Genomic DNA, 57,671 nt, shown 5'->3' with positions numbered 1-57,671 from the left:
CTCTCCAACCTGGTGGACAAGGTCGATCAGCTGATCGTCGGCGGCGGCATCGCCAACACCTTCATCGCCGCGGCCGGGCATGCGGTGGGCAAGTCGCTGTGCGAGCCGGACCTGCTCGACACCGCGCGCAAGATCGTGGCCGATGCCAATGCGTGCGGCGCGGCGATCCCGTTGCCCAGCGACGTGGTGGTGGCCAAGCAGTTCATGCCGGACGCCGAGGCCACGGTGAAGGCGGTCACCGACGTCGCCGACGACGACCTGATCCTGGACATCGGCCCGCAGACCGCCGCGCACTACGCCGAGCTGATCGCCAAGGCCGGCACCGTGGTCTGGAACGGCCCGGTCGGCGTGTTCGAGTTCGACGCCTTCGGCAAGGGCACCGAGACCCTGGCGCGGGCGATCGCCGCATCGTCGGCGTTCTCCATCGCCGGCGGCGGCGACACCCTGGCCGCGGTCGACAAGTACGGCATCGCCGAGCAGGTCAGCTACATCTCCACCGGCGGCGGCGCGTTCCTGGAATTCCTGGAAGGCAAGACCCTGCCGGCGGTGGCCGCGCTGCAGGCGCGCGGCGCGTGAGCGCCGCCGACGTCCTGTTCTTCGACCTGGACGGCACCCTGGTCGATTCGGAGGCCGGCATCGTCGGCAGCCTGCGCCATACCTTCGCCGAACTGGGCCAGCCGCTGCCGACGCCGGCGCAGTTGCGCGCCTGGATCGGCCCGCCGCTGCGCGACAGCTTCCAGCAGCACTTCGCCGACGATGCGGCGCTGGTGGAACAGGCGCTGACGCTGTACCGCGGCCGCTACGACAGCCACGGCTGGCGCGAGCACACGGTGTTTCCGGACATCGGCGCGGCGGTGGAGGCGATCGCCGCGGCCGGTCACCGTCTGGCGGTGGTGACCTCGAAGAACGAGCGCTTCGCGCGGCGCATCGTCGAGCACCTGCCGTTCGGCGCTCGCTTCGAGGAGATCGTCGGCGCCAGCGACGACGGCGCGCGCCGGGCCAAGCCCGAGCTGATCGCCGAGGCGCTGCGGCGGCTCGCGGTCGTGCCGGCGCAATGCCGCATGATCGGCGACCGGCGCATGGATATCGATGGCGCGCGCCATCACGGCATGCGCAGCATCGGCGTGCTGTGGGGCTTCGGCGATGCCGAGGAACTGCGCCAGGCCGGCGCCGATGTCCTGGCGCAGGCGCCGGCGCAGTTGCCGGCGCTCGTGGCGGCCTGAACGGGCACGTGCGCCGGCATGTCCGGCGCACACGGCGTTGGCTGCGCATGGTGCATCGCCTGGCGTGTGCTCGCCCACCCAGCGTCCGCGGGGCACACCTGTTGGCATGGCATGACCACATACTGTCCCGCATTGTCCGCTCGCTATGCCGGGCAAGGCGGGCGTCTATGCCGAAATGCCATGCTGTGTGAGGGGCGCGTATGCTAGCTTTGAGCGCTTTTTCCAAGGATGCCATCATGATCGAACGCCAGCGCCGCACCAAGATTCTCGCCACCCTCGGTCCGGCCACCGACCCGCCCGGCGTGCTCGAGGATTTGTTCCGCGCCGGCGTCAACGTGGTGCGGCTGAACTTCAGCCATGGCGATCCCTCCGGCCAGGCCAAGCGCGCCGCCGAAGTGCGTGCCGCCGCGGCCCGCGTCGGCGCGGAGATCGGCATCCTCGCCGACCTGCCGGGTCCGAAGATCCGCATCGAGCGCTTCGCCCAGGGCAAGGTCTCGCTCAAGCTCGGCGACCGCTTCGACCTGATCGCCGATGCCAATGCCGCGCCGGGCGATGCCAGCCAGGTCGGGGTCAGCTACCTGGGCCTGCCGCAGGACGTGGCGCCGGGCGACGTGCTGCTGCTGGACGACGGCCTGATGCAGCTGAAGGTGGTCGAGGTCAATGGCGAGCGTATCGTCACCAGCGTGCTCAACGACGGCGTGCTGTCCGACCGCAAGGGGCTGAACAAGCAGGGCGGTGGCCTGTCGCTGGGCGCGCTGACCGAGCGCGACAAGGAACTGATCGGCATCGTCGCCAAGATCGGCGTCGACTTCATCGCGGTGTCGTTCTGCCGCAACGCCGAGGACATGAACGAGGCGCGGCGCATCGCCCGCGCGCACGGCTGCGACGCGGCGCTGGTGTCCAAGATCGAGCGCACCGAGGCGATCGAGAACCTGAGCGAGATCGTCGAGGCCTCGGACGTGGTGATGGTCGCGCGCGGCGACCTGGGCGTGGAAATCGGCGACGCCGAGCTGCCCGGCCTGCAGAAGAAGATCATCAAGGAATCGCTGGCGCAAAACAAAGTGGTGATCACCGCCACGCAGATGCTGCAGTCGATGGTGGAGAGCCCGATCCCGACCCGCGCCGAAGTGCTGGACGTGGCCAACTCGGTGATCGACGGCACCGATGCGGTGATGCTGTCGGCCGAGAGCGCCGCCGGCGCCTATCCGATCCGTGCGGTCGAAGCGATGGCGCGCATCTGCCTGGGCGCCGAGCGCCAGTTCGAGACCGAAACCGACTTCGGCATGGCGCCGCGCAACCTCGAGCGCGCCGACCAGGCCATCGCCATGGCGACGATGTTCCTGTCCCAGCACGTGGGCGTGCGCGCGATCGTGGCGATGACCGAATCCGGCGGCACCCCGCGTTATCTGTCGCGCTTCCGCGCCAAGGCGCCGATCTTCGCGGTGACCCGCCACGACGGCGCACGCCGGCACATGGCGATGATGCGTGACGTGTTCCCGATCAACTTCGACAGCCGCGGCCTGACCCCGCGCGAGGCCGCGCGCGGCGCGATCCGCGTGCTGGTCGAGGCCGGGCTGCTGGCGCCGGGCGACCGCGTGGTGTTCACCAGCGGCGAGCACATGGAAACCCACGGCGCGACCAACACCCTGCGCCTGCTCGAGGTCGGCCCGGACGGCCGTGCCAGCGGCCTGGGCGAACTCTGAAGGACGCGGCGCGGCGGCTTGGCCGCCGCGCCGTCGGCAACACCGTTCGATCGCGCATGGAACGGCGCGGCGCCCTCCCGTTCCCTGATCGTGCGACACCCCCATGACGTCCCCAAGCGCGCACGCCGAACTCGGGCTGGAACTGCCCGAGCGCCCCGGCACGCATTGCCTTGAACACCTGATCCAGGCCTCGGCCACCCGCGAGCTGGTGGTCACCGAAGACATCCGCGACCGCCGCGGCATCCTGCTCGTCGCCAAGGGCCAGCGCATCAACGCCGGCCTGCGCGAGCGCTTGATCGCGCGGCGCCTGCTGCGCCCGCTGGAATCCTCGCTGGCGTTCTGCGAAGAACTGCGCCCGAGCGAAGTGCAACTGGCCGCGCAGCGTGAGCTGGACGAACACCCGCATCTGCGCCTGCTGTTGGGCGACGAGGTGCCGTCGATCATGACCGCGCTGTCCCGCGCGCGCACGCTGGGCGCGCCGGGCACCTTGCTGACCACGCTCGGCCAGACCCGGCCTGCCGCGTTCTCGCACGCGGTGCGGGTGGCGATGCTGGTGGCCTGGCTGGCAGCGCTGCTGTCGCGTTCGGATGCGGCGATGCGCGAGGCCGCGGAGGTCGGGCTGCTGCACGATCTCGGCGAGATGTACGTGGATCCGGCGGTACTGGAGATGCCGGAAGCGCAGCAGGACTTCGCGCAGTGGCGCATGCATTGCGTGCACCCGGTGATCAGCGCCGCGCTGCTGGGCGAATCCGGCGTGTACTCGGCGCAGCAGGCGGCGGCCGCGCGGGAGCATCACGAACGCATCGACGGCTCCGGTTATCCGGTCGGCGCGCCGGTGCTGTCGCCGTTGGGCCGGTTGATCTCCTGCGCCGAAGCGCTGGATGGCTTGTTCGAACGCGAGCAGGGCCATGCGCAGGCGCTGGCACGGATGCGCATCGCGTTGCGCGTGGTGCCCGGACAGTTCCCGCGCGACGTGGTCGACCTGCTGACCGAGCGCCTGCGCGACTGCGCGCTGGAACCGGCGCCGGCGCACGATCCGCAGCACCTGCGCGAGGTGGTGGCGGCCTTGCTCGACGGCCTGGAACGGGCCCGCGACGAAGCCTTGCGCCTGCAACGCGGCGGCGACCTGCGCGAGGACGAGCGCGCGGCCCTGCAACATCTGCTGCTGTTGATCGTGGGCTACATCATGGCCATCCACGACTCCGGCGCCGGCAAGATGGTCGAGCAACTGCCGTGGCTGATCGCCGCGCCGGAGGCGGCCGAGGAGGTCGATCGCATCTGCTGCGAGTTGCGCTGGCAGTTGCCCGGGTTGCGCCGCCATGCCGCGTTGCTGGCGCACCGCCGTGCGCGCAGCGCCGACGACTGGCGGCCGTTGCTCGATGCGCTCGACATCGCACTGCCGGCAGAACAAGACGCGCATCCACAGGCACCGACCGCGGGCGCTTTGCCGCTGCAGACGGTGCAGGGCAACGAAGAGGCGCACCGTGAGGCAACGACCGATGCGCTTGGCTGAAGCGCCGATTGCATGCGGTCTACGCCTGTAACCGCTTGCAGCGCCGGCGGTAACGGAATGCATGCAGGCCGGCCCGGTATAATGGGCGTTCCCCCGCTGCAGCCATCAGGAACCGTATGAGCATCGAACAGCTTGCCGAAACCGCACAGGCAATGGTCGCCCCGGGCAAGGGCATCATCGCGATCGACGAATCCACCAGCACCATCGCCAAGCGCTTCGCCGGCGTGGGCATCGAGAATGTCGAAGAGAACCGCCGTGCCTACCGCGAGCTGCTGCTGACCACGCCGAAGCTGAGCGACCACATCTCCGGCGCGATCCTGTACGACGAGACGATCCGCCAGAAGACCAAGGACGGCGTGCCGTTCGCCAAGTACATGGCCGAGCACGGCATCATTCCCGGCATCAAGGTCGACAAGGGCACGCATCCGCTGGCCGGCATGCCGGGCGAACTGATCACCGAAGGCCTGGACGGCCTGCGCGCGCGCCTGGAGGAGTACTACAAGCTCGGCGCGCGCTTCGCCAAGTGGCGTGCGGTCATCACCATCGGCGAGGACATCCCGTCCGGCGTGTGCATCGAGACCAACGCGCATGCGCTGGCCCGCTACGCCGCGCTGTGCCAGGAGCAGGGCCTGGTGCCGATGGTGGAGCCGGAAGTGCTGATGGACGGCGACCACGACATCGAGACCTGCTACGAGGTCACCGAAGCCACGCTGCGTTCGCTGTTCGGTGCGCTGTACGAGCAGAACGTGGTGCTGGAAGGCACCATCCTCAAGGCCTCGATGGTCATCGCCGGCAAGGACTGCGACGAGCAGGCCAGCGTCGAGGAAGTGGCCGAGTCCACCGTGATGTGCCTCAAGAGCACCGTGCCGGCGATCCTGCCGGGCATCGTGTTCCTGTCCGGCGGCCAGACCGACGAGCAGTCCACCGCGCACCTCAACGCGATGCACCAGCTCGGCAACCTGCCGTGGCCGCTGAGCTTCTCCTATGGCCGCGCCATGCAGCAGGCCGCGCTGAAGCTGTGGGCGCAGGACATGAAGGGCAATTTCGCCAAGGCGCAGCAGGTGGTGTACGAGCGCGCCAAGGAAAACGGCCTGGCCGCGCTGGGCAAGTGGCAGGGCTGAGCGTCCTGACCTCGCCTACGAACAACGCCGGCATCGCCGGCGTTGTTCGTTTCGGGGCCCAGTGCCGTGCGGATGATGCGCGCAGAGGCGCGTTCGCAGCGCTGACGCCGGCGATAGGGCGTGCGTAGGAAAAACCCCGTGCTGCGTCGCGCTCAGGTCGCCAACGCGGCCGGCGCGTGGAAGCAATAGCCGCTGTTGCGCAAGGTCTTCACCGGCAGCGGGCGTCCGCTGATCTCTTCCACACGGCGCCGCAGTCGGTACATCTGCGTGTCCAGCCGGCGCCGGTCGTACTCGAGGAAGTTCACCCCCAGCGCCTCGGCGATCTCACGGTGGCCCACGCTCTCGCCGGCGTGGCGCATCAGGCAGGCCAGCACCAGCAGATCCTGGCGCGAGAGCGGAACCGGCGGCGCGTTGGGAACGTTCAGGCGTGCAGCGGCCAGTTCCAGCACCCAGCGCGCGGCCGGTGGCGGCAGTGCCAGGCGCCGGCCGAGCGCGGCCAGGGTCGCGGCCAGTTCGTCCAGATCGACGCCCTTGCCCAGGTAGTGGTCCGCGCCGAGTTCCAGCCCCGCGATGCGATCGCTGGCGGTGTTGTGGGCGCTGAACACCACGATGCCCAGCCGATGGCCGGCGCGGCGCAGTTCGCGCACCAACTCCAGGCCGCTGCCGTCGGGAAGGCCTACGTCGATCACCGCCATGGTGTGGCGCGCCGGGTCGAACCGCTCCCGGAAGCCGGCGATGCTGTCCACGCAGAGCGCGACATAACCCAGATCCTGCAGGAACTCGCCGAGTTCCTCGCACAGCACCGGTTCGTCCTCGAGCAGGATCACCTCGGACATGGCGGCGGATCCTCGCGCCTGGCGGTTTGCTGTAACGTCATCGGCTGGCAACGGTGCGATATGGCGAATGATGGCGCAATGGTGGCGCTGGCTGGTGGGCGCATGGCTCCTGGCGGCGATGGGCGTGAGCCTGGCGGCTGAACCGGTAAGGCTGCCGGTCGCCGCGCTGCCGCTGACCGGCCCGCATCAGGACGCGAGCGGATACCTGCAGCGCCTGGACGATCCGCACGGCCGACTGGACGTCGCGCAGGCCGCCGCCGCAGCCGGATGGGCCCGGCTGCCCGCCGGCCTCAACGCGGGATTCGCCGACGGTCCGGTATGGCTGCGCCTGCCTGTTCATGTCGAAAGTGTACCGTCCGGTGGCTGGATGGTGCGATTGAGCAATGCCTTGCTCGACGACGTACAGGCCTATGTGCGGCGCGACGGCGGAGACTGGCGCGTGCTGGGGCGCAGCGGCGAACGCGTTCCGCGCCGCGACTGGCCGGTGGACTACCGCAGTCCGGTCTTCCAGTTCGCGCCTTCGCATCCTGGCGATTACGAGGTGCTGCTGCGGTTGCGCAGCAAGAACGCGCTGGTCACCCGGCTGGACGTCTGGCAACGGCTGCCGTTCGACAACCAGTCGCGGCGCGAGGGGCTGCAGTTCGGCCTGTACTTCGGCTTCTATCTGCTGCTGCTGTGCCTGCACGTGCTGTTCTGGCTGGTCACGCGTGCGCGCATGAGCGGCCTGTTCGTGGCCTACCTTGGCGGCTGCGTGTTCAATGAAGCGATGTCGATCGGCCTGGTGCAGCAGGTCACCGGCATGCCGATGGCCTGGAGCGACAGTCTGCTGGGCATCAGCATCGCCTGCAGCCTGCCGGTGGGCTTCCAGGTCGCCAGCCAGCAGCTGAACCTGCACGCCTTTCATCCGCATCTGGTGCGCTGGGGGACGTGTTTTCTCTGGACGGTCGCGCTCGGTGGCGCGGTGGCCGTGTTCGCCGGCCACTACGGCTGGGGCATGCAGCCGGTGCAGACGCTGGGGCTGCTGGAGATCCTGCTGCTGGCAGGGTTGGGGCTGCACCTGTGGTGGCGCCGCTATCGGCCGGCGCGATTCTTCGTGCTCGCGTTCTTCCCGTTCTACCTGGGGGTGATGCTGGGCTTCCTGCGCAACCTCGGGTTCGTGCCGGTCAACGCCTGGACCCAGTACGCCACCACGTTCGGCACCATGTTGCACATGACGCTGCTGAGCGTCTTCCTCCTCGGCGGTTACGAGCGTCGGCGCAGGCTGCGCGAACGGCGGCATGCCGATGCCGCGGTGGATCTGGCACGCAGGCACGGTCTGGCGCTGGAGTGCGAAGTGACGCTGCGCACCGCCGAACTGCGCAACGAGATCGGCCGGCGGCAGGCGCTGGAGGACGACTTGCGCGCCTTGCTGCAGACCGAACGCAAGGTCACCCAGGAGCAACGCGATTTCGTGGCCATGGTGTCGCACGAGTTCCGCACGCCGCTGGCCGTGATCATGACCTCGGCGCAACAGCTGGCACGCAAGCTGGATGCGCCGCCGGAACGCAATCGCGCGCGCTGCGGCAACATCCGCGACGCGGCGCAACGGTTGCTGGCGCTGGTGGACGAGTATCTGGCCGACGACCGCATGGGCGAGGCGGCATCGGAACTGCGGCTGCAGCCCTGCGCGGTGCGCGCGCTGCTGGACGAACTGTGCCTGGACTTTCCGTCACAGCGCGTGGTCTGCGAGTTTCTCACCGACGACGATCGCCTGCTCACCGACACCGGACTGTTGCGCGTGGCCTTGCGCAACCTGATCGCCAATGCCGACCGCCATTGCCCCGAGGACATGGCCATCCGCGTCTGTGTCCGCGGCAGCGGCGAAGGCCTGCGGCTGGAGGTCGCCAACCCGGGCGAACGCATCGCGCCCGCAGAACAGCAGCGTCTGTTCCAGAAGTACTACCGCGGCGAGAACGCGCAGCATGCGCCGGGCGCGGGACTCGGCCTGTATCTGGTCCGGCGGATCGCGGAGCGGCTTGGTGGCTCGGTGGAGCTGGCCACGCAGGTGCCGGGCGAATCGGTCTGCTTCGTGTTGTGGCTGCCGCGTCGTCCGGATGTGCAGCTCACTGCGCCGCGGCTGTCACCGGCGGCGGATGCCTGATTAGCGCCAACGCGCACCGCGGTGAAAGCACCGCTCTGGCCTGACGACACCGCCGCGCGGTGTCGTCAGGCCATACCCGATCACTGGCGGATGATGCAGCTGTCCGCGGAGGCGTTGGACGCGCCCGGGCTGCAGGCGACCGCCGGGGCGCGGATGCCGCCATCGACGATCCGGATCGCGTCGGTGCCGGCCGTCGCGGTGCCGCTGCCACTGCCCTGTGCCGCAGCGGCCAGCTCCTTGGCGGCTTCGTCGGCCTTTTGCCGACTCGCCGGTGCCGGATTGCCGGCATCGCTGGTCACCGTGGCGGCCGCGACCGAGCTGTTGATCGCCTGCACGGTCGTGGTGGGCAGTTGCACAGCGGTACCACCGCCATCACCGGCGACCACGCTCAACAGGCCATCGACGTAGGTGATGGCGTAGTTGGACAGCCCTGCACCGGTCGCGCCGGAGGCGGTGATGGTGTAGTTGCCGATCGCAGCGCCGCTGCCGGCACCGGCGCTTTCCAGGGCGACGCCGGCGACGGAGTCGCCATTGAGCAGGCCGGAAACACGGTAGCCGGTAAGCGTGGCGGTGCTGCCGACGGTCTTGCTGGCATCGCTGGCGACGATGCGCAGCGTGGCCGGGTCGACGCGGAGGCTGCCATCGACGTAACTGACGACGTAGTTGGACAGTCCTGCGCCGGTCGCGCCGGATGCGGTGATCGCGTAGTTGCCGACTCCCGCGCCGGCCCCAGCACCGGCGCTGCCGAGGGCGACGCCGGAGACGGTGTCGCCGTTGCGCAGGCCGGAGACGCTGTAGCCGCTGAGGCTGGCGGTACTGCCATAGGTCTTGCTGGCGTCGCTGGCGACGATGCGCAGCGTGGCCGGATCGACGCGCAGGCTGCCATCGACGTAACTGACGACGTAGTTGGACAGACCTGCGCCGGTGGCACCGGATGCACTGATCGCGTAGTTGCCGACTCCCGCGCCGGCCCCAGCCCCGGCGCTGCCGAGGGCGACGCCGGAGACGGTGTCGCCGTTGCGCAGGCCGGAGACGCTGTAGCCGCTGAGGTTGGCGGTACTGCCATAGGTCTTGTTGGCATCGTTGGCGACGATGCGCAGCGTGGCCGGATCGACGCGCAGACTGCCATCGACGTAGCTGACGACGTAGTTGGACAGCCCTGCACCGGTGGCGCCGGAGGCGGTGATCGCGTAGTTGCCGACTCCCGCGCCGGCCCCGGCACCGGCGCTGCCCAGGGCGACGCCGGCGACGGTATCGCCGTTGAGCAGGCCGGAGACGCTGTAGCCGCTGAGGCTGACCGTGCCGCCGTAGGTCTTGTTGGCGTCGGTGGCGACGATGCGCAGGGTGGCCGGATCGACGCGGAGGCTGCCATCGACGTAGGTGATGACGTAGTTGGACAGCCCGGCGCCGGTCGCGCCGGAGGCGTTGATGGCGTAGTTGCCGACCGCCGCGCCGCTGCCCGCGCCCGTGCTGCTCAGCGCGACGCCGGACACCGTGTCGTTGCCGACCAGGCCGGAGACGCGGTAGCCGCTGAGGTTGGCGGTGCCGCCGTAGGTCTTGGAACCCGAGGACGCCGTCACCGTCAGTGCCGCCGGGGTGATGGCGATGCCGCCTGAGACCACGTAGCCGATGTCGTAGCCGCGCTGCGAGGACGCCAGGCCGCCGAGCTGCAGCGTGCCGTTGCCCGTGGTGTAGCTGCCGACCCCGTTGCCGGTGGTCGTGTACTGCAGCGACGATCCGAACAGCAGGCCAGGGTCGAAGGCGCCGCCGACCGTATAGGACGCGATCGTCCCGCTGACGCCGTTGCCGTCGTAGACCTTGTCGAGGCCGGAGAGGCTGGTGCTGATCGTCAGCGGGGTCAGGAAGCTGCGCAGCAGCGGCGTGCCCATGTGTTCGTACAGGCGCCAGGTCAGGCCGGTGCCGCCGCGGTCGTCGATCGCCCAGCCGGCATCGGTGAAGGTGGACAGCGTGTTCAACGCGCTCCACGACCTGCCGCCGCTGATCGCGTCGATGCTGCCGCCGCTGTTGCCGACCGTGTTCAGGCCCACGTTCCTCGGATTGCCGCCGATGTCGGTGGCGAAGAAGCTGGCGATGATGCTGCCGTTGGAATTGGAGCCGACCAGGCCGCCCACCGCGTTGCTGCCGGAGACCTGGCCGGTGGCGTAGGAATTGCGCACGGTGTTGTTGTAGTTGACGCCGACCAGGCCGCCCACATAGGCATTGCCGGTGGCATTGCCATTGGCGTAGGTGTTGGCGATGGTGCCGTTGTCGTTGTAGCTGGCCAGCCCGGCGACATACATGTTGCCGGAGACGTTGCCGGTGGCGTAGGCGTTGCCGATGCTGCCGCCGTCGTTGTAGCCCATCAGCCCGCCGAGGTAGTCGGTTCCGGACACGGCGCCGGTGGCGTAGGACCCGCCCACGCTGCCGGTGTCGCTGTAGCCGACCAGTCCGCCGACGAAGCTGCCGCCGGACACGGTGCCCGTGGCATGGGCCGACGCGAGGCTGCCGTGGTCCAGGGTGCCGACCAGCCCGCCGATCTCGGACGAGGTGCCGTTCACCGCGCCGGTCGCATAGACCGTGTTGATCGTGGTGCCGGCACTGCGTCCGACCAGTCCGCCGACGCTACGGGTTCCCGACACGTTGCCGGTGGCATACGCGTTCTGGATGGTGCCGGCGCCGGCCATGCCGACCAGGCCGCCGGCACTGGAGGTGGTCGCGGTGACGGTGCCGGTGGCGTGCACGTTCTGCAGGGTGCTCTGGATGGCATTGCCGATCAGCCCGCCGACGTTGTTGCCGGTGGTCGTACTGGTGCTGCTGACGTTGCCGCTGGCGAAGGCGTCGGTATAGCTGCCCTGATAGTCGTTGCCGACCAGGCCGCCGACGCCGCTGCCGCCGGACACCGTGCTCGACGAGGACGAGGCGTTGATCGTGCCGCTGACGTTGCTGCCGATCAGTCCGCCGACGTAGTTGCCACTGTAGGGGCCGCCGCTGCCGACCACGCTGCCGCTGGTCTGCACGCCGGTGATCGTCCCGGCGTTGTTGTAGCCGGTGAGGCCGCCGATGAAGTTGCCGGTGCCGCTCATGGTGCCGGTGACGCGGATGCCGCTGAGCGTGCCGGCATTGAAGCCGGCGACGCCGCCCACGTAGGCGGTGCCGGTGACGGTGGCGCCGGTCAGGGCGAGGTCGACGATCCGGCTGGCGGCACCGGTGTTGCCGAACAGGCCGACGTAGGACGTGCCGCCGCGGGCGATGGTGAGCCCGGAAATGGTGTGGTTTGTGCCATCGAGGCTGCCGGTGAAGGCGTTGTTGCTGTCGCCGACCGGGCTGAAGCCAGCGCTGCTCCACATCCCGCTGGCGGTGCTGCCGGCGGTCTGGCTGGCGTCGATGTCGGCGGACAGGCTGTAGTTGGCCGCCAGGTTGTACGCCATCAGTTGCAACTGGTGCGCGTTGCCGATGGTGGTGCTGTACTCGCTGGCCAGGAACGGGCGCGTCTGCCCCTCGATCATGATCCAGGCCGGGGTGCCGACGCCATCGCTGGCGACGTAGACGTTGCTGGTGCCGGCGAGCAGCGACCAAGTGCCGAGATTGCCGTAGCTGCTGTGGTTGTAGCGGTTGCCGCTGCCGAAGCTGGTCAGATTGGTGACGCTGCCACTGCCCGCGTTGCCGATGGCATTGGCCTGGCCGGTGCTGCCGACGTCCCAGGACCCATTGCTGACACTGCCTTGATTGGCGCCGATCAGCCCGCCGACATTATTGGTGCCGTTGACCGCGCCGGTGGCGTAGCTGTTGCTGACGCTGCTGCTGCTGACGCTCTGCCCACCCGGGTTGTTGACGCCCACCAGCCCGCCCACCGAGGTCGGCGCGGTGACGCTGCCGGTGGCGTAGGTGTTGGCGATGGCGCTCTGGTAGTTCATGCCGACCAGACCGCCGACACCGGAGCTGGTGCCGGTCACGTTGCCGCTGGCATAGCTGTTCTTGATGGTGCCGGCGTTCTGGCTCGTTCCGACCAGGCCGCCGACAGAATCGGTGCCGCTCACGGTGCTGGTGGAATACGTGTTGGTGAGGGTGCCGCCATCGTTGTAGCCGACCAGGCCGCCCGTATTGCTGTTGCTGCCGGTCACGCTGCCGGTGCTGTGGGCGTTGCGGATCGTCCCGCCGACGTTGTTGCCTGCCAGGCCGCCGACCGCGCTTTGCCCGTTGACGCTGCCGTTGAACACGCCGTTGTCGATCGAGCCCAGGTTGTAGCCGGCCAATCCGCCGACGCCGCCCGAGGTGCCGGTCACGGTGCCGTCGACGGTGACGTTCTTGATCGCGCCCTGGCCGTAGCCGACCACGCCGCCGACGTAGTAGCCGCCGGAGATGGAGACATTGCCCAGGTGCAGATCGCGGATGACGCTGCTGCTGCTGGTGGTGCCGAACAGGCCGACGTAGCCGCTGGCGCCGGAAATGGTCAGGTTGTTGATGCTGTGGCCCAGGCCGGCCAGCTTGCTCTGGAAGGACGACACCAGGGCGCTGCTGCGGGTGACGCCACCCAGGTCGATGTCCTGGGCCAGCGCATAGGAGCCGGGGGTGTTGAAGTAGATGGCCGCATCGGCCAGCGAGTGGATCAGCCTGTACGCCTGGCCGTTGATGGCCAGGCTGGCCTGCGCGCCGCCGAGCGAGACCGGGGCGTTGACGTAGTAGTCGCCCGTGCCGCCGACGGTGCCGTTGTCGGTGTAGCCGCCATAGTTCAGCACCAGGCCGGCGCTGGCGCCGGTCGCGGTGAGGGGAGCGTTGAGGTAGATGCTGTGGTAGGCATCCAGGGTCAGCGTGGAGTTGCCGCTCCAGGTGATCGCCGAGTTCACGTTGATGTCGCCGCGGCCGCCGCTGGTGACGGTGCCCGGGCCGCTGGCGGTGGTGAGGGTGGCGAGCAGGGTGACGTTGGTGCCGCCATTCAATGCGCCGCTGATGGTGCTGGCGGCGGCGCTGTCCACGGTCAGGTCTTCCGGGTCGACCAGCCAGGTGCCGGCGCTGCCCGGGCCGGCACCCTTGGCGCCGACGGCGATGCCGGAGAAGTCCACCGTGTGCCCGCTGGTCTCGAGCAGGCCGCCGTTGCCGCTGCCGGCGGCGTTGGCGCGCAGCGCGCCATGCACGGCGGTGTGGCCATCGGACCAGACCACGATCGAGCCGCCGTTGCCGTGGCCGGTGGCGCTGGCATCGAGTACCGCGCCGCTGGCGACGGTGGCCGCACTGGCGTGTTGCAGCTGTTCGCCGCCCTGGTAGCCGCCGCCGATGCGAATGCTGCCGCCGGCCGCGGTGCCGCTGGCATCGATGCGGCCATCGACGTTCACCGCGGCGTCGGACAGCAACTGCACGCTGCCGCCGCGGGTGCCGGAGACATCGATGCGACCGCTGCTGGCCACATCGCCGCCGCTGCCGACCAGGCGCACGCTGCCGCCGGAGGTGTCGATGCCGGTGGCTTCGAGCGTGCCGGTGTTGTTGACCAGCAACTGCGACAGCCCGGTGCTGCCGGCCTGCAGCAGGATCTGCCCGCCGTTGGCGCGCAGGCTGCCGCTGTTCTCCACCGCTGCCGCGGCCCCGTCGACCGACTGGCTGGCGGCTGCGACCATTTGCATGCCGATCGCGCCGGCCGCGTCCATGGTCACCTTGACCTGGTCGGCGGACAGCAGGCGGATGGTGCCGCCATCGGCGCTGATGGTGCCGCGGTTGGCGACATGGGTGCCGACCAGGTTGACCGAGCCGCCGTTGCCGGCGCTGATGCTGCCCTGGTTGATCACGCTGGCGGCGCCATGGTCGCCGCGCGCGAGCAGGTAGCCGTGGTCGTCGTCGCCGGCCAGGCCCAGCGAACTGGCGACCAGGCTGCCGACGTTCACCTGCGCGTGGTTGCCGAACAGGATGCCGGCCGAGTTGATCAGGAACACGTTGCCATTGGCGCGCAGGCTGCCGTCGATGACGCTGGCGCCGCGGCTGGCATCGATCAGGTTGAGCGCCACCGCCGAACTGGACGGCTGCACGAACACCACGCTGGCGTCCTTGCCGACGTTGAAGCTGTTCCAGTTCAGCACGGCCTTGGCGGCGTTCTGGTCGATCTGCAGCGTGCCGCCGTTCTGCGACACGGTGGCGCCGGTGGCGCTGGACAGCGACGGCACGCCGCTGGCGTAGGCCGGCGCGGCCAGCGCACAGGCCAGGGCGAAGGGCAGCAGCGGCGCGGCCAGGCGCGCAGCGCCGCTGCCGGTTGCGCCGGCGTGGCCGTTGGCGACTTCGGAGGCGACCTGGAGCACGCCGAGATGGCGATTGAAGACGAGGCGGTAGATGCGGTTCATGGTGGTCCCCAGGTCAGAAGGTCAGGCCGAAGCGGGCCCAGTAGCGCACATCCTTGCCGTCGCCCGGCTTGGTGGCGCCGGTGGGCTTGGCCGCGGCCAGATCGAACGAGAGCCCGTGCCAGTCGGGCAGCCGGAAGCTGAGGCCGACGCCGGCGCCCTCGAAGGTGGTGACGCTGTCGTACACGGCGCGGTTGGCGCCGTTGGGGTAGACCCGGCCGTAGTCGTAGAACACGCTGGCGGTCAGCAACTGGCCCCAGGCACGACCGCCGAACGGCGAGGCGGCGCTCGCGAAGCCCGGTGCGTTCACCTGGTACTCCAGGCCGGAGTCGAAGCCGCGGTCGCCGAGCGCGGCGCCAAGCGGGAAGGCGCGCACGCTGGTCGGTCCGCCCAGCGAGAACTGTTCCAGTGGGGTCAGCGTGTCGTCGCTGTACTGGCCGTTGACGCGCAACTGCAGGCGCTGCGTGGCGGTCAGCCCCTGCAGCCGGGTGTAGCTCAGGCGCGCGACCGTGAAGTGCCGGTCGTGGCGGGCGTACAGGTAATCGGTCTGCGGCGAGTCGTCGTCGAGCGCGCCGCGCACGCTGAGCTGCAGCAGGTCGATGGCGTGAAGCCGGCGATCGTCGTGGCGCACGCTGGTGCCGAACTCGGCCACATCGAACTTCTGCTTGGACAGCAGCACGCCCAGGCCCTGCAGGCGCGAGCTTTCCTTGACCAGGTGCAGCCAGCTCTGCACGCGCCAGGCATCGGAATTGACGAACTTCCAGTCCAGGCCCAGCGCCGTCTGCTGCGTCGGACCCTGGATGTCCAGCGCGGCGAACGCGCCGTTGTCGAGGTTGACCACGCTGCGCGTATAGGACGCGCTGGCGCTGAGGCCGTCGACGCCGGCGATCGGCACCTGATAGGCGAGGCTGCCCTGCCAGGTGTTGGCCGGATCCAGCGCGTAGGCGTAGCTGGCGGACAGGTGGTCGCCCAGGCCCAGCGGGTTGTTCCAGTCCACGCCGAGCTGGGCGCGGTAGCGGCCGATGCTCGGCGTGCCGTAGTTGCTGGCACCGACGCTCACCTGCAGCGGACGCTCCTCGCTGGCCTGGATCACCACGTCGGTCTCGCCGGGGTTGGCGCCGGGCTTGAGCACGGACGTGGCGGAGACGCCCGGCAGGTCGCGGGTGTACAGCAGCGCCGATTGCAGATCCTGCTGGCGCAGGATCTGGCCCTGCAGGGCGAGGGCAGGGCTGGCGATCAGGCGGTCGTCGTAGCGGCGCGTGCCCTCGACGGTGATCTTGCCGACGCGGCCTTCGACCACGCGGATCTCGACCACCTGGTCCGGTCCCAGGGTCTGCACCGGCAGATAGGCGCGGGCGACCAGGAAGCCGGCCTGGCGATAGGCCTGGGTCAGCGTGTCGGCGATCTGCTGCAGTTGCGCGAAGCTGAGCTGGGCCGGCACCGTGCCGCCGCCGAGTGCGCGCAGGCGGGCATCGGCCAGCGCCTGCAGGCGCGCCGGGTCGATCTGTTCGCACGGATGTTCACCGACGCCGGTGACGCGGATCGCCTGTACCGCGATCGGCGCCGCTGCGTCGGCGGACGCGCTGGCAGCCGGGGCGGCCTCCTGGGCAAGTGCCGGCACGCAGGTCAGGGTCAAGGCCAGGCCGGCGGCCCACGGAAGCACAAACAGCGCATTCGCCAGCGTGCTCGGACGCGGACGGCAGGAGATCGTCATGATGTTAAGGCGGCGTTAGGATTGAGGCTCGCGCAATGTAGCCTTCCTGCCGCGGGTCAATCTGAGCAAATCTGAGCGCGCGGTCACTCTTTGCGGCTTTCCCCCACAGGGTGTCGGGAGAATCCCCACGGCGCGCGCCACCGCCATTTCGTCGAATCGGACCGATGCCTGCGCTCAGGTGTGCGCAGGCCTGGCCTGGTCAGGTGTTCGGTACCTGGTGGTCCGTCCCGGCCGTTCCCCGCTCAGGCCGCGGTAGCGCACTGCACATCGCGCAGCGCCTGCCGATACGCCTTGCTGGTGGCGTCGTTGTAGGCGACCAGGATGATGTGCTTCGGAACGGCGTGCGCGCGCTGCCAGGCATCGGTCTCGGCGGCCGCGATGCGTGCCGCCTGGTGCAGCGGGTACCCGTACACACCGCAGCTGATTGCCGGGAACGCCACCGACTGCAGGCCCATCTGTTCGGCCATGCGCAAGGTACGCCAGTAGCAGTTGGCCAGCAACGCCGGTTCGTCGTGGTTGCCGTCGCGCCATACCGGGCCGACGGTGTGCAGCACATGCCGCGCCTTGAGCCGATGCCCCGCGGTGGCGCGGACCTCGCCCACCGGACAGCGCACGCCCGGCTTGAGTTCCGGCAGGCGCCGGCATTCTTCCAGCAGGTCCGGGCCGGCGGCACGGTGGATGGCGCCGTCCACGCCACCGCCGCCGAGCAGGGACTCGTTGGCGGCGTTGACGATCGCGTCCACGTCGAGTTGGGTGATGTCGCCTTGCCAGATTTCGATCTTCATGACCCGATCTTTAGGGGAGCCGAATGATGGATGCGTGAGGGTGGGGCGACCGCCGTCGCGCGTTGCCACGGCCGCTTAACCGGCCAGCGGCAAGACTGTCGCGTCCTCATCTCAGCACCTGCGACATGAACCCGAACCCGCCACCGCCGCAGGTCGCCGATGCCCTCGCGCAGGGCCAGATCATCAAGGCGATCAAGCTGCTGCGGACGCACAGCGGCATGGACCTGCGCAGCGCCAAGGAGCAGGTCGACGCCTTGCTGCTGGCCGGCGCGGCGCGCTCGGTGACGGAGCTGCTGGACCGCCATGCCTCCGGCCCGATATCGGGGACGGGGCCGGACACCGCAGCCGCGGCGCATGCGCCGGCGGTGACCGAGGAACGGCGCCTGCCCCCGGCGGCGGAACTGGCGCTGCGCCGTGGCGAACGGCGCAAGGCCGCCAAGCTGGTGTTCGAGCACTATCCGGACATGTCGCTGCGCGAGGCACTGGACATGGTGCAGCGGCATCTGCGCTCGGCGCCGACGCTGGGCGCCGCCGCGACCGTGGCCGCCGGCGACCGCGGCGGGGCGTGGCGTTGGGTCCTGCCGACGCTGTTGCTGGCCGCCGTGGCGGTCTGGTGGCTGGTGCGCTGAGGCGCGCCGAACGTGGCCGGCGGCTACAGCCAGCGCGCGACCTGCGCGCAGTAGCGGTCGTAGGCGCTGCCGAATCGCTCGCGCAGGCGCGCTTCCTCGTAGGGGATCACCACCCACTGCAAGGCCAGCAGCGGCAAGGGCAACAGCAGCGCCGACCACGGCCAGCCGATCTGTACGCTCAGGCCGAGGTAGCTCAGGGTCAGGCTGACGTACATCGGGTTGCGGGTATGCCGGTACGGCCCGTGGCGGACCAATTGCGACGGCGTGCGCTCGGGCAGCAGGGTGGTGCGGTCGCGCGCGAACAGCACGAAGCACCAGCACGCCAGCAGCAGGCCGGCGAGCGCGCTCACGCCGCCGCCCAGTTGCAGCCAGGCCAGTGTGACGCCCTGCGGCAGCGGCAGGGGCAGCGCGTGCTGCAGGCTCGCGCCGAGCAGCAGCGCCAGCAGGAAATGCGCCGGCGAGGTCGTGCGCACCAGCAACGGCACGCGTGCCTGCGCACGCGCGGGCGATGGATCGGTGCGGTCGGTTCGTTCGTGCATGAAGTCCTTCCCTGGTTCGGTTGCGGCCGCGCAAGTCTACGCGGCTGCCCGCGGCGTCCGCGCGCGAGCGCGGCCCGACAGCGCCCGGCGGCGCATCGCGCGCGTGGCCGTGCACCTAAACCGATTACCCTAGCGCCCACGCGGCACGTCGCACGCGCTTGCGTTTCGACGTGCCGGATCCGTCCACCTCGACCGCTGTCCTTGCGCGCCGATCGTGTCCCGTTTCCCGTTCCGCCATCCACTTTCACGCCTCATGCCGATCGCTTCCACCAGCACCGCCCACACGCTCGCGTCCTCGTCCGCCACCGCCCCGCGCCGCCGGGTCATCCTCGAGGACGACATCGACGGCTTCACCCCGGCGCAGTTGTTGCTGCTGCAATCGCCCGAAGTGGAGGTGCTCGGCATCTCGGTGGTCAGCGGCAACATCTGGCGCGACGAGGCGTTGGCGCACACCCGGCGCCTGCTGGAGATCGCCGGGCGCGGCGAGGTGCCGGTGCTGCCTGGCCCGGTGTTCCCGCTGCTCAACAGCGAACTGGCCACCGAGCGCTGGGAAGCGCTGTACGGCAAGCTGCTGTGGAAGGGCGCCTGGACCAGGCAATGGGTCGAGCACGACACCGTGCAGAGCGCGCCGCGCTACCACGCCCACGACGTGGTCCCGGACCTGCCGCTGGGCAATCCCACCGTGGTGCAGGCGGCCAGCGAGCCGGCAGCGCTATTCATGATCCGCAAGGTGCGCGAGTTCCCCGGCGAGGTCAGCATCGTCGCCACCGGGCCGTTGACCAACCTGGCGCTGGCACAGCGGCTGGATCCGGAATTCGCCTCGCTGGCCAAGGAACTGGTCTACATGGGCGGCAGCCTCAATCCGCGGCAGCGCCGCGACAGTGTCTCGGCGGCGCAGTTCGCGCGCGAGTTCGTCAATTCGCCGCGGCGCGAATTCAACATCCGCTGGGACCCGGAAGCGGCCAGCATCGTGATGCGGTCGCCGTGGCGGCGCATGGTGATGGTGCCGGTGGATCCGTCCACCGCCACCGAACTGACCCCGCAACTGCTGGCGCGGATGAGCGCCGTCGACACGCCGATCGGCCATGCGCTGCGCCGGCGCGAGCCGGGCTTCCCGATGTGGGACGAACTGGCCGCCGCGCTGTGGTTGCGCCCGGAACTGGCCACCGTCAGCGACACCCTGTACGTGGACACCAACACCGAGTTCGGCGCCGGCTACGGCGACATCCTGTCGTGGGCGCCGGGCTACCAGCCGGGCCTGGGCGAGCAGGCGCAGCAGGTGGTGCGCGAGGTCGACGTGGAAGCGATCGAGCAGTTGCTGGTGGAGCGCCTGACCGCGCCGCAACCGCCGGCGTTGGGCGCGCCGCTGCCGGGCTGAGGCGTGGCGCACGCGGATGTGCAGTCCGGTGCAAGGCGCGCCGTCGTGGTGCGCGGTCGCATTGTCTCCTTGCCGCCTGCGCGCGCCGCACGCGGGACGCCGGCCTGCGGCGTGCCGGCATGAGCGCGTCCGCGCCCGATGAGCGCCTCGCGCAGGCGAAGGCCTTGGCCATGACGGCGTTCCGGGAGCCGCAGCGTGCCGATGCGCTGCTGGCCGAGGCCGAGGCGCTGTTGCGCGCCGCGGCCAGGGCGGCGCCTGCCGATCCCGGCGTGCTCACCTGCCTGGGCGCGGTGCTGTGCGATCGCGGGCACTACCGGCAAGCCCTGACGGTACTGCGACGCGCGGTACGCCTGCAGTCCGACGATCGCACTACCTACTTCAACCTCGGCGTGGCCTTGCTCAACGTAGGCCAGGAGGCCGAGGCCATGGCCGCGTTCCAACAGGCGGCCGGCTTGCGCGCGGCGCCGGCGTCATGGACGGCGTACTTCGATCCGCACGCGCACTAGCGCGACCGCGCCGATGTGGCGCGGCCAGTGCGCGGGCGTGCCGTTGCGCGCTTACGGCAGGCCGGCCAGCCAGTCGTCGTCGCTGCCTTCGTTGATGTCGGCGAACAGCGGCGTGGAGAAATAGCGCTCGCCGGTATCCGGCAGCATCGCCAGGATCACCGCGCCAGGCGCCGCGGTCTCGGCCACGCGCAGCGCGGTGGCCACGGTGCCGCCGCCGGAGATGCCGGTGAAGATGCCTTCCTCGGCGGCGAGGCGCCGCGACACCGTGATGGCGTCGGCGTCGTCCACGCTCAGCACCTCGTCGTAGACCTCGCGGTTGAGCACCTCGGGCACGAAGTCCGGGGTCCAGCCCTGGATCTTGTGCGGCTTCCACTCCTGGCCCTGCAGCAGGGCCGCGCCGGCCGGTTCGGTGGCGGTGATGCGCACCTCCGGGCGGGCAAGCCGCAGCACTTCGCCGACGCCGGTGAGGGTGCCGCCGGTGCCCCAGCCGCTGACGAAGTGGTCCAGCCGTCGACCGGCGAAATCGCGCAGGATCTCCGCGGCGGTGGTGCTGCGGTGATAGGCCGGGTTGGCCGGGTTGGCGAACTGCCGGGCCAGGAACCAGCCGTGCTGCCTGGCCAGCTCTTCTGCCTTGCGCACCATGCCGCTGCCGCGCTCGGCGGCCGGGGTCAGGATGACCTTGGCGCCATAGGCGCGCATCAGCTTGCGGCGCTCGATCGAGAAGGTCTCCACCATCGTCGCCACGAACTTGTAGCCGCGCGCGGCGGCGACCATCGCCAGGGCCACGCCGGTGTTGCCGGAGGTGGCTTCGACGATGGTGTCGCCGGGCTTGAGCAGGCCGCGCGCCTCGGCGTCGAGCACGATCGCCAGGGCCAGGCGGTCCTTGACCGAGCCGCCGGGATTGAAGGCCTCGACCTTGACGTACAGGTCCACGTGCGCCGGCGCCAGCCGCTGCAGCTTGACGATCGGGGTGTGGCCGATGGTGTCGAGGATGTTGTCGTAGATGGCCATGCGTGGGGTCTCCGGAAAGTGCGGGTCAGGCGGCGTGGGCCAGGGTAGGTGCCGCCTGCTTCGGGGAAGGTGAGGGCGGCGCGTGCAGCGGCGCGGTGCCGAACCAGTGCAGGGTGTCGGCCAGCGCGGCCACCTCGCCGAGGATCAGCAGCGCCGGCGCACGCACCGCCTGCGCGCGGGCGGTGTCGGGCAGGTCGGCGAGGGTGCCGCGCACCACCCGCTGCTCGGCGCGCGAGCCGTTCTCCACCAGCGCGAACGGTGTGCTGGCGGTGCTGCCGGCGGCGAGCAGGCGCGTGCGTACCGTGTCCAGGCCGGCCACGCCCATGTACACCGCCAGGGTCTGCCGTTCCTGCGCCAGCGCGGCCCAGTCCAGCGTGTCCAGCGAGGCCTTGCAGTGCGCGGTGACCAGGCGCAGCGATTGCGCGTGATCGCGATGGGTCAGCGGGATGCCGGCGTAGGCGGCGCAGGCCAGCGCGGCGGTGATGCCGGGCACCACCGCATAGGCCACGCCGTGGGCGCGCAGATACTCCAGTTCCTCGCCGCCGCGGCCGAACACGAACGGATCGCCACCTTTCAGCCGGACCACCCGGCGCCCGCGCCGCGCGTGTTCCAGCAGCAGCGCGTGGATCTGCTCCTGCGCCACGCTGTGGCCGTCGGCCGACTTGCCGACGGCGATGCGTTCGGTGCCCGCTGGCACAAGCTGCAGGATCGCCGCGCTGACCAGGCGGTCGTGCAGGACCACGTCGGCCTGGCGCAGGGCCTGCAGCGCATGGCCGGTGAGCAGGCCGGGATCGCCAGGGCCGGCGCCGACCAGGGTCACGCTGCCCGGGCGCAGCGGCAGCGCCTGGCCTGCGGCAGTGTCAGTCGCCTCGGCTGCGGACGCCGGTTCGGCCGGCAGCGTCTGCGCCAGCACCCGCCGGGCAGCTGCGGCCTGCAACGCTTGCTGGTTAGTCGAGGCGTCCTCGCTGGCGGCGACCAGGAACCAGATCGTCTCCAGCCAGGCGCTGTCGAAGGCGCCGCGCCGCCACGCCAGCCGTCCCTGCGCGGCCAGTGCATGCAGCGTCGGCGTCAGTGCCGGTGCCGCCACCTGTGGCGCGGCGCCGGCGGCCAGCAGCGCCTGCACCTGGCGCTCGGCGGCGACACCGCCACCGATCACCAGCACGGCCCGGTCGCGCAGGTCCGGATACAGGGCAATCGGGGCTGGGCTCACAGGGACGGCTCGCAACGCGGGGCAGGCGGGAGCGACGACCGTAGCGCCGGCTCATAGCCCCAGGAAATGACTTCATGCCCCAGGCAGATAGCTTTCGGTTATAAGGTGAAAGGCCGAATTCCACTACAGTCGAGCGTCCCCGCCAGGCGGCGCCTCGCCCTCGTCCCGATGACGCTGACCCAACTCCGCTACCTCGTCGCCATTGCCGATGCCGATCTGAACATCACCCTGGCGGCGGCGCGCGTGCATGCCACCCAGCCGGGGCTGTCCAAGCAGCTCAAGCAACTGGAGGACGAACTGGGCTTCCTGCTGTTCGTGCGCAAGGGCCGCAGCCTGGAGACGGTGACCCCGGCCGGGCGCGAGGTGATCGAACGCGCGCGCGCGGTGCTGGCCGAGGCCAACAACATCCGCACCTACGCCGCCAACCAGCGCCGAGAGAGCCAGGGCCAACTGACCCTGACCACCACCCACACCCAGGCGCGCTTCGTGCTGCCGCCGGCGGTGGCGCAGATCAAGCAGGCCTATCCGCAGGTCAGCGTGCACCTGCAGCAGGCCGCCGAGAGTGCGGCGCTGGACCTGCTCAGCCAGGGCGATGCCGACATCGCCATCGTCAGCACCGCCGGCACCGCGCCGGCCGCCGGCATCGCCGTGCCGCTGTACCGCTGGCGGCGGCTGGTACTGGTGCCGCGCGGGCACGCGCTGGACGTGCCGAAGCGGGTGCCGGACATGGCCGCGCTGGCGGCGCAGCCGCTGATCAGCTACGAATCCTCGACCCGCGCCGGCTCCTCGCTGCAGCGCGCCTTCGGCCGGCTCGGGCTGGAGCCGCGGATCGCGCTGACCGCGCTCGACGCCGACCTGATCAAGACCTATGTGCGCACCGGACTCGGCGTGGGCCTGCTGGCGGAGATGGCGGTGAGCGCCAACGACACCGACCTGCGCGCGTGGCCGGCGCCGCCGGAGATTCCCGAGTGCATCGCCTGGGCAGTGTTGCCGCGCGACCGCGTCTTGCGTGACTACGCGCTGGAGCTGGTGCACGTGCTGGCGCCACAGATCGACACACGCGACCTGCGCCGGGTGATGGAAGGCAACCAGCAGCCGGATTGGCCGGCGCCGCCGAGCTGGGAGGCGTTGACCCAGACCATTACCAGTTGAAGCCGGGATTGGGGAATCGCGATGAAGCCGGGATTGGGGAATCGGGATTGGGGAATGGCAACAGCGGCGCCGCGTGCTCGATGCGTCGATTGGCTTCGGGCAGACGTCAGGGCAAAAGACATGCGGGCAACGACACCGCGGCCTGTGCGGGATGCTGGAACGAAGACCCGCATCGATGCATCGACATGGCCGCTTGGTGCGGCTGATTAGGCCATCGCCAGCCAAGGCGCGATGAAGCCGGGAATCGGGATTGGGGAATGGCAACAGCGGCGCCGCGTTCGCGATGCGTCGATTGGCTTTAGGCAGATTTCCTGGCAAAAGAAGTAAGGGCAACGGCATCGCGGCCTGCACTGGAATGCCGGAATGGCGACCACGCAATGGCGTGGGCGCCTACCGCGCGCGTTGCCGCGGCCGCAGCCGCCCCCTATCATGCGGCCCGCTCTGCCACCCGGCAGACCGCGACCCTGGACGTGCCGGCGGCTGTCGGCACCGTGCCGCCACCGTGCGGCCGGCGTCCTGGGCGCGTCGACTTTCCCAACGCAAGGACGCCCGATGCATCCTGTTCTCCAGCACAACCTGTTCTTCGTCAAGGAACAGGTCGGCATGTTCAAGGCCGCCAACAACTACGACGTGTTCGATCCGCACAGCAACCGCAAGCTGCTGGAATGCCGCGAGCCGAACCTGGGCGTGTTCACCAAGATCTTTCGTTTCAGCGACTACAAGCGCATGACCCCGTTCCAGGTGGAAGTGCGCAGCCCGGACGGGCAGAAGGTGCTGACGGTCAAGCGCGGGTTTTCGCTGTTCCTGTCCAAGGTCGAGGTACTGGACGAGCACGACCGGCTGGTCGGTTCCTTCAGCCAGAAATTCTTTTCCATCGGCGGCAAGTTCGATGTGCTCGATGCCCAGGGCGCGCCGGTGTGCACGCTGCGCGGCAAGTGGACCAGCTGGGATTTCCGCTTCGTGCAGGGCGAGCGCGAACTGGCGCAGGTGTCCAAGAAATGGGCCGGGCTGGGCAAGGAACTGTTCACCAGCGCCGACAACTACATGCTGGCGATCGCCGACAGCGTGCCGGCCGAGGATCCGCGGCGGATCCTGATCATGGCGGCGGTGCTGTGCATCGATATGGTGTTGAAGGAGTGATGGTGAAGCCGGGAATGGGGAATCGGGATTAGGGATTGGCAAAAGCGGATTCCCATGGCGGCTGCATCCTGGCCCCTCCACACTGAGTGGGAGGGCCATTGTGGGAGGGACTTCAGTCCCGACTGCATGCTGCGGGAGACCTTAGTGCTTCGATTGTTGCTGCCCAGGCCTAGCCCAGTGCGCGGCTACCCGTAGGAGCGGCTTCAGCCGCGACGGGCATTCCCTGTAGCGTGTCGCATCTGCTGCCCAACGGCGCTTCCTCGCCACGGCCCAGGCGATGCCAGACACGCCCCCTTCTCCCCTCGGGACCGTGGCCCCCTTTTCGGGAGAAGGTGCCCCGAAGGGGCGGATGAGGGTACGGGCGTCAGTACCCGCGCCCAGTGCAATTCAGGCGTCCGTTGCCGCCGGCAGCAGCACGGTGAAGCGGCTGCCGTGGCCCGGCTGGCTGCGCACTTCGACGGTGCAGCCCAGGGTCTCGGCGGCGCGGCGCACGATCCACAGGCCCAGGCCGAGGCCGTCGCTGCGCGGGTCGGCCTGGCGGAAGGCCTGGAACAGCGTGCGCAGGCCGTCTTCGTCCATGCCGATGCCGCGGTCGATGATCTCCACCGCCACGTGGTCGCCGCGGCGGCGGCAGCCGATCAGCACCTTGCCTTGCGCGGTGTACTTGACCGCATTGCCGAGCAGGTTGCCGAGCAAGGTGGACAGCAAGGCCGCGCTGCTGCGCACGCGCAAGGAGGTCGGGACGCTGCGCAACTGCACACCCTTGGTCGCCGCCTGTGGCTGCCAGGTGGCCAGGATCGGCGCCAGCACGTCGGCCAGGGCCAGGTCCTGCAGCGCCGGCAGGCGCAGCTCGCCGGCGGCAGCGTTGGTGGCGAGCTGGTCGAGCCCGCTGGCGACCTGATTCAAGGCAGTGCGGGCGGTCTCCAGATGGCCGTCCAGTGCCATGTCGTGCTGGCGCTGCAGCTTGCTCAACGCGTAGGACGCGGTGCGCAGCGGGGTCTTCAGGTCGTGGCCGGCGATGGCCATCAGGCGGCTGCGGTAGTGGTTGGATTCCTGCGCCAGATGCAGCGCCTTGCGCAGTTCCAGTTGGCCCATGGCCTGCCGCGCCAGCGCGCGCAGCGCTTCGATCTGTTCGTAGCTGAGTTGGCGCGGGCGTCGGTCCAGCACGCACACGGTGCCCAGGGCCAGGCCGTCGGAGGTCTTCAGCAGTGCGCCGGCGTAGAAGTGCAGACGCATGTCGCCGGTGACCAGCGGGTTGCAGGCGAAGCGCGGGTCCTCGCGGGTGTCCGGCACCAGCAGCAGGTCGTCCTCGAGCAGGGCGTGCGCGCACAGCGAGGTGGCCAGCGGGGTTTCGCGCGTGCCCAGCCCGATCTCGCTCTTGAACCACTGGCGCTCGCTGTCGATCAGGTTGACCACCGCGATCGGCGCCTGGCAGATCAGCCCGGCCAGCCGGGTGATGTCGTCGAATGCCGGCTCGCGCGGCGTGTCCAGGATCGCGTAGCTGTGCAGTGCGTCCAGGCGCAGCGCTTCGTTGCGGGGCTTGGCCGCGCAGTAGACCGGGTCGGCGGCGGTTTCGACGGTGGACATGCAGCGCGACTCGGTCAGGAAGACGCGCAGTTTATGGTACCTGTCACGGTTTTTGCCGACGCGGCGTTCACGCGGCGCTCGCGTGGGCTGCACCCGCGCTTAGCGAACCCAACTTGACGCCGGGGGCCCCTGGGGTCAGCCCACCCAGCGACCCTGCGCGTCGACCAGCGGCGTCCCGTCTTCCTTGGCGAAGGCGCCGCGCTGCGGCGACGGCAGGATCTCCAGCACCGTCTCCGACGGCCGGCACAGGCGCGTGCCCAGCGGGGTGACCACGATCGGCCGGTTGAGCAGGATCGGATGCTGCACGATGGCGTCCAGCAGCGCCTCCTCGTCCAGCGCCGGATCGTCCAGTCCCAACTCCGCGTACGGTGTGCCCTTCTCGCGGATCAGCGCGCGCAGCGGCTGGCCGCTGGCCGCCGCCAGCGCCTGCACGGTGGCGCGGTCCGGCGGCGTCTTCAGGTACTCGATCACCGTCGCTTCGGCGCCGCTGTTGCGGATCAGCCCGAGCACGTTGCGCGAGGTGCCGCAGGCAGGGTTGTGATAGATCGTGATCGTCGACATGAGGCGGCTCGCTGGATGGACGGGACAAGGGCGGCCGGAAGGGACTCCTGTGCGCGGCCGCGGCCGATGGTGCCGCATTCGCGGCGCCATGCAAGGGCCACGCGCGTCGGACACGGCGCGTGCGCGGCGCTCGTCGCGGTCGTGGGCGGGCGGGACAGGCCGGCCGGTTGTCGATCTGCAGCGACAGCGGGTCTGGCCGGGTAACCGATGGACCACCTTGCCGGGCGCCTGGCCGGCGGCAGGATGGCCGCGCTGAGGGCATGACGGAGGCGGCCGTTGTTGGCGGCCGCCGCTTGCCGACCGATGACGCGCTCCGTGATGCATTGCCGGCACGTGGGGTGTGCGTCACTTCGCCGCACACCGCGTCGCAAGCGGTTCAATGGCCGGCACACCCTCTAGAATGCGCCGATGGTCCGTCTCCGCCAGTTGCCGTCGTGTTGGGCTGCGCTCGCCGCGCTGGCGCTCGGCCTGTTGCTGCTGGCGCCGCCGATCAGCCAGTGGCGGCAGGCGCAGGCCGAGGCGACGGCGCTGCAAAATCAGGCGCTGTGCACCAGTGGCGGCCTGCGCCTGGCGGCGCTGGCAGGTGCCATGTCTGCAGCGCATGGCGGCCACCACGACGATGCCGGGCTGGCGCATGCGCCAGCCTGCGACTACTGCCTGCTCGCCGCGCGGATGCTGCCGTGGGTGGCGCTGTTGCTGGCGCTGCTGCCCTGGCGCTGTCCGCCGGCGCCGGTGGCGGTGCTGCGCCGCCGCGTCGTCACGGCCTTCGCACGCCGCGCACACCCGGTACGCGGACCGCCGTTGTTCTCCTGATCCACGGGTTGCCGTTTCCGTGCCGCGGCGCCGCTGCGGCATGTCCTCGTGCCGATGGAGTTCGCCATGTTCCGCTTTTCTGCCATGCCACCGATGGTGGCGTGCTGCTGCGTCTGTTTCGCGGCAGCCGCTCCCGCCCATGCCACCGACGCGCCGCCCGGCGCCGCCGGCGATTCCGTGCTGACCCTGGGCAAGGTCCAGGCCACCTCGCCGCTCGCCGCCGGATCGAATGCGCGCAGTGTGTTCAGTTCCGTCGACATCCTTGGCGGCGATCTGCTGCAGGACCAGCATGTGGACTACAGCTGGGAGCTGCTGATGCGCGCGCCCGGCGTGCAGGTGACCGAGTTCAAGATGGGCACCGACGCCGGACGCTTCTCCTTCCGTGGCTTCAATGGCGAAGGCCGGGTCAATGCGGTCAAGCTGCTGATCGACGGCATTCCCAGCAACGACAATGCCGGCGCCATGCCGTACCTGGATGCGGTGTTCCCGCTGGACATCGCCGCGATCGAAATCGTGCGCGGCACCAACGACCCGCGCTACGGGCTGGACGCGATCGCCGGCAGCGTCGACGTGCTGACCCGCAGCGGCGGCAACGACGGCCGCGCCAGCGTCACCGTCGGCAGCTTCGGCACCCGCGAGGTGCAGGCCACGCAGGGCATCGAGCGCGGCGCCTGGAGCCAGAACTATTTCGCCGCCTGGCGCGACAGCGACGGCTACCGCGACCATGCCGACGCGCGCAAGCACGCGTTCGCCGGCAAGTGGTTCTACACCGATCCGGAACAGCGCTGGCGCGCCGGGCTCAGTGCGCGCGACTACCGCAACACGGCGCTGGAGGCGGGGTATCTGGACGAGGCCACCGCGCAGCGTGCGCCGCGCAGTTCCCCCGATTACGCGCGCGACGACCGCAGCCAGCGCCACACCACGCAGGTGTCGCTGCACCTGGATGCGCGGCTGGCCGAGACCGTGCAGGGCAGCGCCAAGGCCTACTGGAACCGCTACGACAATCAGCGCTGGGTGCGCTTCACCGCCGCCGGCGCGCAGCAGGAACGCGATACCGACGAGCGCCAGCGCGGCGTGCTGGCCAAGCTCAGCTGGCGCCCGGCGCTGGCCCGTGCCGATGCTTTCGCGCTGGAGGGCGGGGTCGATGCGCAGTGGCAGGACAACGGCTCGCAACGCTACCGCACGGTGGCGCGCGTGCGTACCGCGCCGCTGCGCGACTGGGACTTCGATCTGCACACCGAAGGCGCCTACGTGCAGGCGGTGCTGCGCCCGACCGCGCGCCTGCAACTGGTCCCCGGCTACCGGGTGGATCGCGTCGGCGGGCAGTTCCGCGACCTCGCCAGCGGCGCACGCTATCCCACCTACGCCTACGGCACGATCCGCCAACCCAAGTTCAGCGCGGTGTATGCGCTGACCGCGCAGGCCAGCCTGTACGCCAACATCGGCCGCACCTTCCAGATCGGCAGCGGCAACGGCGCCTATCGCACGCAGGCGCGCAACCTGGCGCCGTCCTACAACGATGGCTGGGAGACCGGCCTCAAGTTCGCCGGCGCGCAGCAGCGCTGGGATGCGCGCGTGGCCTATTGGGAGCAGCGCGCCTCCGACGAAGTGGCCACCATCCTCGGGGTGAACGGCAGCGTCGGCACCGGTGAGGTCGGCAATGTCGGCAAGACTCTGCGCCGTGGCTGGGATGCGCAACTGAACCTGCGTCCGGATGAGCGCTGGACGCTGTGGTTGGCGTATTCCCGGCAACGCGCGCTCATCGTCACCCCGGACCCGAGTGCGCCTGACACACGCGGCAAGGAAATCGAGAACGTGCCGCACTATCTGGCGACGGCGGGGATCGATTGGCAGGCGACGCCGCGGCTGACGCTGTCGGCCTGGGGCAATGCGCAGGGCGACTACTACGTGGAGCGCACGAATGCCCTGGGCCGCTACGGGGGCTACGCCTTGGCCAATCTGGGCGCGACCTGGCGCTGGCGTGCGCAGCGCGAGGTATCGCTGCAATTGAAGAACCTGACCGACCGGCACTACGTCTACGCCTGGTACGACAGCGGATCCTCCGGCTACTCGCCCGGCGATGGCCGCGCGCTGTACGCCACGCTGAGCTGGGGCTGGTGATGGCCACGCACACGCTCACGTCCGATACCGTGCCGGCACGCTTCTACCGAGCGGTGTGGCGCTGGCATTTCTATGCCGGCCTGCTGGTGCTGCCATTGCTGGTCTGGCTGGCGCTGACCGGCGCGGCCTTCGTCTACCAGCAGCCGATCGACCGCTACTTCCACCGCGCGCTGAAAACCGTGCCGGTGCCGGAGCACGCGCAGACGCTGGCGCTGCAGCGGCTGCTGGACGCGGCGTTGGCTGCGCAACCGGGCCAGGCGCTGCGCTACACCACGCCGCTGCGGCGCGATGCGTCGGCGGAGGTGACCGTCGCCACCGCCAACGGCCGCCACGCGGTCGTCTACGTGGACCCGTACCGGGCGCGCGTGCTGGGCCAGTTGCCCGAACACGGCACCGTGGCCTGGACGATCCGTCGCCTGCACAGCCTCGACTACGTTGGCTGGTTCGCCAACGCGCTGATCGAAGTGGCGGCCGGCTGGGCGATCCTGCTGGTGCTCACCGGCGTCTACCTGTGGTGGCCGCGCGGGCGCCGCGGCGGCGTGACCAAGGTACGCGGGCGGCCGGCGCAGCGCGTGTTCTGGCGCGACCTGCACGCGCTCACCGGCAGCGTGGTCGGGGTGCTGCTGCTGTTCCTGGCGCTGACCGGCATGCCGTGGTCGTGGTTCTGGGGCGCGCAGGTCAATCGTCTGGCCAACGGTCACCACTACGGTTATCCGTCCGGGTTGCGGGTGGATGTGCCGATGTCGACGCAGCGGCTGAGCGACAGCGAGGTGCCGGCGTGGTCGTTGCGACAGGCACGTTTACCGCAGTCGTCGCTGCCGGCCGCGCACGTGCATGCGGCACATGGCGCGCATGACGAGCACGGCGCACACGGCGGCATGGCCGGCATGCCGGAGGTCGCGCCGGTGGCCGGCGCGATCGGGCTGGATGCGGCGGTGGCGCGGTTCCAGGCGCGCGGCATCGCGCCGGGCTACAGCGTGGCGCTGCCACGTGGCGTGCGCGGGGTCTATACCGCCTCGGTGTATCCGCCGGACCTGACGCAGCAACGGGTGATCCACCTGGACCAGTACAGCGGCCAGGTACTGCTGGACATGCCCTATGCCGACTACGGCCCGCTGGCCAAGACGCTGGAGTGGGGCATCAACGTGCACCTGGGCCAGGAGTACGGCGCGCTCAACCAGCTCGTCCTGATCGGCGCCTGCCTGGGCATCGTGCTGTTGTGCGTGAGCGCCGCGGTGATGTGGTGGAAGCGGCGCCCGCAGGGCGGGCTCGGGGTGCCGCCGCTGCCCGCGGACCGGCGCACGCTGCGCGGCGTGGTCGCGCTGCTGGTGCTGGGCGGGGTTGTGTTCCCGCTGGTCGGTCTGTCCTTGCTGTTGATGTTGGCGCTGGACTGGGTGCTGGTGCTGCGGCGTGAGTCGGTGGTGGCGGCTTAGGACGTTGGCGCAGAAATGCACTGTCGTTACGCCGCGATAAGCCGAGCCAGCGACGCGTCCGACTTCGTTGCAGTCGGGACTGAAGTCCCTCCCACAAGGAGGGGCCAGTGGTCAGCGCTGGCGCCAGGATCTGCACAGGGGATACGGGACTGCCCTTGTAGGAGCGGCTTCAGCCGCGACCGGGCTTTATCGGGAACGCCCGTCGCGGCTGAAGCCGCTCCTACGAGGGTGTAACGACATGTCCGGTTGCACTGCGGCAACGCGCGTCGCGGCCGATCCCGCAAACGAGATAAGAACCGCACCCAAAAACGCCGAGCGCGTGTTCGGGCGCTTCACAGATCCTCGTGGATTCCGCACTCGCGCTTGAGGCCGAAGAAGCGGGTGTCTTCCTCGCGCATGCCCGGTTCCCAGCGGCGGGTGGTATGGAAGTCGCCGATCGAGACGTAGCCCTGTTCCCACAGCGGGTGATAGGGCAGGTCGTGCTGCTGCATGTATTGCCACAGGTCGCGATCGCTCCAGTCGGCGATCGGGTTGATCTTGTAGCGCTCGCCGCGCTTCTGCACGAACGGGGTCTGCGCGCGGCTGTCGGACTGGCTGCGGCGCAGGCCGGTGAACCAGGTGCCGACTTTCAGCTCGTCCAGGGCGCGGCGCATCGGCTCGACCTTGCGCAGGTTGTTGTACTGCTCGATGCCGACCATGCCCTGTTCCCACAGGCGACCGTGGCGTGCTTCCATCCAGGCGCGGCTGACCAGCGGGCGGTAGATCTTGAGATTGAGCTTGAGCCGCTCGGTCAGCGCGTCGGCGAAGCGGTAGGTCTCGGCGAACAGGTAGCCGGTGTCGATCAGGATCACCGGGATGTCCGGGCGCTGCCGGGTCAGCAGGTGCAAGGTGGCCGCCGATTGCGCGCCGAAGCTGGACGACAGCGCCGCTTCGGCCGGTCCGTGCTGCAGCGCCCAGGCCACCCGTTCCGGCGCGGACAGCGTGGCCAGCAGCGCATTGGCGGCATCGAGATCCAGGGCCGGCACTGGTGCGTTGGCGGAGGCATTTTGGGAGGCGGCGGGCAGAGCGCTCATGCGTGCAGTTCCGACGGAATCAGGTGACGGTGGGTGGGATAGGCGGGCAGGGCGACCACGCCGGTGCGGTGCAGGAAGTCGCCGAAGCGCTCGTCCTCATGCCGCTCGTTGGCATAGCGCGCGAACAACGGTTCCAGCGCGGCGAGGATCTCCGGCTCGGCGATGTTCTCGCGGTACAGGGTGTTCAGGCGCTGGCCGCGGTGGTCGCCGCCGAGCATCAGGTTGTAGCGGCCCGGCGCCTTGCCGACCAGGGCGATCTCGGCCAAGTACGGCCGCGAGCAGCCGTTCGGGCAGCCGGAGAGGCGCAGCAGGATCGGTGCGTCCTCCAGACCATGACGGGCCAGCAGCGGCTGCAACTGCGCGGCGAAGGCGGGCAAATAGCGCTCGGCCTCGGCCATCGCCAGGCCGCAGGTCGGCAGGGCCACGCAGGCCATCGCCGCGCGCGCCAGGGCGGTGGGCGCACGGTTGCCGGCGTCCAGCGCATGCGTGCGTACCAGGGCGTCGATCGCATCGCGCTGCACAGCGGGAATGCCAGCGATCACCAGGTTCTGGTTGGCGGTCATGCGGAAGTGCGCGCCGTCGACGGCCTCGCGCAGGTGCGTAGCGATGGCGCGCAGCCCGCTGAGGTGCTGTGCGCCGTCGGCGTGGTCGGCGATGCGCCCGGCCGGCAGCGACAGGGTCAGGTGCCAGCGGCCGTCCTCGCCGGCGTGCCAGCCGTCGCGGTCGCCGTTGTGCTCGAAGGCGAAGTCGCGCACCGGCTGCAGGCGCACGCCGGCGCGGCGCTCGATCTCCGCCACCACCGTGTCCAGGCCGTGGTCGTCGATGGTGTACTTGAAGCGTGCGCGCTTGCGCACCGTGCGGTTGCCCAGGTCGCGCTGGGTGGTGACCACCGCGGTGGCGACGTCGCGCAGGTGCGCGCGTTCGATGAAGCCGACCACGTTGGCCACGCGCGGGTAGGTTTCCGCATCGCCATGGCTGGCACCCATGCCGCCGCCGAGGCTGACGTTGTAGCCGGCCAGCGTGCCGTCGGCGTCGAGCACGCCGATGAACCCCAGGTCGTTGGCGAACACGTCGACGTCGTTGACCGGCGGCAGCGCGAAGCCGATCTTGAACTTGCGCGGCAGGTAGGCATTGCCGTAGATCGGCTCGTCCTCCTGGCCGCTGCCGGCGACCTGTTCCTCGTCCAGCCAGATCTCGTAGTAGGCGCGGGTGTTGGGCAGCAGGTGTTCGGACACGCGCGCGGCGTCGGCGTAGAGCGTGGCGTGCGCCTGCGAGGCCAGCGGATTGGCGGCGACCTGCACGTTGCGGTTGACGTCGCCGCAGGCGGCCAAGGTGTCGATCAGCGCGGCGTTGATCGCCTGCATGGTCGCCTTCAGCTCGCGCTTGATCACCCCGTGGAACTGGAACGCCTGGCGCGTGGTGACGCGCAGCGAGTGGTTGCCGTAGGTGGTGGCGATGGCATCGAGCTTGAGCCACTGCGCCGGCTCGACCACCCCGCCCGGGGTGCGCGTGCGGATCATGAACTGGTAGGCCGGTTCGAGTTTCTGCCGGCGCCGTTCCTCGCGCAGGTCGCGGTCGTCCTGCTGGTAGCTGCCGTGGTACTTGATCAGCGTCTGATCGTCCTCGCGCAGTGCCCCGGTGACAGGATCGGCCAGGCTCTGCAGCAGCGACCCGCGCAGCCGCTGGCTGTGGTGCTTGATGTCTTCGACGGAGTGGGGCATTGAGGGGCCGGGATTCGGGAGTGGGGATTCGGGATTGGAACGCGGGCTGAGGTGCGTTGACCGTCAGAACCTTCGACAGCTCTCTGCGCTGGGATCGCCGCTCTGACGAATCCCCAATCCCGACTCCCCAATCCCCGCCTCAATAGACATCACGCGCATACCGCCCCTCCTGCTGCAGCTGGCTGAGGTAGGCCGCGGCATCTTCGGCGCTGTGGGCGCCGTGTTCGGCGACGAGGTCCAGCAGGGTGGCGTGTACGTCCTTGCCCATGGCGATGGCGCCGCACACGTAAAGGTGTGCGCCGTTCTGCAGCCAGTCGTAGACGGCGCGGCCGTGTTCGCGCAGACGCTGCTGCATGTACACCTTCGCTGGCGCGGCGGTGCCGCGCAGCGGCTGCACGTCGCGCGAGAACGCCAGGTCCAGCCGGTGCAGCTCGCCGCTGCGCAGCGCCTGCTGCCACTCGGCCTGGTAGAGGAAATCGCGGTTGAAGTGGCGGGCGCCGAAGAACAGCCAGTTGCGGCCGCTGGCGCCGCTCTCGGCGCGCTCCTGCACGAAGCCGCGGAACGGCGCCACACCGGTGCCGGGGCCGATCATCAGGATGTCGCGGCTGCCGTCGGCCGGCACCCGGAAGCGTTCGTTGGGTTCGATGTAGACCGGCGCGCTGTCGCCTTCGGCCAGGGCGGCCAGGTAGCCGCTGGCGGCGCCGCCATGGGCGTGGCCATGGGCGTCATAGGCGAGGACGTCGACGGTGAGGTGGGCTTCGTCGCCGACCCGCTTGCGGCTGGAGGCAATCGAGTACAGGCGCGGGACCATCGGCCGCAGCGCCTGCAGCAGCGCAGCGTGGTCCCAATCCGCCGGCCAGCGGCGCAGCACGTCGATCACTTGATGATCGGCGAGCAACGCCGCCAGGCCGGCGGTCTGGGTGGGATCGAGCAGCTCGGTCAGCGCGGTTGCGCCGGCGCGTTCGGCCACCGCGACGAGCAGCGGGCGCGAGGCCCGGGTCAGTTCGCGATGGCCGGCGAGCCACTCGTGCAGGGACAGAGTCTGCCCATCGGCAGTGAGTTCGACGTGACCGTCCAGTCGCGTCGCGGTCAGCACCGCCTCGACCAGCGCGGGCGGGTTGCGATGGCGCACGCCCAAAGCGTCGCCGGGTTCGTAGTGCAGGCCGCTGCCGGCCAGCGACAGTTCCAGGTGGCGCACGTCCTTGTCGGCCGGACCGTGCGTGGCGTAGCGCGGCCCCTTGAAGTCGCGGCCGCTGATCGGCTGGTTGGCCAGCACCTCGGCGGCGAACGGCTGGCTGCGGCTCCACGGCGCGGCCACCGCGCCACGCAGCGGGGTCACTGTGGCCGACGGCACCGCAGGCGTGCGGCCCAGCACGTCGCGTGCCTGCGCCAGCGCCTGCGCCCGCCATGGCGCCGCCACCGTCTCGATCTCCAGGTCGGCCTCGCCCAGCGGCAGCAGCCGCTGCGCGCCGAGCTCGGCCAGGCGCGCGTCCAGGCGCCGGGCGATGCCGCAGAAATCGGCATAGCTGGAATCGCCCAGGCCGAGCACGGCGTACTGCAGTTGCGGCAGTTTTGGCGCGCGCCGGCCCTGCAGGAACTCGACGAAGCCGATCGCATCGTCCGGCGGGTCGCCCTCGCCCTGGGTGCTGATGACCACGTAGAGCAGGCGTTCGTTGCCCAGTTCACGGGTGGGATAGGCGTCGGCGCGCAGCAGGCGCACCGCCAGGCCGGCGGCCTCGGCCTCGGCGGCCACCTGTTCGGCGGCGCGGCGCGCGTTGCCGGTCTGGCTGCCGTAGACGATGCTCAGTTGCGGTGCGGGCGAGGGCGCCGCGACGGCGCCGGCGACCACGGCCAGCGCCGGGGTCGCCGGGCCCTGCGCCTGGGCCAGCCCGGCGGCGTAGCCGGACAGCCACCACAGGCCGGCCGCATCCAGACCCTCCACGGTCCGCGCCAGCAGTGCCTTGCGCTCCTCGGGCAAGGGGCTGGGCGGCAACGCGGGCGAGGCGGCGGTCATGGCCGGTCCGGGTGTTGGGAAGGGATGACCGATGTTAGGGAAGCGTTGCGCGGTGCAGAAAGGAACAGGGGTTATCGGCTCATGCCCGGGGCTTATTTCTGCCGGGCGGCCGGCGCGACGCACACTGCCGCCCCGACTGCCACGACCGCTGCTACGCTTCGGTCCGGTCTCCCACTGCCTGCTGCCGCCGTCTCGATGAGTTCGTCCGCCCTGTCCCACCTCGACCGCCTCGAGGCCGAGAGCATCCACATCCTGCGCGAGGTCGCTGCCGAGTTCCGCAACCCGGTGCTGCTGTATTCGGTGGGCAAGGACAGCTCGGTGTTGCTGCACCTGCTGCTCAAGGCGTTCGCGCCGGCGCCGCCGCCGATCCCGCTGCTGCACGTGGACACGCGCTGGAAGTTCCGCGAGATGATCGCCTTCCGCGACCGCCGCGCTGCGGAGACCGGCGTGGAACTGCGCGTGCACATCAATCCCGACGGCGTCGCCCAGGACATCGGCCCGTTCAGCCACGGCGCCAGCGTGCACACCGATGTGATGAAGACGCAGGCACTGAAGCAGGCGCTGGACCTGTGGAAGTTCGATGCGGCCATCGGCGGCGCGCGGCGCGACGAGGAGAAGGCGCGCGCCAAGGAGCGCGTGTTCTCGTTCCGCAACGCGCACCACCGCTGGGATCCCAAGCAGCAGCGTCCGGAGCTGTGGAATCTGTACAACCCGCGGATCCATCCCGGCGAGAGCGTGCGCGTGTTCCCGCTGTCCAACTGGACCGAGCTGGACATCTGGCTGTACATCTACCGCGAGGCGATTCCGGTGGTGCCGCTGTACTTCGCCGCCGAACGCCCGGTGGTGGAGCGCGACGGCGCGCTGATCATGGTCGACGACGCGCGCCTGCCGCTGCGTCCCGGCGAAACCCCGCAGCTGCGCCGCGTGCGCTTTCGCACCCTCGGCTGCTACCCGCTGACCGGCGCGATCGCGTCGCAGGCCGACACCCTGGAGAAGATCATCGCCGAGATGCTGCAGGCCACCACCTCCGAACGCCAGGGCCGGATCATCGACAAGGATCCGGGTGCGTCGATGGAGCAGAAGAAGGTGGAGGGATATTTCTGATGGGCCGGGAGTCGGGATTCGGGATTCGGGATTCGCAAGAGCGGGGTTTCGCGAGTGAGGCGGCATCAGGAGGAGACGCTGTTGCGAATCCCCAATCCCGACTCCCCAATCCCGTAGGCGGCGACGCAGTCGCCGCCTACCTGCAACAACACGAACACAAGCCGCTGCTGCGCTTCATCACCTGCGGCAGCGTCGACGACGGCAAGAGCACGCTGATCGGGCGCTTGCTGTACGACAGCAAGCGGCTGTTCGACGACCAGTTGGCCGCGCTCGGTGCCGACAGCAAACGCCACGGCACCCGCGGTGGGGCCATCGACTATGCGCTGCTGCTGGACGGCCTCGCCGCCGAACGCGAACAGGGCATCACCATCGACGTGGCCTACCGCTACTTCGATACCGACCGGCGCAAGTTCATCGTCGCCGACTGCCCCGGGCATGCGCAGTACACCCGCAACATGGCCACCGGCGCGTCCACCGCCGACGTGGCGGTGGTGCTGGTGGACGCCACCAAGGGCGTGTTGACCCAGACGCGACGGCACAGCTACATCGTCGCGCTGCTGGGCATCCGCCACGTGGTGCTGGCGGTCAACAAGATGGACCTGGTCGAGTTCGAACAGGCGACGTTCGAGGCCATCGCCGCCGAGTACCGCGCGCTCGCCGCGCAGCTTGGCATCGCCGACGTGCAGTGCATTCCGCTGTCGGCGTTGGAGGGCGACAACCTGTCGCAGCGTTCGGCGCGCATGCCCTGGTATGCCGGCCCGGCGCTGCTCGAACATCTGGAAGGCGTGCAGCTGGACGCGCGTAGCGGCGACAGCGGCCTGCGTCTGCCGGTGCAGTGGGTCAACCGCCCGAATGCGCAGTTCCGTGGCTTCGCCGGCACCGTGGCCGCAGGCGCGGTGCAGCCCGGCGATGCGGTGGTGGTGCTGCCGTCGGCGCGGCGCGCGCAGGTGGCGCAGGTGCTGATCGGCGCCGAACCGGTGCCGCGCGCGGTGGCCGGGCAGGCGGTGACGCTGACCCTGACCGAGGAGATCGACGTCAGCCGCGGCGACGTGATCGCCGCCGCCGGCGATCCGCCGGAGGTGGCCGACCAGTTCGCCGCGCACGTGCTGTGGATGGACGATGCCGCGCTGCTGCCCGGTCGCCCGTACTGGCTGAAGATCGGCGCACGCACCGTGGCCGCCAGCGTCACCGAGATCAAGCACCGCATCGACGTCAACACGCAGGAGCGGCTGGCGGCCAAGCGCCTGGAACTCAACGAGGTCGGCTACTGCAACCTGGCGCTGGACCAGCCGATCGCCTTCGCTCCGTACACGCAGGACCGCGCGCTCGGCGGCTTCATCCTGATCGACCGCCACAGCAACGCCACCGTCGCCGCCGGCACCCTGGATTTCGCGCTGCGCCGGGCCGGCAACGTGCACTGGCAGCACCTGGACGTGGACAAGGCCGCGCGCGCGCGGATCAAGGGCCAGACGCCGAAGGTGCTGTGGTTCACCGGCCTGTCCGGCGCCGGCAAGTCGACCATCGCCAACCTGGTCGACAAGCGCCTGCACGCGCTGGGCTACCACACCTTCATCCTCGACGGCGACAACGTCCGCCATGGGTTGAATCGTGACCTGGGTTTCACCGACGAGGACCGCGTCGAGAACATCCGTCGCGTCGCCGAAGTGGCCAGGCTGATGACCGATGCCGGGCTGATCGTGCTGGTCAGCTTCATCTCGCCATTCCGCGCCGAGCGGCAACTGGCGCGCGAGCGCTTCGGCGAGGGCGAATTCCTCGAGGTGTTCGTCGACGTGCCGCTGCCGGTGGCCGAGGCACGCGACATCAAGGGCCTGTACGCCAAGGCGCGCGCCGGCCTGATCCCCAACTTCACCGGCATCGATTCGCCGTACGAGGCGCCGGAGCGGCCGGAGCTGCACCTGCACGCCGATGGCGACAATGTCGAAGCGCTGGCCGCGCAGGTGCTGGCGGCGCTGGGGTTGCAGGACTGAGGCGGGAGCAGGGCGTTGCGAGGGTCGGTCGCCTTCCCGATACCGCCGTGCTGTAGCGGTCAACTGTCATGCAGCCGCGCCGCACGGCTCCCGCTAGGCACCCGACCGTAAGGCGTCGGGACTGAAGTCCCTCCCACAGTGCACCCAGCCAACGTGTCGTAAGTCTTAGCAGGAGCTGTTCCGTCAAACACGAATAGTGCTCGCTGTTGCGAAACTCGGCGTTGTTGTGTGGCCATCAGGGCCAACAGGCAATGAGCGCCACCACGCGCAGAGCATTTGTTGGCGGACACGGCAATGACCCAGGCGTGCGCTGTAGTCGCAGGTGCTTCTGCTTTTGCTATTGGCCTTTGCTATTGATGTTGCTCTGGCTTCTGATTGACCGGGTTCCCTTCCGCAGCGGCGGCCAGTGCGGGGAAAAACCCCGAAGGGGCGGCGTACATGGATGTACGCCGTCCGCGGCAGGGGCAGGATGCCCCTTCCGCGGATCCCCGGGCTGGACGCGGACCCGGAGCGCGTCAGCGCGGAGGGCGCGTAGGCAGGGTGTGCTTGACCAGCCTTCGGCTGTGGTAAAGCGCTTCTTTTGTTTACTTTTCTTTGCACAAGCAAAGAAAAGTAACTCGCCGTAAGGCGAAAGCCTTGGCTGTTGCTTGAGATGTGGGTCCGGATGAGAAGAACCCCCACGGTGCCCGCGGGCTAAATCACTGGCCGTCATCACGTGACAGCCGCGGCCGCGCATGCTTAAGTCGTCGCCCTCCTCATCGGCGAAGGCCCGTCCATGCCAGCTCTGTCCCGTCGCGTGCTGTTCTCCGTCCTCGCGCTGTGCTGCGGCGCGGCCTGCGCGCAGGCCCCCGATGCGGTGCCGACCGGACGCCTGCCGGATTGGGCGGTGCCCGAACACTATGCGCTGGACCTGAAGATCGATCCGGAGCGCACCGACTTCGACGGCACCGCCACCCTGCGCGTGCGCCTGGAGCGCGCCTCCGACCATCTGTGGCTGCACGGCAAGGAGTTGCGGGTGAGCAAGGCCACGCTGCACACCGCCGATGGTGCGTCGTTCCCGGTGCGCTACACCCAAGCCGACGCGCAGGCCGGCGTGGCCCGCATCGCCTTCGGGCGAACGCTGCAGCCGCAGGAGCTGACCCTCACCATCGTCTACAGCGCACCGTTCAACCAGCAGTTGCAGGGTCTGTACCAGGTCAAGGCGCAGGGGCATGCCTACGCCCTGACGCAGATGGAGCCGATCAGCGCGCGCTACGCCTTCCCCGGCTTCGACGAGCCGGCGCTGAAGACGCCGTTCGCGCTGCGCCTGACCGTGCCCGAGGGCGAGCAGGCACTGGCCAATACCCGCGCCGAGTCCACCCAGCCGGCCGGCAAGGGCTGGAAGACCGTGCGCTTCGCCGAGACCGTGCCGCTGCCGACCTACCTGGTGGCGTACGCGGTCGGGCCGTGGGACGTGGTCGACGGGCCGGCATTGCCGGCCACGCCGCAGCGCCCGCAATCGATCCCGCTGCGCGGCGTGGCCGCGCGCGGGCAGGGGCCGCGCATCCAGCGCGCGTTGCAGCAGACACCGGAGATCATCGCCGCGCTGGAGGACTATTACGACTTCGGCTATCCGTTCGACAAGCTGGACCTGGTGGCCGCGCCGGACTTCTCCGCCGGCGCGATGGAGAACCCCGGCTTCGTCACCTTCCGCGACTGGCTGTTGCTGCTGGACGACGATTCGCCGCGGCACAACGTCGAGGGCTCGTTCAACGTCACCGCGCACGAACTGGCGCACCAGTGGACCGGCGATACGGTGACCATGGCCTGGTGGAACGACCTGTGGCTCAACGAGGCCTTCGCCACGTGGATGCAGCAGAAGATCACCATGCGCCTGCGTCCGCAGTACCGCGCCGACCTGGACCGCATCAGTGCCGCGCAGGATGCGATGAACAACGACAGCCTGGTCAGCGCGCGCAAGATCCGCCAGCCGATCACCGGCAACGGCGACATCGAGACCGCCTTCGACAGCATCACCTACCGCAAGGGCGCCGCGGTGCTGGGCATGTTCGAGCAGTTCGTCGGCGAGGACACCTTCCGCAGCGGCATGCGCCGCTACATCCGCACGCACCGCTTCGGCAACGCCACTGCCGACGACCTGGTCGACGCCATCGCCGCCGCGGCCGGCAAGGGCGCCGACTTCAAGGCCGCGTTCCGCAGCTTCCTCGATCAGCCGGGCGTGCCCTACCTGCAAGCGCGTTTGCAGCCGGAGACGGGCGCTGCGGTGCTGCAGCTGCACCAGCAGCGCTTCCTGCCGCTGGGCTCGCGCGGCAGTGCCGCGCAGACCTGGGGCGTGCCGGTGTGCGTCAAGTACGGCACGCGCCAGGGCGCGCGCCGCGCCTGCCAGATGCTGTCCGCCAGCGACGGCCGCCTCGTGCTGGCCGGCGCCGATGCCGACAGCTGGGTGATGCCCAACGCCGGCGGCACCGGCTACTACCGCTTCGCCCTGCCCAAGCCGCAACTGGCCGCGCTCGGCCGCCATCTCGATGCGCTGGACGACGCCGAGAAGCTGGCCTATGCCGATGCCATCGACAGCGCGTTCCGCACCGGCGATGCCGACACCGCCGACGTGATCGCGGCGATGCAGCAGCTGGCGGCGGCCAAGGCCACCGCGGTGACCACCGCGATGAACGACCGCATCGCCTGGATCTGGCGGGTGCTGGCGCGCGACGAGGCACAACGGGATGCGCTGCGCTTGGCGACCGAAGCCGCGTTCGGCGCGCGCCTGCAGGCACTGGGCTACCAGCGCCGGGCCGGCGACAGCGACGACGACGTGGCGCTGCGCTCCAACCTGGCCGAACTGCTCGGGGTCACCATGGGCGTACCGGCGGTGCGGCAGGCGCTGCTGGCCCAGGGCGATGCGGTGCTGGCCGGCAAGGGCGGCGCGCTGGAGTTCGCCGCCGCCAACCCCGATCTGCTCGGCGCGGCATTGACGGTGGCGGTGCAGGCGCGCGGCGCGCCGGCGGTGGACGCGTTGATCGCCGCCTTGCGCGGTCACGGCGAACCGGCCCAGCGCAACGCGATGATCGAAGCGCTCGGCGCCGTGCGCGATCCGCAGCAGTTGCAGAAGGTGCGCGATTTCGCCCTGACCGATGCGATCAAGGTCGGCGAGATGAACAGCCTGCTGATGGGTGGACACGCCGAGCCCGCCACGCATGCCTCGATGTGGCCGTGGTACACCGCTCACTTCGAACGCATCGTGGCGCGCTCCGGCTCCTTCGACGGCGGTCGCTTGCCGGCGCTGGCCGCCAGCGGTGGCTGCGACGCCGCCGAAGCGGATCGGCTGGAGGCGTTCTTCACGCCGCGGCTGAAGACGCTCAGCGGCGCCGATCGCGGCCTGGCGCAGACCGCCGAAACGATTCGCCTGTGCAGTGCGCTGCGCGAGCGGCAGCACCTCGCCGTCGCGCCACGCTGAGGTGCCGAACGGGCGCGGCGCACGCCGCGCCACGCGTGCGCTGCGTCTCATCGCGCAGCGCATGCATTGGCCGGCAAGGGTCGTCGGTCATGGTCGCGGTGTGTCAACGCTCGTCACGCCGGGCCGTTAGACTGGGTCGAACTCCACGCGTCCGGGATCTCCATGCCGCACCGACCACGCGCCGGCGTCCGCCTGGTGTGTCTCCTGTTGTCGTCGATCGTGCTTGCCGGCTGCGGCAAGCCGCCGGTACCGGCGAGCGCCAGCACCGCGGTTCCGGTGACGCTGCAGACGGTGCAGCCGCGCGACTGGAACGACAGCCTGTCGTCGCTGGGCACGGTCAAGGCGCGCGAATCGGTGACGCTGACCGCCAAGGTCAGCGAGATCGTGGAGCGCGTGCATTTCGAAAGTGGCCAGGAAGTGGCGGCCGGCGCGCCGCTGGTGACGCTGCGCGGGCAAGGCCAGCAAGCGGCGCTGCGCGAGGCCGAAGCGACGTTCACCGAGGCCGAGCAACTGTACCGGCGGCAGAGCGAACTGGTCGGGCGGCAACTGGTGTCGCGCGCGCAACTGGACACGCAACGCGCGCTGCGCGATGCCGCGCAGGCGCGGGTGCTGCAGATGCGTGCGGAGATCGGCGACCGCAGCGTGCGTGCGCCGTTCGCCGGCGTGCTCGGCTTGCGCCAGGTCAGCCCCGGCGCGCTGCTGACGCCGGACGCGACCATCGCCACGCTCGACGACGTGGCCCAGGTCTACGTGGATTTCCAGGTGCCGGAGGCGGCGCTGTCGACGGTCAAGGCGGGCGATGCCGTCGGCGGCCGCAGCGTGGCCTATCCGGGGCGCGCGTTCGAAGGCAAGGTCGCTACCGTGGACGCGCGCGTGGACAGTGCCACCCGCGCGGTCACCGTGCGCGCCGCGTTCGACAACGCCGACCGCGCGCTGCGCCCGGGCATGCTGATGGACGTGCGCCTGTACCGGCCTGCCCGGCAGGCGCTGGTAATCCCGGAGATCGCGGTGGTGCAGGTGGGGCGCGATGCGTTCGTGTACCGGGTCGGCGCCGACGCCGCCGTGGCCCGCGCCGACGTGCGCACCGGCGCGCGCCGCGACGGCCTGGTCGAGATCGTCGACGGCCTGCAGCCCGGCCAGCGCATCGTGGTCGAGGGCACCGGCAAGCTGCGGCCGGGCGTGACGGTGGTCGATGCCGCCGCCGCTGACGGCGGTGGCGCGCGCAGCGGCAGCGCCGCGGCGGACCTGGCCGGATGAAGCTGTCCGACGTCTCGATCACCCGGCCGGTGTTCGCCGCGGTGATGAGCCTGTTGCTGGTGGTGTTGGGGGTGATGGCGTACAGCCGGCTGACCCTGCGCGAGCTGCCGGCGATCGATCCGCCGATCGTGTCGGTGGAGGTGCGCTATCCCGGCGCCTCGGCCGCAGTGGTGGAAAGCCGCATCACCCAGGTGCTGGAGGACGCACTGGCCGGTATCGAAGGCATCGAGACGATCCAGGCGCGCAGTTCCAACGGCGTGGCCGACATCAGCCTGGAGTTCCGCGCCACCCGCGACATCGAGGCCGCCGCCAACGATGTGCGCGATGCGGTCAGCCGCGTACTCGACCGCCTGCCCGACGAGGCCGATGCGCCGGAGATCGCCAAGGTCGAGGCCGATGCCGACGCCATCCTGTGGCTCAACATGAGCTCCAGCACGATGGACGCGCTGCAGCTGTCCGACTACGCCGAACGCTACGTGGTGGATCGCCTGTCCAGCATCGACGGCGTCGCCCAGGTGCGCCTGGGCGGGCGCCAGCGCTATGCGATGCGCATCTGGCTGGACCGCGACCAACTGGCCGCGCGCGAGCTCACCGTGACCGACGTGGAGAATGCGCTGGCCCGCGAGAACGTGGAGCTGCCGGCCGGCCGCCTGGAATCGGCCGACCGCGACTTCACCCTGCGCGTGGAGCGCAACTACCGCACGCCGGCAGACTTCGCCGCCATCCCATTGGGCAAGGGCCGCGACGGCTACGTGGTGCGGCTGGGCGACGTAGCCAAGGTGGAACTGGCCTCGGCCGAGCGCCGCGCCTACTTCCGCAGCAACGGCGTGCCCAACGTCGGCCTGGGCATCGTCAAGACCTCCACCGCCAACAGCCTGGACGTGGCCCGCGCCGCGCGCGCGGCCGCGCAGCAGATCCAGCAGACCCTGCCCAAGGGCACGCAGATCTTCGTCGCCTTCGACTCCACCGTGTTCATCGATGCCTCGGTAGAGCGCGTCTACCACACCTTGATCGAGGCGGTGGTGCTGGTGCTGGTGGTGATCTGGCTGTTTCTGGGCAGCGTGCGCGCGGCGCTGATTCCTGCGGTGACCGTGCCGGTGTGCCTGGTGGCCGCGTTCATCGCGTTGTACGCGTTCGGCTTCTCGATCAACCTGCTGACCCTGCTCGCCCTGGTGCTGTGCATCGGCCTGGTGGTGGACGATGCGATCGTGGTGGTGGAGAACATCCAGCGCCGCGTCGACCTGGGCGAGCCGGCGCTGGTGGCGGCGCGGCGCGGCACCGCGCAGGTCGCCTTCGCAGTGATCGCCACCACCGCGGTGCTGGTGGCGGTGTTCCTGCCGGTCGGCTTCCTCGAAGGCAACACCGGGCGCCTGTTCCGCGAACTGGCGGTGGCGCTGGCCGCGGCGGTGGCGATCTCCGCCTTCGTCGCGCTGACCCTGACCCCGATGATGTCGTCCAAGCTGCTCAAGGCGCATGCGCGCGAGAAGCCCAACCGCGTGCACGGCTGGGTCGAGGCGCGGCTGCAGGGGCTGAGCGCGCGCTATCGGCACGTGCTCGAGCGCCACGTCGGTCGCGCCTGGCTGTTCGGCGCGCTGATGCTGGCGGCGCTGGTGGCCAGCGCGCTGCTGGCGCGGATCATCCCCTCGGAACTGGCGCCGGCCGAGGACCGCGGCTCGTTCCAGGTGATGATCGATGCACCGGAGGGCGCCGGTTTCGACTACACGGTGGGGCAGATGCACCAGGTCGAGGCCATCCTCGACCGCCACCGTGGCGATGGCCAGCCGATCGCGCGCGCCAATCCGCGCGTGCCCGGCAGCTTCGGCGCCAGCGAGGAGATGCACACCGGCCGGGTCAGCGTGTTCCTGCGCGACTGGAGCGAGCGCGACCTGGCCACCGCCGACGTCGCCGCGACGCTGCAGGACGAGTTGCGCGCCTTGCCCGGCGTGCGCGCGCGCACCCAGGTCGGCGGCGGCCTGGTCAACAGCCGCGGGCAACCGTTCCAGATCGTGCTCGGCGGTCCCGACTACGCCGAGATCGCGCAATGGCGCGACCGCCTGCTGGCGCGCATCGCCGACAACCCCGGACTGGTCGGGGCGGACTCGGACTACAAGGAAACCCGGCCGCAGATGCGCGTGGAGATCGACCGCCAGCGCGCAGCCGACCTCGGCGTGCCGGTGACCGAGATCGGCCGCGCGCTGGAGACGTTGATGGGTTCGCGCCAGGTCACCACCTTCGTCGACAACGGCGAGGAGTACGACGTGATGCTGCAGGCCAGCCGCGACGGCCGCGCCGATCCGGCCGACCTGGCGGCGATCCGGGTACGCGCCGACAGCGGCCAGCTGATCCCGCTGTCCAACCTGGTGAGCCTGCGCGAAGTCGCCGAGCCCGGCAATCTGCATCGCTTCAACCGCCTGCGTGCGATCACCATCAACGCCGGCCTGGCCCCGGGCTATCCGCTCGGCGAGGCGATCGCCTGGGCGCAGCAGGTGGCGCGCGAGGAACTGCCCGACTACGCGCAGCTCGACTGGAAGGGTGAATCGCGCGAGTACCAGAAGGCCGGCGGCGCGGTGCTGCTGACCTTCGCCCTGGCATTGCTGATGGTGTACCTGGTGCTGGCGGCGCAGTTCGAGAGCTTCATCCACCCGCTGGTGATCATGCTGACCGTGCCGCTGGGCGTGCTCGGCGCGCTGATCGGCCTGGCGATCAGCGGCGGCACGCTCAACCTGTTCAGCCAGATCGGCATCGTGATGCTGGTCGGGCTGGCGGCCAAGAACGGCATCCTGATCGTGGAGTTCGCCAACCAGCTGCGCGATGCCGGGCGCAGCGTGCGCGAGGCCATCGTCGAAGCCTCGGCGGTGCGCCTGCGGCCGATCCTGATGACCTCGCTGGCCACCGTGGTCGGTGCGATCCCGCTGGTGGTCGCCGGCGGCCCGGGTTCGGCCAGCCGCGCCACCATCGGCATCGTGGTGATCTTCGGCGTGTCGGTGTCCACGCTGCTGTCGCTGTTCGTGGTGCCGGCGTTCTATGCGTTGCTGGCGCCGTACACGCGCTCGCCGGATGCGGTGCAGCAGCGCCTGCAGCAACTGGAGGCGCAGACGCCCTCGGTCGGCGGCCACGCCTGAGCGAGGCCGCGCACCCTGGTGCGCTCAGGCCGGGTCGGTGCGCGACGGCGCCAGCGCCTGCGGCGCGCAGCGCGGCTGCTGCAGCAGGTGCACGAACTGCGCGGCGATCACGGCGCCGCCGAAATGGCGCTGCACGAAGTCGCGTCCGGCCTGGCCCATGCGCTGGCGCCGTTCGCTGTCGCACAGGCGCAGGATCGCATCGCGCCAGCCGTCCACGTCGCCGGGCGTGAGCAGTTCGCCGCTGACGCCTGGGTCCAGCGTCTCGGCGGTGCCGCCGACGTGGCTGGCCAGCACCGGCACGCCGCTTGCCTGCGCCTCCACCGAGACCCGGCCGAAGGTTTCCGGCGCCAGCGACGGGAATGCCAGCATCGACATCGCGTTGTAGTACGGCGTGGTGTCGTTGACCCAGCCGACGAAGCGATGGCGTTCGCCGTGCGGCTGGGCCGCGGCCTGCGCCTGCAACTGCGCCGCATCCGGGCCGTCGCCCAGCCACAGGCAGTGCAGCCGTGGCTCCTGCGCCATCGCCGCCCCAGCCGCTTCCAGCAACGGAAAGATGCCCTTGCCGGCATGCATGCGCCCGCTGTAGCCGAGCACGATCGCGTCCTCGGGCAACTGCTGTGCGGCGCGGATGGCGCGGCCGCGCTCCGGATCCGGGCGCAGCCGCTCCATGGTCACCGGGTTGTACAGCACCTGCACCAGCGCCTCGGGCACGCCGCATTCCAGGTAGGCCTGCCGCGCGTAGTGCGAGACCGCGAAGAAGCGCGCCGCCAGGCGCGGGATCGCATAGCCGGACAGCGCGCTCATCGCCGGGGTACGGTGGCGGAACAGCGCGACGGGGATGCCCAGCGCGCGCCCGGCCAGCAGCAGCGGCCAGTACTCCTTGCCGAAGTTGCCGACCAGCCAGTCCGGCCGGCTGCGCCGCGCCACGCGCAGCAGCGGCCGGTAGCCGTCCGGGTCCAGCACGTTGCGGAAGTGCCCGACGTGCACGGTGATGCCGCTGCGGCGCAGCTCGTCGGCGATCAGGCCGCCCTCGCAGGCGATGACCTCGACCTGATGACCGACGCCGGCCAGCGCCTGCGCCAGCGCCACGAAATGCGTGGCCGCGCCGGTATTCTCGGGATTGGTGCCGACGAACAGGAATTTCATCCGCGGCGGTCCTCGTAGGCGGTGAGCGCACGCAGCGCGAATTGCGGCAGCAGGTGATGACGCGCGACCTGGATGCGCGGGTAGCGCATCGGGTCCGAGCCGGCCAGCGCGCGGCCGCGGCGGGTGCTGGTGGCGGCGGTGTAGCCGGCTTCGCGCACCACGTCGGCGACGCGGTCGTCGACATCGCCGTAGGGGTAGCAGAACTGCGGGACGGCCTCGCCCAGCAGGTCCTCCAGCTCGCGCTTGCAGCCGCCGATCTCCTCGCGCAGGGCCGCGTCGCTGCAGCCGGTCAGGTGCGGGTGCGAGCGCGTATGCGCGCCGATCTCCATGCCGCCGGCGCGCCACTGGCGCAGCTCGGCGAGGTTCATCAACGGCTTCTCGATGCCGAGCTTCTGCGCATCCCACACGTTGTGGCGGCCGATGCAGCCGCTGACCATGTACACCGTGGCGGTGAAGCCCAACTGCTGCAGCACCGGCAGCGCCGCCTGCAGGTTGTCCAGGTAGCCGTCGTCCAGGGTGACCACCGCGACCTTGCCCTGGCGTTCGCCGCGCAGGTAGGGCATGGCGTCGGACATGGACACGCCGCGGTAGCCCAACCGCTGCAGCAGGCGCATCTGCCGGGCGAAGCGGCCCGGGCTCACGTACAGGCTGCGGTACACCTGCAGGTGGCGCGGCGCCTCGGCCACGTTGTGGTACATGAAGATCGGGATGCGGGCCGTGGCGGCGGTGTCGGAAGGCATCGGGGAACGGCTCTTTGGACGGAAGGGCGAGGTGCGGCGCGGGAGTCTACCCGGGCTGGCTTTCGCTGGTCTGTCGGGTAAAACCCTCAGCCGTAGACGATCGCGCCGCCGCGCAGGCCGCGGCCGGCGGCTATGCTGCGCTTCCCTTGCCGCAGGAATCGCCGATGTCCCAGACCGCCGCTGCCGCCCCCTGGCGCGATCTGCAGCTGCGGCTGGACGGCATCGTGCTGCGCCGCTGGCGCACCGACGACCTGGACGCGCTGGTCCGCCACGCAGACGATGCCCAGGTGGCGCGCGGGCTGAGCCGGCGCTTCCCGCATCCCTACACCCGCGCCGACGGCGAGGCCTTCCTGGGCGGGCAGGTGATCGACCTGAACGATCCGGTGCTGGCGATCGCGATCGGCGGCGAGGCCTGTGGCGGGATCGGCCTGCATGCGGCGGCGGTGCCGTCACCCGGCTGTGCGGAACTCGGCTACTGGCTGGGCAGCACGCATTGGGGCCAGGGACGGATGACCCGTATCGTCGCCGCGTACCTGGACTGGGCGGTGCCGGCGCTGCGCCTGCAGCGGGTCGAGGCGCTGGTGTTGCCGGACAATCCGGGTTCGGCGCGGGTGCTGCAGAAGAACGACTTCGCCGAGATCGGCAGACGCTCCGAGGTGTCGGTACGCGACGGGAAACTGCGCGACCTGCGGCTGTTCGCGCGGACCTGGCCGGCAGTCTGACCCGCGCGTCGCTCGTTCGGAGCGACGCGCAGGAGGCACGGCCTCAGTAGGAAATGGTGGCCGAGGTGGCGGTGGTGTCCACCGCGTAGTTGCATTGCACGTCCAGGCCCGAGCTGTCGTTGTACGACACCCACGCTGGCGACGCCACCCGTTGCATGCGGTAGTCGTACACGCCGATCGCGCTGAAGGTGATGCGTCGGTCGGGCGGATACTGGTCGCAACTGTCCACGGCGTACACTTCCAGCGCGCCGCCCACCACCAGGTGCGTACGGGAGTTGATGTCGTAGGTGGTGCTGAGCCGCACGCTCTGGCCGCTGGTCACGTTGCGCGTGTCGACGTTCCAGTTCGAGCAGGGGCTGCCGTTGTTGCAGGTGGCATAGGTGTCGCCGACGATCCGGTCGCCGGCCTTGGCCGGGATGAAGTCGCTGTACCACACCATACCGTCCTGGCAACAGTTCCAACTGCTCAGATCCCAGGTATTGCTGTCGCCGCGGTAGCCCAGCACCGGTTGCAGGATGGTCGGATCGTCGCTCTGCATGCCGGGGAAGAAGTACACCGTCTGGTGCGCCACGTTGGTCGGGTTCTGCGGCACCGTCCAGCTGGCGACGATGCGGCCCATCTTGTTGCCGGTCACGTCGATGGCCGACTGCACCCAGTCGTGGGTGATCGGCGGTGGCACCGCGCGGTGCGCGCTGGAGGCCACCAGCGCGGCGTTGCCGCGGGCCTGCCGGCCATCCAGGCCGCGCCCGTCAGGCCTTACCCGGATGCCGCTGGGCGTGAAGTTGTCCTGGGTGCAGGCCTGCGCCTGTTCGCGCACGCCGTCGGCGCGCTGCAGGCCGCCGCCATCGCCGAGGATGCGTTCGTTGCGATGCACCTGGCGCACGCAGGCGGGCGCGAAGTAGCCGAAAGGCGTCTGGATGTAGTCGTCGGGGACGTTGGCGGGTTTGTGCGCGGTGCGCAGGGCGCCGGCCCGGGCCAGGCGCGCATCGGGTGCGACGGTTTGTGCCAGTGCGCTGGCGCCGAGGCCGAAGAGGGCCAGCGTCAGCAGCAGCGCGGCGCAGGCGCGGTGGCGCGCGGTCCGGAAAGAAGGACGGAAGTCGGAGTGCATGGGAGTTCGCCTTGTCGTGAGAATGCGGAATGCGTTCTCGGGAGGCCGTGCGGCGCGACGGCACGGCGCGTTGTGGCGCCGTCGGTCGTGGCTTGCCTCCCGTCTGCGAAGCGAGTGGTGCGGGGCGTGCCTGCTCGATAAATGCCTGCGTGGTGGCCGAAGGAGCGGCGACGATGGACCCAACGCGCATCGCGCGCTTGTCGGATTTCCGCATGACTCGCCGCGAATCCCGCATGGTGGGGGGCGAGGGTGAACTGTTTCTCGGTCGTCGCCGCGATCTGGTTTGCGCTTCGTGTGGCGCGACGTAGACAAGTGCCGGCGCCGCGATCGACCGCGTTGGGGCAGCCGGCGCCGCGCGGATGAGCGAAAATGCCCGCAGCGTGCCGCCCCTGGCGCGCGTCCGTGCGTTTTCCAGGAGAGTCCCATGCGTCATGCCCTTCGTCCCCGCTGCGCCGCTTCGGCCTGGCGCGCCTGCGCCACGGGCGTGCGCCGATGACCTCGCCCTGGGGCAACCGCCCGCGCGGTGGGAATCCCCCCTCTCCCCCCGGGAGAGGGGCCGGGGGTGAGGGTACGGCGGCCAGTAGCCGCAACGAACTGCGCCTGTACGGCCTCAACGCAGTGCGCGCGGTGTACGCGCGGCGGCCGGAGGCGATCCGCAAGCTGTACCTGAGCGAGGCGCGGATCCCGGCACTGCAGCCGCTGCTCAAGTGGTGCGTGGCGAACCGCGTCGGCTACCGCGTGGTGGACGAGGCCGATCTGCACAAGCTCGCTTCCAGCAGCCACCACGAAGGTGTGGTCGCCGACGTGCTGCGCGTCGCGCCGCTGGCCTTGGCCGACTGGCTGCAGACGCTGGCGCCGGGACCGGCGATGGCGCTGTGGCTGGATGGCGTGGGCAACCCGCACAACTTCGGCGCGATCCTGCGCTCGGCGGCGCACTTCGGCGTGGGCGCGATCCTGTTGCCGGAGCAGGCCGCATTGGCATTGTCCGGTGCTGCCGCGCGCGTGGCAGAGGGCGGCGCCGAGGCGGTGCCGCTGGTGCGGCTGCCGCCTGCGATGCAGGCGCAAGCGCAATTGCGTGGTGCGGGCTTCGCCCTCGCGGCGACGCTGGTGGACGGCGGCGACGATCTGTTCGCCACCACCTTGCCGCAGCGCCTGGTCTACGTGATGGGCGCCGAGAGCGACGGCATGGACCGCGACTTCGCGCAGGCCTGCGACCTGCGCCTGTCGATCCCCGGCAGCGGCGCGGTGGAAAGCCTCAATGTCGCCGCGGCCACGGCGGTGTTGCTGGGGACGTGGCGCAGCCGGCATCCGCACCAGCACGCTGCGCGCTGAGCACGGCGTCACGCGCGGAGAGCCGGCTGCATTTGGCTACGCAATAGTGTGCGCGTCGGCCGGTTTCGGGTTTGCGGCGCACCTGTCGGCGGCGTAGCGTGCAGGCGCGCCTTGTCGATGCGATCGCGCCTCACGCGATGCGCGCCAGCGAGACCGCGCAGTCCCCCTCCCGAAAGGGCCATCGTCACTCCTGCGGAGATGTCGCTCATGAAGCTGCTGTTCTCCATCAAGCACCTGCTGTCGTCGAAGAAGCCGCTGAAGTCGTACGCCTGGTACATCTGGTACTGAGCGCCGCGTGTGTCGCCGCACGGCGTGCCGTGCGGCCGGTGTCCGGCGGATGCGCTTCGCCGGGCGCCGATGCTTCAGGAGAGTCGGGATGTCCGCCATCATGGTCGATCGCGATGCGCGCGCTACGGTGTTCGCGCCGCGTCTGCAGGCGTTGCTGCGCACGCACGTGGGGCAGGAGGCGTTCCGCCTGGATGCCGACACGGTCGGCGTCGCCGGCGCCGCGCTGAGCGAGCGCCTGCTCGCGGCGCGGCCGGCCACCGAACACGAACGGCCGACCTTCAAGCCGCTGCATGGCCGTTCGATCGCGCGCAGCGAGGCCGCCAAGCTGATGCAGGCGATCGGCCGCGACGTGCGCGAGGCGCTGAAGCGTCCGGTGCCCGCGACGCTCGACCTGTCCGGCCCGTGGCCGCACGTCGGCCATGTCTATCTGCGCGACCTGCTGCTCGGCGGCGACCCGTGGCGACTGCGCCTGCTCATGGACCGCACGCTCGAATTGACGCCGCGCCTGACCTGGGCGGTGATCGCGGCCGGTGCGCTCGCGCCGCTGCTCCCAGGCGAAGATGCCTCCACGCTGGCCACCCTGTTGTCCGCGGCCGGCAGCTACCGCGAACGCCGCGATGCGATGGGCCTGTACCGGCGCACCGCCGCGCCGGTGTGCTTCACCATTTCCACCCTGGTCGCCAACGCGCTGTGGCTGGGGTCGCCGTTCGACGCGCGCGTCTCCAACCGCCATCTTCTCTACGAAACCCTGCGCCTGCTGCCGCCGTCCTGGAACATCCTGCGCAACGCCTCGCCGGAATACGGCGCGCTGGACCCGCGCATCGGCGCGGCCGACGACGTGCTGGTGCTGCCGCTGCTCAGCCATCGCGATCCGGCGTTGTGGGAGGAGCCGGAGGCGTTCCGTCCCGAGCGCTGGGACGGTGTGGATCCCGATGCGTTGCCCGGCTACCTGCCGTTCGGCCATGCATCCGAGCGCTGCTGGGGCCGGCACATGGTGATGCCGCTGGCGGAACGGTTGCTGGACCTGTTGCGCGGTCAGGATCTGGTCGCAGACCCACAGCAGCGTCGCGCCGCAGTGCCGTTGACCGGTCTGCTGGGCGTGGCCCAGGTCGAGGTGGTCCGGCAGACGCGCGGTTGAGCCGCGGCGTGCGCGCCGCCGCCTGTCAGCGCTGCGGCGGCGCGGTGGAGGCGCGCGTGACCAGGGTGTAGTCCAGTACCCGATGGGTGCCGTGGCTGGGCAGGCCATCGCGGCGCTGGCGGATCTCGCCGAGCAGCAGCGTCACCGCCGCCCCGCCCATCGCCGCGACCGGCTGGTGGATGGTGGTCAGCTCCGGCCAAATTGTCGTGGCCACCGGCGTGTCGTCGAAGCCGGCGATCGACAGGTCTTCCGGCACGCGCAGGCGCAGCCCGTGCGCGATCGCCAGCGCCGCCGCGGCCATGTCGTCGTTGCTGCACAGGATCGCGCTGGGCCGCGGCATGACCTGCAGCAGCGCGGTGGCCGCGAGCAGGCCGGAGCGATAGGTGAACATGCCTTCGGCCACGCGCTCCGGCGCCACCGTCAGCCCGGCCTGGGCCATGGTGTCGAAGAACGCGCGGCTGCGCAGCGCGCTGGGTGTGTGGCCGGGATCGCCGCTGACGAAGCCGATGTCGCGGTGGCCCAGGTCGAGCAGGTGCCGGGTGAGCGCGCACGCGGCCTGGTAGTCGTCGATGCGCACCGAGCTGACCCCGGGCATCGGTGCGCCGGTGGCCACCGCCACCAGCGGAATGCCGCGCGCGTCCAGTTCGGCGATGGTCTGCCGCGCATCGCACAGCGGCGGCGGCAGGATCAGGCCATCGGCGCCGGCCTCGAGCAGGCGTTCGGTGGCGGCGCGCTGGCTGTCGCTGTCCTCGCTCTTCTCCACCAGCACCTGGCAGCCTTCCAGGCTGCTCTGCTCGAGCACCCCGAGCATGAACTGATTGAGGTAGGCCGCGCTGGGATTGCTGTACAGCACACCGAGGCGCGCCAGTCCTGCGGTGCGCAGCGAGCGGCCGGCGAGGTTGGGGCGGTAGCCGAGCGCCTGGATCGACGCCTCGACGCGCTCGCGCATGGTCGCGCTCACGCGCGGGTGGCGGTTGATCACGCGCGAAGCAGTCATCGGCGACACGCCCGCATGGCGGGCCACATCCAGCAACGTCACCGCTGAGCCCGCGCGACGTTGCCGTATGCCCATCAAAGGTCCTGGCGCAGCTGCGGAAGGGAAGCCCCTGCGCGCGTCCTGCGCAGGTCCGGTGCACTTTACTCCCTGGGCGGTTCCACTGTCTTGGCCTGGCTGCCGAAACTGCCGTCGGCCTGCGCCGCCAGATACGCGAACACCGCATATGCGGCGACGTTCTGCGCCAGCGCCTTCGGGTCGATCTTGTCCAGGGTGTCGTCGGCGGTGTGATGCAAATCGAAGTAATCCGTGCCGTCCTGCGCCAGCCAGGCCCAGGCGCCGCCCTTGGCGGCAAGCGGGCCGACATCCGGGCCGGGGCCACCCGCGTCTGGCGCATAGGCGATGCCGAGCGGCGCCAGCGCCTCGGCGATCTGCCGGGTCGCTTCGCGCGAGCCGGCGGCGTCGCCGGAGCCGGTGTTGAAGGCGTAGATGCGGCCGGCGCCGAAGTCGCTCTCGGCGGCGATCTGGTGCCGCGCCACGTCCTTGGCATGCGCCTGCGCGTAGGCCTTGCCGCCGTACAGGCCCTGCTCCTCGTTGGCGAAGGCGACCACGCGGATGCTGCGCTTGGGCGGCTGCTTGAGCTGGCCGATCAGATGCCCGGCGGCCATGCTGATGGCCACGCCGGCACCGTCGTCGATCGCGCCGGTGCCCAGGTCCCACGAATCTAGGTGCCCGCCGATCAGCACCACCTCGTTGGGCAGCGTGCGCCCGGTGATCTGCCCGATCACGTTGTAGGAGGTCGCCGTGCCGTCCCAGCCGCAGTCCAGCGCTAGCCGCAGGCGCACCGGGCCGCGCGCGAGCAGGCGCGCCAGCTGGTTGGCGTCGGGCACCGACAGTGCCGCTGCCGGCACCGGCGTCAGTCCCTCGTCGAAGCGGGTGATGCCGGTGTGCGGCACGCGGTGCGAATCGGTGCCGGCCGAACGCATCACGAAGCCGATGGCGCCCTTGCGGATCGCTTCCGATGGCCCCTTGCTGCGCACCGCGCCGCCATTGCCGTAGTCCTTGCCGTCGCGGGTGCGCAGCATCTGGTAATCGACGAAGGCGATCTTGCCGCGCAGCGCGTCGGCCGGTGCCGCCTGCAACGCGGCCAGGTCGGCGAAGCGCACCACCTCGGCCTCGACCGTGCCGCCGGGGCTGCCGCCCAGCGCGGTGACGGTCAGTGGTTGCGCGTGTGCGCCGAGCACCTGCGCGTGTTCGCTGCGCCGCTCCCACTTCGGGAACGTCACCGGCTCGGTCCAGACCTTGTCGAAACCCAGCGACTTGAATTTGGCGGTGGCCCAGGCCACCGCGCGTGCATCGGCGTCGCTGCCGGCCATGCGCGGGCCGATCTCGGTGGTCAGCGATTCCACCACCTTCCAGCCGGTGTCGTCGGCCAGCGCCCGTTCGCGCAAGGTCGCGGCGTCGCGCAGGGCTGCCTCTGGAATGCGCGTGGCGTCGGCCGCCATGGCAGCAGTGGAGGACAGGCCGAGGACGGCAGCGATGACGAGGGCGAGACGGCGCATGGCGGATTCCGTGAACACAGGAACGGCCAGCTTAGCAGTGCGTCGCCGCGCTGCACCGCGCGGCCTGCAGCGTGCAGGCCGCGCGTACCGCTGCGCTCACTCCGGGCGCGGCTCGTGCTTGAGCGAATCGCGGATCTCGCGCAGCAACAGCACTTCCTCGGTCGGTGCCTTCGGCGCGGGCGGTTCCTTGCGCGCGATGCGGTTGATCGCCTTGACCAGCATGAAGATGGCGAAGGCCACGATCACGAACTGGATGATGGTGTTGAGGAAATCGCCGATGCCGATCACCACGGCCGGCACCGGCTTGCCCGCGGCATCCACCGTGGCCGCTTTCAGCGTCCATGCCCAGCGCGAGAAGTCCACGCCGCCCGCGAGCAATCCGATCGGCGGCATGATGATCTTCTCCACCAGCGCGGTGACGATCTTGCCGAACGCAGCGCCGAGCACCACGCCGACCGCCAGGTCCAGCACGTTGCCGCGCATGGCGAATTCCTTGAATTCGCGGATCATGCTCATCGGAACTCCTTTCTTGTCAGTGCGGGCCTGTCGCCGCGGCGCTAGCCTAGCGCAGTTGTCGTGGTGTCCGGATCACAGGCACGCGCACGCTGCGCGACCGTCGTGTGCCGCCTCAGCCGACGATGCGGCCATGCCGCTCGGCCACGTTCTCCAGGCGCGCGCTGAAGCGGTCGCCCGGGCGCAGCGCGGCCACGCCGGCGGGCGTGCCCATGAACACCAGGTCGCCGGCGCGCAGCGCGAACAGCTTGGACAGTTCGTGCAGGATCTCCGGCACGTTCCAGATCATCTGCTCCAGCAGCGATTGCTGGCGCACCTCGCCGTTGACTTCCAGCGAGAGGTTCAACGCCTCCAGCGCACCGACCTCGCCGGCCGGGATCAACTCGCTGATCGGCGCGGAGGCGTCGAAGCCCTTGGCGATGTCCCACGGCAGGCCCTTGGCCTTGGCCGCGGCCTGCAGGTCGCGGCGGGTCAGGTCCAGGCCCACGCCATAGGCCAGGATCAGCGACTCGGCGCTTTCCACCGGCAGCACGCCAGCGGGTGCGTCCTGGCCCAGCGCCACCACCAGCTCCACCTCGTGGTGCAGGTCCTGGGTCGCGGACGGGTAGGGGATGGCCTCGTCGCCGATCACCAGCGCATCGGCAGGCTTCATGAAGAAGGTCGGCTGGCCGCGCTCGGCCTTCGAGGCCGGCGCACTGGCGCCCATCTCGCGGGCATGGTCGGCGAAGTTGCGGCCCACGCAGTAGATGCGATGCACTGGAAACAGGCCCTGGCCGCGCACGGGAACGCGCGGAGCCTCGGCAGCGGCGAACAGGTCTTTCATGGGCGTGCATCCAACGAGAAGAGGATGCCGCAGTCTAGCGCGTCGGGTTCAACCCGATTCCAACAGGGATGCGGATGCCGCCTTCGCGAATCCCCAATCCCGACTCCCCACTCCCAGCCTTACAACGGCAAGGCAGG

43 protein-coding genes (2 of these 43 cut by a window edge) are annotated in these 57,671 nt (G+C 70.2%); 23 read left to right on the top strand and 20 right to left on the bottom strand.

All coding sequences use genetic code 11. The features are described from left to right. From ACP93_RS09110 to ACP93_RS09090, 5 genes are all read left to right on the top strand, one after another. Nucleotides 1–576, top strand: the 3' portion of a protein-coding gene (locus tag ACP93_RS09110) for a phosphoglycerate kinase (RefSeq protein ID WP_048490374.1). Its footprint begins 600 nt before the window's first position; only the last 576 of its 1,176 coding nucleotides appear in the window; its start codon lies off the left edge, out of view; the stop codon is at nt 574–576. Then, complete coding sequence (locus ACP93_RS09105; protein ID WP_048490373.1) at nt 573–1,223, top strand: HAD-IA family hydrolase; 651 nt, start codon at nt 573–575, stop codon at nt 1,221–1,223. The genes ACP93_RS09110 and ACP93_RS09105 overlap by 4 nt, the downstream gene beginning before the upstream one ends. A 236-nt stretch (nt 1,224–1,459) precedes the next feature. Then, entirely contained in the window at nt 1,460–2,926 is a 1,467-nt protein-coding gene (gene pyk, locus ACP93_RS09100; protein WP_048490386.1) for a pyruvate kinase, read from the top strand. A 103-nt stretch (nt 2,927–3,029) separates the two neighbouring features. Continuing rightward, nucleotides 3,030–4,439, top strand: a complete 1,410-nt coding sequence (locus tag ACP93_RS09095) for an HD-GYP domain-containing protein (protein ID WP_048490372.1) — start codon at nt 3,030–3,032, stop codon at nt 4,437–4,439. Between the two features lie 116 nt (nt 4,440–4,555). Beyond that, nucleotides 4,556–5,560, top strand: a complete 1,005-nt coding sequence (locus ACP93_RS09090) for a class I fructose-bisphosphate aldolase (RefSeq protein ID WP_048490371.1) — start codon at nt 4,556–4,558, stop codon at nt 5,558–5,560. 152 nt (nt 5,561–5,712) lie between these two features. Here the strand turns inward: ACP93_RS09090 and ACP93_RS09085 are convergent, their stop codons facing one another. Continuing rightward, nucleotides 5,713–6,396: a response regulator transcription factor gene (locus ACP93_RS09085; RefSeq protein WP_048490370.1), complete on the bottom strand. Its 684-nt coding sequence runs from the start codon at nt 6,394–6,396 to the stop codon at nt 5,713–5,715. A 94-nt stretch (nt 6,397–6,490) separates the two neighbouring features. On the opposite strand from ACP93_RS09085, the gene ACP93_RS09080 reads away from it, so the two are divergent. Continuing rightward, nucleotides 6,491–8,536 (top strand): sensor histidine kinase, encoded by a 2,046-nt coding sequence (locus tag ACP93_RS09080; RefSeq protein WP_228135984.1) that lies wholly within the window; start codon nt 6,491–6,493, stop codon nt 8,534–8,536. 80 nt (nt 8,537–8,616) lie between these two features. On the opposite strand, the gene ACP93_RS09075 is transcribed toward ACP93_RS09080, so the two are convergent. From ACP93_RS09075 to ACP93_RS09065, 3 genes are all read right to left on the bottom strand, one after another. Next, nucleotides 8,617–14,859: an MBG domain-containing protein gene (locus ACP93_RS09075; RefSeq protein ID WP_048490368.1), complete on the bottom strand. Its 6,243-nt coding sequence runs from the start codon at nt 14,857–14,859 to the stop codon at nt 8,617–8,619. A gap of 13 nt (nt 14,860–14,872) precedes the next feature. After that, the gene (locus tag ACP93_RS09070; protein ID WP_048490367.1) at nt 14,873–16,570 is read right to left on the bottom strand and encodes a ShlB/FhaC/HecB family hemolysin secretion/activation protein; all 1,698 of its coding nucleotides are present in this window, start codon (nt 16,568–16,570) and stop codon (nt 14,873–14,875) included. Nucleotides 16,571–16,812: 242 nt separating this feature from the next. Continuing rightward, nucleotides 16,813–17,355 carry an O-acetyl-ADP-ribose deacetylase gene (locus tag ACP93_RS09065; RefSeq protein WP_048490366.1) on the bottom strand — a complete coding sequence of 181 codons (543 nt, stop codon included), beginning with the start codon at nt 17,353–17,355 and terminating at the stop codon, nt 16,813–16,815. Nucleotides 17,356–17,480: 125 nt separating this feature from the next. Here ACP93_RS09065 and ACP93_RS09060 point away from each other — a divergent pair, with 125 nt between their 5' ends. Next, complete coding sequence (locus ACP93_RS09060; protein WP_048490365.1) at nt 17,481–17,984, top strand: hypothetical protein; 504 nt, start codon at nt 17,481–17,483, stop codon at nt 17,982–17,984. Nucleotides 17,985–18,007: 23 nt separating this feature from the next. Here the strand turns inward: ACP93_RS09060 and ACP93_RS09055 are convergent, their stop codons facing one another. Then, on the bottom strand, nt 18,008–18,523 hold the full coding sequence (locus ACP93_RS09055) for a methyltransferase family protein (protein WP_048490364.1): 516 nt from the start codon (nt 18,521–18,523) through the stop codon (nt 18,008–18,010). 253 nt (nt 18,524–18,776) lie between these two features. Here ACP93_RS09055 and ACP93_RS09050 point away from each other — a divergent pair, with 253 nt between their 5' ends. Both ACP93_RS09050 and ACP93_RS09045 read left to right on the top strand, forming a co-directional pair. Next, nucleotides 18,777–19,901: a nucleoside hydrolase gene (locus tag ACP93_RS09050; protein WP_048490363.1), complete on the top strand. Its 1,125-nt coding sequence runs from the start codon at nt 18,777–18,779 to the stop codon at nt 19,899–19,901. Between the two features lie 170 nt (nt 19,902–20,071). Then, nucleotides 20,072–20,407: a tetratricopeptide repeat protein gene (locus ACP93_RS09045; protein ID WP_228135983.1), complete on the top strand. Its 336-nt coding sequence runs from the start codon at nt 20,072–20,074 to the stop codon at nt 20,405–20,407. Nucleotides 20,408–20,458: 51 nt separating this feature from the next. On the opposite strand, the gene cysK is transcribed toward ACP93_RS09045, so the two are convergent. Continuing rightward, nucleotides 20,459–21,418, bottom strand: a complete 960-nt coding sequence (cysK, locus tag ACP93_RS09040) for a cysteine synthase A (protein ID WP_048490361.1) — start codon at nt 21,416–21,418, stop codon at nt 20,459–20,461. 25 nt (nt 21,419–21,443) lie between these two features. Next, nucleotides 21,444–22,628, bottom strand: a complete 1,185-nt coding sequence (gene cobA, locus ACP93_RS09035) for a uroporphyrinogen-III C-methyltransferase (protein WP_082143407.1) — start codon at nt 22,626–22,628, stop codon at nt 21,444–21,446. Between the two features lie 168 nt (nt 22,629–22,796). On the opposite strand from cobA, the gene ACP93_RS09030 reads away from it, so the two are divergent. Both ACP93_RS09030 and ACP93_RS09025 read left to right on the top strand, forming a co-directional pair. Further along, nucleotides 22,797–23,780 carry a LysR family transcriptional regulator gene (locus ACP93_RS09030; RefSeq protein WP_048490360.1) on the top strand — a complete coding sequence of 328 codons (984 nt, stop codon included), beginning with the start codon at nt 22,797–22,799 and terminating at the stop codon, nt 23,778–23,780. 552 nt (nt 23,781–24,332) lie between these two features. Beyond that, the gene (locus ACP93_RS09025) at nt 24,333–24,920 is read left to right on the top strand and encodes an LURP-one-related family protein (RefSeq protein WP_048490359.1); all 588 of its coding nucleotides are present in this window, start codon (nt 24,333–24,335) and stop codon (nt 24,918–24,920) included. Between the two features lie 387 nt (nt 24,921–25,307). Here ACP93_RS09025 and ACP93_RS09020 read toward each other — a convergent pair whose 3' ends face one another. Continuing rightward, entirely contained in the window at nt 25,308–26,507 is a 1,200-nt protein-coding gene (locus ACP93_RS09020) for a GAF domain-containing sensor histidine kinase (protein ID WP_048490358.1), read from the bottom strand. 135 nt (nt 26,508–26,642) lie between these two features. Then, nucleotides 26,643–27,068: an arsenate reductase (glutaredoxin) gene (gene arsC / locus ACP93_RS09015; RefSeq protein WP_048490357.1), complete on the bottom strand. Its 426-nt coding sequence runs from the start codon at nt 27,066–27,068 to the stop codon at nt 26,643–26,645. Nucleotides 27,069–27,476: 408 nt separating this feature from the next. Here arsC and ACP93_RS09010 point away from each other — a divergent pair, with 408 nt between their 5' ends. The 3 genes from ACP93_RS09010 to ACP93_RS09000 all read left to right on the top strand — a co-directional run bounded on the left by ACP93_RS09010 (nt 27,477) and on the right by ACP93_RS09000 (nt 31,435). Further along, entirely contained in the window at nt 27,477–27,881 is a 405-nt protein-coding gene (locus ACP93_RS09010; protein WP_048490356.1) for a DUF2946 family protein, read from the top strand. 66 nt (nt 27,882–27,947) lie between these two features. Continuing rightward, complete coding sequence (locus ACP93_RS09005) at nt 27,948–30,002, top strand: TonB-dependent receptor (protein ID WP_048490384.1); 2,055 nt, start codon at nt 27,948–27,950, stop codon at nt 30,000–30,002. Beyond that, nucleotides 30,002–31,435, top strand: a complete 1,434-nt coding sequence (locus tag ACP93_RS09000) for a PepSY-associated TM helix domain-containing protein (protein ID WP_048490355.1) — start codon at nt 30,002–30,004, stop codon at nt 31,433–31,435. Before ACP93_RS09005 ends, ACP93_RS09000 begins: the two co-directional genes overlap by 1 nt. A gap of 332 nt (nt 31,436–31,767) precedes the next feature. On the opposite strand, the gene ACP93_RS08995 is transcribed toward ACP93_RS09000, so the two are convergent. The 3 genes from ACP93_RS08995 to ACP93_RS08985 all read right to left on the bottom strand — a co-directional run bounded on the left by ACP93_RS08995 (nt 31,768) and on the right by ACP93_RS08985 (nt 36,243). Then, a complete protein-coding gene (locus ACP93_RS08995; protein WP_048490354.1) occupies nt 31,768–32,508 on the bottom strand; it encodes a phosphoadenylyl-sulfate reductase in 741 nt (246 codons plus the stop codon). Beyond that, the gene (cysI, locus tag ACP93_RS08990; RefSeq protein WP_048490353.1) at nt 32,505–34,229 is read right to left on the bottom strand and encodes an assimilatory sulfite reductase (NADPH) hemoprotein subunit; all 1,725 of its coding nucleotides are present in this window, start codon (nt 34,227–34,229) and stop codon (nt 32,505–32,507) included. The genes ACP93_RS08995 and cysI overlap by 4 nt, the downstream gene beginning before the upstream one ends. 139 nt (nt 34,230–34,368) lie before the next feature. After that, the gene (locus tag ACP93_RS08985) at nt 34,369–36,243 is read right to left on the bottom strand and encodes an assimilatory sulfite reductase (NADPH) flavoprotein subunit (protein ID WP_048490352.1); all 1,875 of its coding nucleotides are present in this window, start codon (nt 36,241–36,243) and stop codon (nt 34,369–34,371) included. 195 nt (nt 36,244–36,438) lie between these two features. On the opposite strand from ACP93_RS08985, the gene cysD reads away from it, so the two are divergent. The 5 genes from cysD (at nt 36,439) to ACP93_RS08960 (ending at nt 47,168) form a co-directional block, all read left to right on the top strand. Next, the gene (gene cysD, locus ACP93_RS08980) at nt 36,439–37,347 is read left to right on the top strand and encodes a sulfate adenylyltransferase subunit CysD (RefSeq protein ID WP_048490351.1); all 909 of its coding nucleotides are present in this window, start codon (nt 36,439–36,441) and stop codon (nt 37,345–37,347) included. Next, the gene (gene cysN / locus ACP93_RS08975; RefSeq protein WP_048490350.1) at nt 37,347–39,335 is read left to right on the top strand and encodes a sulfate adenylyltransferase subunit CysN; all 1,989 of its coding nucleotides are present in this window, start codon (nt 37,347–37,349) and stop codon (nt 39,333–39,335) included. The genes cysD and cysN overlap by 1 nt, the downstream gene beginning before the upstream one ends. A 775-nt stretch (nt 39,336–40,110) precedes the next feature. Beyond that, a complete protein-coding gene (locus ACP93_RS08970) occupies nt 40,111–42,789 on the top strand; it encodes a M1 family metallopeptidase (RefSeq protein ID WP_048490349.1) in 2,679 nt (892 codons plus the stop codon). A gap of 162 nt (nt 42,790–42,951) precedes the next feature. Continuing rightward, on the top strand, nt 42,952–44,046 hold the full coding sequence (locus ACP93_RS08965; RefSeq protein ID WP_048490348.1) for an efflux RND transporter periplasmic adaptor subunit: 1,095 nt from the start codon (nt 42,952–42,954) through the stop codon (nt 44,044–44,046). After that, entirely contained in the window at nt 44,043–47,168 is a 3,126-nt protein-coding gene (locus ACP93_RS08960; protein WP_048490347.1) for an efflux RND transporter permease subunit, read from the top strand. The genes ACP93_RS08965 and ACP93_RS08960 overlap by 4 nt, the downstream gene beginning before the upstream one ends. 24 nt (nt 47,169–47,192) lie before the next feature. Here ACP93_RS08960 and ACP93_RS08955 read toward each other — a convergent pair whose 3' ends face one another. Both ACP93_RS08955 and ACP93_RS08950 read right to left on the bottom strand, forming a co-directional pair. After that, the gene (locus ACP93_RS08955) at nt 47,193–48,314 is read right to left on the bottom strand and encodes a glycosyltransferase family 4 protein (RefSeq protein ID WP_048490346.1); all 1,122 of its coding nucleotides are present in this window, start codon (nt 48,312–48,314) and stop codon (nt 47,193–47,195) included. After that, nucleotides 48,311–49,054, bottom strand: coding sequence for a polysaccharide deacetylase family protein (locus ACP93_RS08950; protein ID WP_048490345.1), 744 nt, complete (start codon nt 49,052–49,054; stop codon nt 48,311–48,313). The genes ACP93_RS08955 and ACP93_RS08950 overlap by 4 nt, the downstream gene beginning before the upstream one ends. A gap of 164 nt (nt 49,055–49,218) precedes the next feature. On the opposite strand from ACP93_RS08950, the gene ACP93_RS08945 reads away from it, so the two are divergent. Next, complete coding sequence (locus tag ACP93_RS08945; protein WP_048490383.1) at nt 49,219–49,776, top strand: GNAT family N-acetyltransferase; 558 nt, start codon at nt 49,219–49,221, stop codon at nt 49,774–49,776. Nucleotides 49,777–49,819: 43 nt separating this feature from the next. Here the strand turns inward: ACP93_RS08945 and ACP93_RS08940 are convergent, their stop codons facing one another. Beyond that, nucleotides 49,820–50,884, bottom strand: coding sequence for a hypothetical protein (locus tag ACP93_RS08940; RefSeq protein ID WP_048490344.1), 1,065 nt, complete (start codon nt 50,882–50,884; stop codon nt 49,820–49,822). Between the two features lie 492 nt (nt 50,885–51,376). Here ACP93_RS08940 and ACP93_RS08935 point away from each other — a divergent pair, with 492 nt between their 5' ends. The 3 genes from ACP93_RS08935 to ACP93_RS08925 all read left to right on the top strand — a co-directional run bounded on the left by ACP93_RS08935 (nt 51,377) and on the right by ACP93_RS08925 (nt 53,642). Next, the gene (locus tag ACP93_RS08935) at nt 51,377–52,216 is read left to right on the top strand and encodes a TrmH family RNA methyltransferase (RefSeq protein WP_082143406.1); all 840 of its coding nucleotides are present in this window, start codon (nt 51,377–51,379) and stop codon (nt 52,214–52,216) included. A gap of 198 nt (nt 52,217–52,414) precedes the next feature. Further along, complete coding sequence (locus ACP93_RS22265) at nt 52,415–52,504, top strand: tryptorubin family RiPP precursor (protein WP_017911958.1); 90 nt, start codon at nt 52,415–52,417, stop codon at nt 52,502–52,504. Nucleotides 52,505–52,592: 88 nt separating this feature from the next. Beyond that, the gene (locus ACP93_RS08925) at nt 52,593–53,642 is read left to right on the top strand and encodes a cytochrome P450 (protein WP_048490343.1); all 1,050 of its coding nucleotides are present in this window, start codon (nt 52,593–52,595) and stop codon (nt 53,640–53,642) included. A 25-nt stretch (nt 53,643–53,667) separates the two neighbouring features. Here the strand turns inward: ACP93_RS08925 and ACP93_RS08920 are convergent, their stop codons facing one another. The 5 genes from ACP93_RS08920 to ACP93_RS08900 all read right to left on the bottom strand — a co-directional run. Continuing rightward, the gene (locus tag ACP93_RS08920) at nt 53,668–54,717 is read right to left on the bottom strand and encodes a LacI family DNA-binding transcriptional regulator (protein WP_106407080.1); all 1,050 of its coding nucleotides are present in this window, start codon (nt 54,715–54,717) and stop codon (nt 53,668–53,670) included. Nucleotides 54,718–54,779: 62 nt separating this feature from the next. Next, nucleotides 54,780–56,198 carry a M28 family peptidase gene (locus ACP93_RS08915; protein WP_048490342.1) on the bottom strand — a complete coding sequence of 473 codons (1,419 nt, stop codon included), beginning with the start codon at nt 56,196–56,198 and terminating at the stop codon, nt 54,780–54,782. 96 nt (nt 56,199–56,294) lie between these two features. Continuing rightward, nucleotides 56,295–56,714, bottom strand: coding sequence for a large-conductance mechanosensitive channel protein MscL (mscL, locus tag ACP93_RS08910; RefSeq protein ID WP_048490341.1), 420 nt, complete (start codon nt 56,712–56,714; stop codon nt 56,295–56,297). A 112-nt stretch (nt 56,715–56,826) separates the two neighbouring features. Further along, nucleotides 56,827–57,534, bottom strand: a complete 708-nt coding sequence (locus ACP93_RS08905; protein ID WP_048490340.1) for a fumarylacetoacetate hydrolase family protein — start codon at nt 57,532–57,534, stop codon at nt 56,827–56,829. Between the two features lie 119 nt (nt 57,535–57,653). Continuing rightward, nucleotides 57,654–57,671: the 3' end of a hypothetical protein gene (locus tag ACP93_RS08900; RefSeq protein WP_048490339.1), read on the bottom strand. The gene runs 255 nt beyond the window's last position; 18 of the gene's 273 nt are visible here — the last part of the coding sequence; its start codon lies beyond the right edge, outside the window — the gene reads right to left on this strand; it ends in the stop codon at nt 57,654–57,656.

This window comes from Xanthomonas sp. NCPPB 1128 (assembly GCF_001043115.1).
Lineage (GTDB): Bacteria > Pseudomonadota > Gammaproteobacteria > Xanthomonadales > Xanthomonadaceae > Xanthomonas_A.
This window is presented reverse-complemented; position numbering and strand designations above follow the sequence as displayed.

Coding starts and splice junctions, on each gene's coding strand:
- pyk (WP_048490386.1), top strand. CDS start 1,460: ATGATCGAACGCCAGCGCCGCACCAAGATTCTCGCCACCCTCGGTCCG.
- ACP93_RS09095 (WP_048490372.1), top strand. CDS start 3,030: ATGACGTCCCCAAGCGCGCACGCCGAACTCGGGCTGGAACTGCCCGAG.
- ACP93_RS09090 (WP_048490371.1), top strand. CDS start 4,556: ATGAGCATCGAACAGCTTGCCGAAACCGCACAGGCAATGGTCGCCCCG.
- ACP93_RS09085 (WP_048490370.1), bottom strand. CDS start 6,396: ATGTCCGAGGTGATCCTGCTCGAGGACGAACCGGTGCTGTGCGAGGAA.
- ACP93_RS09075 (WP_048490368.1), bottom strand. CDS start 14,859: ATGAACCGCATCTACCGCCTCGTCTTCAATCGCCATCTCGGCGTGCTC.
- ACP93_RS09070 (WP_048490367.1), bottom strand. CDS start 16,570: ATGACGATCTCCTGCCGTCCGCGTCCGAGCACGCTGGCGAATGCGCTG.
- ACP93_RS09065 (WP_048490366.1), bottom strand. CDS start 17,355: ATGAAGATCGAAATCTGGCAAGGCGACATCACCCAACTCGACGTGGAC.
- ACP93_RS09060 (WP_048490365.1), top strand. CDS start 17,481: ATGAACCCGAACCCGCCACCGCCGCAGGTCGCCGATGCCCTCGCGCAG.
- ACP93_RS09055 (WP_048490364.1), bottom strand. CDS start 18,523: ATGCACGAACGAACCGACCGCACCGATCCATCGCCCGCGCGTGCGCAG.
- ACP93_RS09050 (WP_048490363.1), top strand. CDS start 18,777: ATGCCGATCGCTTCCACCAGCACCGCCCACACGCTCGCGTCCTCGTCC.
- ACP93_RS09045 (WP_228135983.1), top strand. CDS start 20,072: ATGACGGCGTTCCGGGAGCCGCAGCGTGCCGATGCGCTGCTGGCCGAG.
- cysK (WP_048490361.1), bottom strand. CDS start 21,418: ATGGCCATCTACGACAACATCCTCGACACCATCGGCCACACCCCGATC.
- ACP93_RS09030 (WP_048490360.1), top strand. CDS start 22,797: ATGACGCTGACCCAACTCCGCTACCTCGTCGCCATTGCCGATGCCGAT.
- ACP93_RS09025 (WP_048490359.1), top strand. CDS start 24,333: ATGCATCCTGTTCTCCAGCACAACCTGTTCTTCGTCAAGGAACAGGTC.
- ACP93_RS09020 (WP_048490358.1), bottom strand. CDS start 26,507: ATGTCCACCGTCGAAACCGCCGCCGACCCGGTCTACTGCGCGGCCAAG.
- arsC (WP_048490357.1), bottom strand. CDS start 27,068: ATGTCGACGATCACGATCTATCACAACCCTGCCTGCGGCACCTCGCGC.
- ACP93_RS09010 (WP_048490356.1), top strand. CDS start 27,477: ATGGTCCGTCTCCGCCAGTTGCCGTCGTGTTGGGCTGCGCTCGCCGCG.
- ACP93_RS09005 (WP_048490384.1), top strand. CDS start 27,948: ATGTTCCGCTTTTCTGCCATGCCACCGATGGTGGCGTGCTGCTGCGTC.
- ACP93_RS09000 (WP_048490355.1), top strand. CDS start 30,002: ATGGCCACGCACACGCTCACGTCCGATACCGTGCCGGCACGCTTCTAC.
- ACP93_RS08995 (WP_048490354.1), bottom strand. CDS start 32,508: ATGAGCGCTCTGCCCGCCGCCTCCCAAAATGCCTCCGCCAACGCACCA.
- cysI (WP_048490353.1), bottom strand. CDS start 34,229: ATGCCCCACTCCGTCGAAGACATCAAGCACCACAGCCAGCGGCTGCGC.
- ACP93_RS08985 (WP_048490352.1), bottom strand. CDS start 36,243: ATGACCGCCGCCTCGCCCGCGTTGCCGCCCAGCCCCTTGCCCGAGGAG.
- cysD (WP_048490351.1), top strand. CDS start 36,439: ATGAGTTCGTCCGCCCTGTCCCACCTCGACCGCCTCGAGGCCGAGAGC.
- cysN (WP_048490350.1), top strand. CDS start 37,347: ATGGGCCGGGAGTCGGGATTCGGGATTCGGGATTCGCAAGAGCGGGGT.
- ACP93_RS08970 (WP_048490349.1), top strand. CDS start 40,111: ATGCCAGCTCTGTCCCGTCGCGTGCTGTTCTCCGTCCTCGCGCTGTGC.
- ACP93_RS08965 (WP_048490348.1), top strand. CDS start 42,952: ATGCCGCACCGACCACGCGCCGGCGTCCGCCTGGTGTGTCTCCTGTTG.
- ACP93_RS08960 (WP_048490347.1), top strand. CDS start 44,043: ATGAAGCTGTCCGACGTCTCGATCACCCGGCCGGTGTTCGCCGCGGTG.
- ACP93_RS08955 (WP_048490346.1), bottom strand. CDS start 48,314: ATGAAATTCCTGTTCGTCGGCACCAATCCCGAGAATACCGGCGCGGCC.
- ACP93_RS08950 (WP_048490345.1), bottom strand. CDS start 49,054: ATGCCTTCCGACACCGCCGCCACGGCCCGCATCCCGATCTTCATGTAC.
- ACP93_RS08945 (WP_048490383.1), top strand. CDS start 49,219: ATGTCCCAGACCGCCGCTGCCGCCCCCTGGCGCGATCTGCAGCTGCGG.
- ACP93_RS08940 (WP_048490344.1), bottom strand. CDS start 50,884: ATGCACTCCGACTTCCGTCCTTCTTTCCGGACCGCGCGCCACCGCGCC.
- ACP93_RS08935 (WP_082143406.1), top strand. CDS start 51,377: ATGACCTCGCCCTGGGGCAACCGCCCGCGCGGTGGGAATCCCCCCTCT.
- ACP93_RS22265 (WP_017911958.1), top strand. CDS start 52,415: ATGTCGCTCATGAAGCTGCTGTTCTCCATCAAGCACCTGCTGTCGTCG.
- ACP93_RS08925 (WP_048490343.1), top strand. CDS start 52,593: ATGTCCGCCATCATGGTCGATCGCGATGCGCGCGCTACGGTGTTCGCG.
- ACP93_RS08915 (WP_048490342.1), bottom strand. CDS start 56,198: ATGCGCCGTCTCGCCCTCGTCATCGCTGCCGTCCTCGGCCTGTCCTCC.
- mscL (WP_048490341.1), bottom strand. CDS start 56,714: ATGAGCATGATCCGCGAATTCAAGGAATTCGCCATGCGCGGCAACGTG.
- ACP93_RS08905 (WP_048490340.1), bottom strand. CDS start 57,534: ATGAAAGACCTGTTCGCCGCTGCCGAGGCTCCGCGCGTTCCCGTGCGC.